Source organism: Telluria sp. LT1R51-2 (genome assembly GCF_059685775.1).
Map to the genome: position 1 here is coordinate 3,266,299 of NZ_JCASIM010000001.1, position 57,671 is coordinate 3,323,969.

At 62.5% G+C, this 57,671-nt stretch carries 49 protein-coding genes and 1 tRNA gene (2 of these 50 only partly in view); 28 read left to right on the forward strand and 22 right to left on the reverse strand.

Going from position 1 to position 57,671, the window contains the following annotated elements; translation table 11 throughout:
* The 3 genes in view from AC56LH_RS14460 to flhF are tightly spaced (at most 42 nt apart) and all read right to left on the reverse strand, a layout consistent with a single transcriptional unit that may run on beyond the window.
* A protein-coding gene (locus tag AC56LH_RS14460) for an RNA polymerase sigma factor FliA (protein ID WP_343027940.1) crosses the window boundary here: on the reverse strand, positions 1 to 179 show its beginning. It extends 550 nt beyond the left edge of the window; only the first 179 of its 729 coding nucleotides appear in the window; the start codon lies at positions 177 to 179; the stop codon falls past the left edge of the window.
* 42 nt (positions 180 to 221) lie between these two features.
* Complete coding sequence (locus AC56LH_RS14465; RefSeq protein ID WP_499647118.1) at positions 222 to 1,040, reverse strand: MinD/ParA family ATP-binding protein; 819 nt, start codon at positions 1,038 to 1,040, stop codon at positions 222 to 224.
* Positions 1,033 to 2,430 carry a flagellar biosynthesis GTPase FlhF gene (gene flhF / locus AC56LH_RS14470; protein WP_499647120.1) on the reverse strand — a complete coding sequence of 466 codons (1,398 nt, stop codon included), beginning with the start codon at positions 2,428 to 2,430 and terminating at the stop codon, positions 1,033 to 1,035. The genes AC56LH_RS14465 and flhF overlap by 8 nt, the downstream gene beginning before the upstream one ends.
* Before the next feature lie 301 nt (positions 2,431 to 2,731).
* Between flhF and AC56LH_RS14475 the strand changes: the two genes are divergently transcribed.
* Positions 2,732 to 3,055, forward strand: coding sequence for a hypothetical protein (locus AC56LH_RS14475; protein ID WP_499647122.1), 324 nt, complete (start codon positions 2,732 to 2,734; stop codon positions 3,053 to 3,055).
* Between the two features lie 77 nt (positions 3,056 to 3,132).
* Here AC56LH_RS14475 and flhA read toward each other — a convergent pair whose 3' ends face one another.
* The 6 genes from flhA to AC56LH_RS14505 form a co-directional block, all read right to left on the reverse strand.
* Positions 3,133 to 5,244, reverse strand: a complete 2,112-nt coding sequence (gene flhA / locus AC56LH_RS14480) for a flagellar biosynthesis protein FlhA (protein WP_499647124.1) — start codon at positions 5,242 to 5,244, stop codon at positions 3,133 to 3,135.
* Positions 5,241 to 6,416 (reverse strand): flagellar biosynthesis protein FlhB, encoded by a 1,176-nt coding sequence (gene flhB / locus AC56LH_RS14485; RefSeq protein ID WP_499647126.1) that lies wholly within the window; start codon positions 6,414 to 6,416, stop codon positions 5,241 to 5,243. Before flhB ends, flhA begins: the two co-directional genes overlap by 4 nt.
* A 172-nt stretch (positions 6,417 to 6,588) precedes the next feature.
* Complete coding sequence (locus AC56LH_RS14490; RefSeq protein WP_499647128.1) at positions 6,589 to 7,878, reverse strand: MraY family glycosyltransferase; 1,290 nt, start codon at positions 7,876 to 7,878, stop codon at positions 6,589 to 6,591.
* A 327-nt stretch (positions 7,879 to 8,205) separates the two neighbouring features.
* Positions 8,206 to 9,213, reverse strand: coding sequence for a fumarylacetoacetate hydrolase family protein (locus AC56LH_RS14495; protein WP_499647129.1), 1,008 nt, complete (start codon positions 9,211 to 9,213; stop codon positions 8,206 to 8,208).
* Positions 9,214 to 9,268: 55 nt separating this feature from the next.
* Entirely contained in the window at positions 9,269 to 10,363 is a 1,095-nt protein-coding gene (locus tag AC56LH_RS14500) for a phospholipase A (protein WP_499647131.1), read from the reverse strand.
* Between the two features lie 154 nt (positions 10,364 to 10,517).
* A complete protein-coding gene (locus AC56LH_RS14505) occupies positions 10,518 to 11,234 on the reverse strand; it encodes a pseudouridine synthase (protein WP_499647133.1) in 717 nt (238 codons plus the stop codon).
* 214 nt (positions 11,235 to 11,448) lie between these two features.
* On the opposite strand from AC56LH_RS14505, the gene AC56LH_RS14510 reads away from it, so the two are divergent.
* Positions 11,449 to 11,859 (forward strand): hypothetical protein, encoded by a 411-nt coding sequence (locus AC56LH_RS14510; RefSeq protein ID WP_499647135.1) that lies wholly within the window; start codon positions 11,449 to 11,451, stop codon positions 11,857 to 11,859.
* A gap of 420 nt (positions 11,860 to 12,279) precedes the next feature.
* On the opposite strand, the gene AC56LH_RS14515 is transcribed toward AC56LH_RS14510, so the two are convergent.
* The 3 genes from AC56LH_RS14515 to AC56LH_RS14525 form a co-directional block, all read right to left on the reverse strand.
* Complete coding sequence (locus AC56LH_RS14515; RefSeq protein ID WP_499580795.1) at positions 12,280 to 13,281, reverse strand: S49 family peptidase; 1,002 nt, start codon at positions 13,279 to 13,281, stop codon at positions 12,280 to 12,282.
* Between the two features lie 165 nt (positions 13,282 to 13,446).
* Positions 13,447 to 14,106 (reverse strand): HAD-IA family hydrolase, encoded by a 660-nt coding sequence (locus tag AC56LH_RS14520; RefSeq protein ID WP_499647137.1) that lies wholly within the window; start codon positions 14,104 to 14,106, stop codon positions 13,447 to 13,449.
* Positions 14,107 to 14,197: 91 nt separating this feature from the next.
* Positions 14,198 to 15,178 carry an RluA family pseudouridine synthase gene (locus AC56LH_RS14525; RefSeq protein WP_499647139.1) on the reverse strand — a complete coding sequence of 327 codons (981 nt, stop codon included), beginning with the start codon at positions 15,176 to 15,178 and terminating at the stop codon, positions 14,198 to 14,200.
* Positions 15,179 to 15,841: 663 nt separating this feature from the next.
* On the opposite strand from AC56LH_RS14525, the gene AC56LH_RS14530 reads away from it, so the two are divergent.
* From AC56LH_RS14530 to moeA, 3 genes are all read left to right on the forward strand, one after another.
* Positions 15,842 to 19,018, forward strand: coding sequence for an Rne/Rng family ribonuclease (locus tag AC56LH_RS14530; RefSeq protein WP_499647141.1), 3,177 nt, complete (start codon positions 15,842 to 15,844; stop codon positions 19,016 to 19,018).
* Between the two features lie 129 nt (positions 19,019 to 19,147).
* Positions 19,148 to 20,260, forward strand: coding sequence for a GTP 3',8-cyclase MoaA (gene moaA / locus AC56LH_RS14535; RefSeq protein WP_499647143.1), 1,113 nt, complete (start codon positions 19,148 to 19,150; stop codon positions 20,258 to 20,260).
* Between the two features lie 6 nt (positions 20,261 to 20,266).
* Positions 20,267 to 22,144 (forward strand): molybdopterin molybdotransferase MoeA, encoded by a 1,878-nt coding sequence (gene moeA / locus AC56LH_RS14540; protein WP_499647145.1) that lies wholly within the window; start codon positions 20,267 to 20,269, stop codon positions 22,142 to 22,144.
* Positions 22,145 to 22,481: 337 nt separating this feature from the next.
* Here the strand turns inward: moeA and AC56LH_RS14545 are convergent, their stop codons facing one another.
* From AC56LH_RS14545 to AC56LH_RS14560, 4 genes are read right to left on the reverse strand one after another with little or no spacing between them, the layout of a single operon-like run.
* Complete coding sequence (locus AC56LH_RS14545) at positions 22,482 to 23,807, reverse strand: DNA recombination protein RmuC (protein ID WP_499647147.1); 1,326 nt, start codon at positions 23,805 to 23,807, stop codon at positions 22,482 to 22,484.
* 4 nt (positions 23,808 to 23,811) lie between these two features.
* Positions 23,812 to 24,213, reverse strand: a complete 402-nt coding sequence (locus AC56LH_RS14550) for a group II truncated hemoglobin (RefSeq protein ID WP_499559678.1) — start codon at positions 24,211 to 24,213, stop codon at positions 23,812 to 23,814.
* Positions 24,214 to 24,224: 11 nt separating this feature from the next.
* On the reverse strand, positions 24,225 to 26,756 hold the full coding sequence (locus AC56LH_RS14555) for an ABC transporter permease (RefSeq protein WP_499647149.1): 2,532 nt from the start codon (positions 26,754 to 26,756) through the stop codon (positions 24,225 to 24,227).
* 21 nt (positions 26,757 to 26,777) lie between these two features.
* Positions 26,778 to 27,785, reverse strand: a complete 1,008-nt coding sequence (locus tag AC56LH_RS14560; protein WP_499647151.1) for an adenosine deaminase — start codon at positions 27,783 to 27,785, stop codon at positions 26,778 to 26,780.
* Positions 27,786 to 28,334: 549 nt separating this feature from the next.
* Between AC56LH_RS14560 and AC56LH_RS14565 the strand changes: the two genes are divergently transcribed.
* From AC56LH_RS14565 to AC56LH_RS14655, 19 genes are all read left to right on the forward strand, one after another.
* Positions 28,335 to 30,257 carry a PrkA family serine protein kinase gene (locus AC56LH_RS14565; RefSeq protein ID WP_499647153.1) on the forward strand — a complete coding sequence of 641 codons (1,923 nt, stop codon included), beginning with the start codon at positions 28,335 to 28,337 and terminating at the stop codon, positions 30,255 to 30,257.
* A 210-nt stretch (positions 30,258 to 30,467) separates the two neighbouring features.
* Complete coding sequence (locus tag AC56LH_RS14570; protein ID WP_499647155.1) at positions 30,468 to 31,739, forward strand: YeaH/YhbH family protein; 1,272 nt, start codon at positions 30,468 to 30,470, stop codon at positions 31,737 to 31,739.
* Between the two features lie 42 nt (positions 31,740 to 31,781).
* Positions 31,782 to 33,305 (forward strand): SpoVR family protein, encoded by a 1,524-nt coding sequence (locus AC56LH_RS14575; RefSeq protein ID WP_499647157.1) that lies wholly within the window; start codon positions 31,782 to 31,784, stop codon positions 33,303 to 33,305.
* A 905-nt stretch (positions 33,306 to 34,210) separates the two neighbouring features.
* Positions 34,211 to 34,876: an energy transducer TonB gene (locus AC56LH_RS14580; RefSeq protein ID WP_499647159.1), complete on the forward strand. Its 666-nt coding sequence runs from the start codon at positions 34,211 to 34,213 to the stop codon at positions 34,874 to 34,876.
* 84 nt (positions 34,877 to 34,960) lie between these two features.
* Complete coding sequence (locus AC56LH_RS14585) at positions 34,961 to 35,902, forward strand: MotA/TolQ/ExbB proton channel family protein (protein ID WP_499647161.1); 942 nt, start codon at positions 34,961 to 34,963, stop codon at positions 35,900 to 35,902.
* A gap of 3 nt (positions 35,903 to 35,905) precedes the next feature.
* Positions 35,906 to 36,325 carry an ExbD/TolR family protein gene (locus AC56LH_RS14590; RefSeq protein ID WP_482899869.1) on the forward strand — a complete coding sequence of 140 codons (420 nt, stop codon included), beginning with the start codon at positions 35,906 to 35,908 and terminating at the stop codon, positions 36,323 to 36,325.
* 74 nt (positions 36,326 to 36,399) lie between these two features.
* The gene (locus AC56LH_RS14595; RefSeq protein WP_258835395.1) at positions 36,400 to 36,834 is read left to right on the forward strand and encodes an ExbD/TolR family protein; all 435 of its coding nucleotides are present in this window, start codon (positions 36,400 to 36,402) and stop codon (positions 36,832 to 36,834) included.
* A gap of 71 nt (positions 36,835 to 36,905) precedes the next feature.
* Positions 36,906 to 38,135 (forward strand): tetratricopeptide repeat protein, encoded by a 1,230-nt coding sequence (locus AC56LH_RS14600; protein ID WP_499647163.1) that lies wholly within the window; start codon positions 36,906 to 36,908, stop codon positions 38,133 to 38,135.
* A gap of 223 nt (positions 38,136 to 38,358) precedes the next feature.
* Positions 38,359 to 39,330 (forward strand): bifunctional riboflavin kinase/FAD synthetase, encoded by a 972-nt coding sequence (locus tag AC56LH_RS14605; protein WP_499647165.1) that lies wholly within the window; start codon positions 38,359 to 38,361, stop codon positions 39,328 to 39,330.
* A 112-nt stretch (positions 39,331 to 39,442) separates the two neighbouring features.
* Positions 39,443 to 42,328 carry an isoleucine--tRNA ligase gene (ileS, locus tag AC56LH_RS14610; protein ID WP_499647167.1) on the forward strand — a complete coding sequence of 962 codons (2,886 nt, stop codon included), beginning with the start codon at positions 39,443 to 39,445 and terminating at the stop codon, positions 42,326 to 42,328.
* A gap of 18 nt (positions 42,329 to 42,346) precedes the next feature.
* Complete coding sequence (gene lspA, locus AC56LH_RS14615; RefSeq protein WP_499647169.1) at positions 42,347 to 42,889, forward strand: signal peptidase II; 543 nt, start codon at positions 42,347 to 42,349, stop codon at positions 42,887 to 42,889.
* A gap of 19 nt (positions 42,890 to 42,908) precedes the next feature.
* A complete protein-coding gene (gene coaBC / locus AC56LH_RS14620) occupies positions 42,909 to 44,129 on the forward strand; it encodes a bifunctional phosphopantothenoylcysteine decarboxylase/phosphopantothenate--cysteine ligase CoaBC (RefSeq protein WP_499647171.1) in 1,221 nt (406 codons plus the stop codon).
* Positions 44,130 to 44,167: 38 nt separating this feature from the next.
* On the forward strand, positions 44,168 to 44,617 hold the full coding sequence (gene dut, locus AC56LH_RS14625; protein WP_499647173.1) for a dUTP diphosphatase: 450 nt from the start codon (positions 44,168 to 44,170) through the stop codon (positions 44,615 to 44,617).
* A gap of 21 nt (positions 44,618 to 44,638) precedes the next feature.
* Positions 44,639 to 45,733 carry a M48 family metallopeptidase gene (locus tag AC56LH_RS14630; RefSeq protein WP_499647175.1) on the forward strand — a complete coding sequence of 365 codons (1,095 nt, stop codon included), beginning with the start codon at positions 44,639 to 44,641 and terminating at the stop codon, positions 45,731 to 45,733.
* 83 nt (positions 45,734 to 45,816) lie between these two features.
* Entirely contained in the window at positions 45,817 to 46,812 is a 996-nt protein-coding gene (locus AC56LH_RS14635; RefSeq protein WP_499647177.1) for an XdhC family protein, read from the forward strand.
* Positions 46,813 to 46,904: 92 nt separating this feature from the next.
* A complete protein-coding gene (locus AC56LH_RS14640; protein WP_499647180.1) occupies positions 46,905 to 47,822 on the forward strand; it encodes a DMT family transporter in 918 nt (305 codons plus the stop codon).
* The gene (locus AC56LH_RS14645) at positions 47,822 to 48,739 is read left to right on the forward strand and encodes a DNA-3-methyladenine glycosylase family protein (RefSeq protein ID WP_499647182.1); all 918 of its coding nucleotides are present in this window, start codon (positions 47,822 to 47,824) and stop codon (positions 48,737 to 48,739) included. The genes AC56LH_RS14640 and AC56LH_RS14645 overlap by 1 nt, the downstream gene beginning before the upstream one ends.
* Positions 48,740 to 49,031: 292 nt before the next feature.
* Positions 49,032 to 49,883, forward strand: coding sequence for a hypothetical protein (locus tag AC56LH_RS14650; protein ID WP_499647184.1), 852 nt, complete (start codon positions 49,032 to 49,034; stop codon positions 49,881 to 49,883).
* A 106-nt stretch (positions 49,884 to 49,989) separates the two neighbouring features.
* Positions 49,990 to 50,145: a hypothetical protein gene (locus tag AC56LH_RS14655; RefSeq protein ID WP_499647186.1), complete on the forward strand. Its 156-nt coding sequence runs from the start codon at positions 49,990 to 49,992 to the stop codon at positions 50,143 to 50,145.
* A gap of 98 nt (positions 50,146 to 50,243) precedes the next feature.
* On the opposite strand, the gene AC56LH_RS14660 is transcribed toward AC56LH_RS14655, so the two are convergent.
* Together AC56LH_RS14660 and AC56LH_RS14665 are read right to left on the reverse strand one after the other, a co-directional pair.
* A complete protein-coding gene (locus tag AC56LH_RS14660; RefSeq protein WP_499647188.1) occupies positions 50,244 to 50,657 on the reverse strand; it encodes a T6SS immunity protein Tdi1 domain-containing protein in 414 nt (137 codons plus the stop codon).
* A 184-nt stretch (positions 50,658 to 50,841) separates the two neighbouring features.
* Positions 50,842 to 50,918: transfer RNA gene (locus AC56LH_RS14665), tRNA-Met, on the reverse strand.
* A gap of 183 nt (positions 50,919 to 51,101) precedes the next feature.
* On the opposite strand from AC56LH_RS14665, the gene AC56LH_RS14670 reads away from it, so the two are divergent.
* The 4 genes from AC56LH_RS14670 (at position 51,102) to AC56LH_RS14685 (ending at position 54,365) form a co-directional block, all read left to right on the forward strand.
* The gene (locus AC56LH_RS14670; protein WP_499647190.1) at positions 51,102 to 51,683 is read left to right on the forward strand and encodes an NUDIX hydrolase; all 582 of its coding nucleotides are present in this window, start codon (positions 51,102 to 51,104) and stop codon (positions 51,681 to 51,683) included.
* A 1-nt stretch (position 51,684) separates the two neighbouring features.
* On the forward strand, positions 51,685 to 52,407 hold the full coding sequence (aat, locus tag AC56LH_RS14675) for a leucyl/phenylalanyl-tRNA--protein transferase (RefSeq protein ID WP_499647192.1): 723 nt from the start codon (positions 51,685 to 51,687) through the stop codon (positions 52,405 to 52,407).
* Between the two features lie 65 nt (positions 52,408 to 52,472).
* The gene (locus AC56LH_RS14680) at positions 52,473 to 53,201 is read left to right on the forward strand and encodes an arginyltransferase (protein WP_499647194.1); all 729 of its coding nucleotides are present in this window, start codon (positions 52,473 to 52,475) and stop codon (positions 53,199 to 53,201) included.
* A 114-nt stretch (positions 53,202 to 53,315) separates the two neighbouring features.
* A complete protein-coding gene (locus AC56LH_RS14685; RefSeq protein ID WP_499647196.1) occupies positions 53,316 to 54,365 on the forward strand; it encodes a quinone-dependent dihydroorotate dehydrogenase in 1,050 nt (349 codons plus the stop codon).
* Positions 54,366 to 54,413: 48 nt separating this feature from the next.
* Here AC56LH_RS14685 and AC56LH_RS14690 read toward each other — a convergent pair whose 3' ends face one another.
* The 4 genes in view from AC56LH_RS14690 to cysT are tightly spaced (at most 19 nt apart) and all read right to left on the reverse strand, a layout consistent with a single transcriptional unit that may run on beyond the window.
* Complete coding sequence (locus AC56LH_RS14690) at positions 54,414 to 55,343, reverse strand: CysB family HTH-type transcriptional regulator (RefSeq protein ID WP_499569894.1); 930 nt, start codon at positions 55,341 to 55,343, stop codon at positions 54,414 to 54,416.
* The gene (locus AC56LH_RS14695) at positions 55,340 to 56,413 is read right to left on the reverse strand and encodes a sulfate/molybdate ABC transporter ATP-binding protein (RefSeq protein WP_343027897.1); all 1,074 of its coding nucleotides are present in this window, start codon (positions 56,411 to 56,413) and stop codon (positions 55,340 to 55,342) included. The genes AC56LH_RS14690 and AC56LH_RS14695 overlap by 4 nt, the downstream gene beginning before the upstream one ends.
* Positions 56,414 to 56,432: 19 nt before the next feature.
* Complete coding sequence (gene cysW, locus AC56LH_RS14700) at positions 56,433 to 57,338, reverse strand: sulfate ABC transporter permease subunit CysW (protein WP_499647198.1); 906 nt, start codon at positions 57,336 to 57,338, stop codon at positions 56,433 to 56,435.
* On the reverse strand, positions 57,335 to 57,671 hold the end of the coding sequence (gene cysT / locus AC56LH_RS14705) for a sulfate ABC transporter permease subunit CysT (protein WP_499647200.1). It continues 536 nt past the right edge of the window; 337 of the gene's 873 nt are visible here — the last part of the coding sequence; the start codon falls outside the window, past its right edge — the gene reads right to left on this strand; it ends in the stop codon at positions 57,335 to 57,337. Before cysT ends, cysW begins: the two co-directional genes overlap by 4 nt.

Consider the following 57,671-nt stretch of genomic DNA (forward strand, 5'->3'; position numbering starts at 1 on the left):
TGGTCGTCTTCGTAGCGGTTGATCGCGTCGAGCAAACCGATCATGCCAGCCTGGATCAGGTCATCGACCTCCACCGAAGGCGGCAGCTTCGCCTTCATGTGGTGGGCAAGACGCTTTACCAACGGCATATGCTCCGTCAGCAAAGAATTCTTGTCCGCTTTCCCTTTGACCGTATACATGCTGGCGTATGTCTTTTTCTTTATATGTCGTTGGCGACGGTGTCAGGAACCGATGGATGCGCTGCCCTGGCGGCCGAACTGCGGCAGTGCCGGCAGTGCGAACTTGCCGGCCAGCTGGCGAAACGCGACCGATGCACCGGCCAGCGGGAAGGCATCGACCACAGCCCGGCCCAGGCGCGCGGCGCGGTGCAGGTATTCGTCGGCCGGCACGGCGCCCATGAAACTGAGCTTGACGGCCAGGTAACGTGTTGCTGCCAGTGACATATTATCGTATACCACCTTGGCCTCCCCCTCAGTCGCGCCGGTGACCAGGATGCCGAATGGCCGGCGGCCCAGTTCCTGCGTCAGGCGCTTGATGAGCGAGTAGGCATTCGTGATCGATGCCGCACTGGTCGACACCTGGATCACGATCTCGGAACTCGACATCAGGGGCACCGGGAATTCGCCGTCCGGACCAAGCTCACCATCGACGATCACGATGCCTGCCTGCGTGGCCAGCACGTCGAACGTCTTGCCCAGGCGCCGCACATCGTCGGTCGATTCGGGCGTGCCCATGGGCACCACCGAAAAGCCTTGCGGGGCCGAGTGGATCACCTGGTTCAGCGCGCTTTCCTGGCGCGCGACCTGCAGCAGCGAGGCGCCGCGGTTCAGGCCCAGGCGGCGGGCGACACCGTACTCGACGTTGCACGCGTCGACGATCAGCACTTCGTTGCCGGCCTGGGCCAGCGAGGCGCCCAGGTTCACCAGCATCGCGCCCTTGTCGTCTTCCGGCGTGGCCGACAAAAACGTGACCACGCGCGGACGCGGGCCTTGCAGCATGCGGCGCAGGCCTTCTGCCTGGTCGAAGTCAAAACTAGCCATGCGACACCTCGCGGCGGCTGGCCTGCGCGGTGGCTGCCATCAGCATCGGCAGGTCGGCGTCAGCCGGTGCCGTGCCGCGGTTGCGGAACGCGCGGTCGATCAGCATCGCGCTGTCGGCCACGTGCAGGTCTTCCGGCACGCGCTGGCCGTTCGAGACGTAATGCAGTTTGAGCTTCTGGCGGATCACGATGTCGAGCACGCCGCCGGTCGAGGCCGCTTCGTCCATCTTGGTCATGATCGCGCCGTGCAGGCCGCTGCCCTGGTAGGCACGCACGACTTCGTTGAGCGTCTCGTTGGTCGACGTCGAGTTCAGGCACAGCAGGCGCTTGACTTCGGCGCCCGAGCCCGACAGCATCGCGACCTGCTCGGCCACCATGTGGTCGCGCTGCGACATGCCGATGGTGTCGATCAGCACCGTGTGCTTGTTGCGCAGTTCTTTCAGGGCGATGCGCAGGTCGGCCTCGTCCTTCACCGAGTGCACCATGACGCCCAGGATCTTGCCGTAAATGCGCAGCTGCTCGTGACCGCCGATACGGTAGGCATCGGTGGTGATCAGGGCCAGCTTGTCCGGGCCATGGCGCATCACGCAGCGTGCTGCCAGCTTGGCCGTGGTGGTGGTCTTGCCCACGCCGGTCGGGCCGACCAGCGCGAACACACCGCCTTCGGACAGCATCGCGTCTTCGTTGCCGATGGTCGCGAGGTTACGGGCCAGCACGGTCTTCACCCAGCGCATGGCTTGCGCTGCGTCGTTCATGGCCGGCATTTTTTCAATGATGTAGCGTGCCAGCGTGGCCGAGAAACCGGCGGCCAGCATCTCGCGCAGGACGGTGGCCTTGTGCGGCTCGCGCTGGGCGGTCGAGCCCCACGACAGTTCGGCCAGCTGGGTTTCCATCAGGCCGCGCATGGCGCGGATTTCGCTCATCATGTTGCTGACTTCCGAGGTCGCCGATTCCTTGGCCTGGGTGATGGCGGCGCTCATCATGGCGGTCATGGCGGCCATGTCGATCGTTGGTTCAGGCGCGGGGGCGCGGCGTTCGGCGTAGGTCGAGACCGGCTCGGCCGGCGCCAGCGGTGCCACGGGCGCGACATAGGCCGGCGCGACCGGCGCGTTCTTGACCGGGCCGGCATCCTGGTAGCGGCGGGCCGGGGTAGCGCGCGGGGCAGCTGGCGCGAGTTCGTCGAAGTGCTGCAGCTGCGGCTTCGGCTGGGCCATCTCGGAATCCGCGACAGGGGCGGACAGCGAGGCGACGTCGTCGTTATCGAGCGCCAGGATTTCGACCGCGCCATCGACCGGACGGTTGGACAGGATGACGGCATCCGGGCCCAGGGCTTCGCGCACCTTGCGCAAAGCGTCCCGGGAAGTTGCCGCTGTAAATTTCTTCACTTTCATCGTGGTTCTCCGCACTTCAATCTATGTTCTGCATGACGGGCACATGCCCATCGATAGGAATCATTATTGTCGATGCCGTGCGGAAACGATCAGCCGAGAAGGATGGGGAAAAGGGCCTATTTCCCCACAATCAGAAAAAGTGATACCGGTTTCTTGAAACTTGACAGGATTGGGGCAGGCACCAACAGGGTTTGCGTTGGCGCAAAAAGGTGGCGTGCGGGTGCCGATCTTGTGGATACCGGCCGGGTCGAACCGGGACTGGCACGGCTGGCGTGCCCTACCCGCTCACCAGGAGACCCCCATGGCACGCTCGATCCGGCTGATCTATCGTAACGTACAAGGCCGCGTACGCCAGAATTTCAATTGGCCCGGCCTCACCGAGAGCTCGGCCGTGCTGATCACGGCAGCCGAATGGCGGCCGACGGCCGACCCGTTCGATTCACCGCCGGGCCGCCCCCTGCTGGGAGAAGCCAATGTGTATGTCACCAATATCGGGCCGCACGATCCCGAAGGTGGCCCCGGCGGTGTCGAGTTTCATCTGCATGTCGACTGGAACAGCCCCTTGCATATCATGGTGACGATTACCGACCTGGGGCCGATCGAACAGCAGATCGTGGTGGGTTGAAGGCGCGAATGACGCTGGCGGCGTTGTCGCCAGCGTCAGCGCGAACACAGCACGATCACTGCACGATCACAGCGCCATTACATCGGCACGCCGACCAGGCTTGTCACGCGAATCGTCTTGGTCTCTGGCACTTCAGCATGTGACAGCACCTTGAGTGCAGGCACGGCGCGGCGCAAAAAGCGCGACAGCAGCACGCGCAGCGGCGCCGGCACCAGGAGCACGGGCGACAAGCCCATCTGCTCTTGCTGGTTGGCAGCGTGCGCCGCCTGCTGAGCGATGGTGTCGGCCAGGCCCGGCTCGATGCCGGTACCGTCGCCACCGGCGCCCATCGCCTGCATCAACAGGCGCTCGAGGCGGTTGTCCAGCGTCATCACCGACAGCTCGTTCTCGCCCGGGAACAACTGCTGGACGATGGCGCGGCCCAGCGACACGCGCACCACGGCGGTCAGTTCGGCCGGATCCTGGGTCATGCCAGCGTGCTCCGACAATGCTTCGATGATCGAGCGCATGTCGCGGATGTGAACGCCTTCGACCAGCAGGTTCTGCAGCACTTTCTGCAGCGTCGACAGCGAGACGACTTTCGGCACCAGGTCTTCGACCAGCTTCGGGGTTTCCTTGCCCAGGTGGTCCAGCAGCGCCTGCACTTCCATGCGGCCCAGCAGTTCCGACGCGTGCAGCGTGATCAGGTGATTCAGGTGCGTGGCGACGACGGTGCCCGCATCGACCACCGTGTAGCCCATGCTTTGCGCTTCGTCGCGCAGGCTTGCTTCAATCCAGGTCGCCGGCAGGCCGAAGGCCGGGTCGGTGGTGACCACGCCTGGCAGCGTGCCGCTGGCCATGCCCGGGTTGATTGCCAAAAACTGGCCGTTGAGCGCTTCGCCACTGCCCACTTCGACGCCCTTGAGCGTGATGCGGTAAGCCGATGGCTTGAGTTCCAGGTTGTCGCGGATGTGCACTGGCGGCGCCAGAAAACCCACTTCTTGCGCGAACTTCTTGCGGATGCCCTTGATGCGCTTGAGCAGCTCGCCGCCCTGGTTCTTGTCGACCAGCGGAATCAGGCGGTAGCCCACTTCCAGGCCCAGCGTATCGACCGGCATCACGTCCTGCCAGGTCGCTTCTTCGCTCTCGGCGGGCGCCGTACGGGCAGCAGCGGCGGCGTCGGCCACGGCGGCGGCTTCTGCCGCGGCGGGCGCTTCTTTCTTGCGCTTCGAGATGAAGTAGCCACCGGCAGCGAGCGAGCCGGCCAGCAGCAGGAACACAAAGTTCGGCATGCCCGGGATCATGCCCAGACCACCGATGATGGCGGCGGTGATGTACAGCGATTCAGGGCGGGCGAACAGTTGCGTGGTCAGCTGTGAGCTGACGTCTTCATCGTTGGCCACGCGCGAGACCACCATACCGGCCGCGATCGAGATGATCAGCGAAGGAATCTGGGCGACGAGGCCGTCACCGATGGCCAGCAGCGTGTAGATCTTGGTCGCTTCGCCAATGGCCAGGTCGTGCATCACGACGCCGACAATCAGGCCGCCGATGATGTTGATGACGGTAATCATGATGCCGGCGACAGCGTCACCCTTCACGTACTTCGACGCACCGTCCATCGCGCCATAGAATTCAGCTTCTTGCGAGACTTCCTGACGGCGCTTGCGCGCTTCGTCTTCGCCGATGAGGCCGGCGTTCAGGTCAGCGTCGATCGCCATCTGCTTGCCCGGCATCGCGTCCAGCGCAAAGCGAGCGCCGACTTCGGCGATACGGCCCGCACCCTTGGTCACGACCGAGAAGTTGATGATGGTCAGAATGACGAAGACGACGATACCGACGGTGTAGTTACCGCCGATCAGGAAGTGGCCGAAGGCCTCGATGACCTTGCCGGCAGCGGCGCCGCCGGTGTGCCCTTCGGTCAGCACGATTCGGGTCGAGGCAACGTTCAGCGCCAGACGCAGCATCGTCGAGACCAGCAGGATGGCCGGGAAAGCCAGAAAGTCGAGCGGCTTGACCGTGTACAGCGCGGTCAGCAACACGATGATCGACAGCGCGATATTGAAACTGAAAAACACGTCCAGCACGAACGCCGGCAACGGCAAGATCATCATCGCCAACAGCATGATGATCAGGATCGGGGCCGCCGCCTTGCCGCCTTGTGCTCCAAGGCCGCTCATCCAGGCTGGCAGTTTCATGCTGTTGGTCATTCAGTTGCTCCATTATCGGGTGCCGGTCGCTGTTGCGAGGCCGGGTTCAGCGGGTCCATCTCGGCTGGTACTTTCAACCTGGTCGGGCGATCCGGGTAGTCGCCCTCGCCTTTCTTGTAAGCCCGCAGCTGGTACACGTAGGCCAGCACTTCCGCCACCGCCGAGTACAGCTTTTCCGGAATCTCTTCATCGATCTCGGTGTGCTTGAACAGGGCGCGGGCCAGGGCCGGGGCTTCGAGCATGGGCACCTTGTTCTCGGCGCCCATTTCGCGGATCTTGGCCGCGACGTCATCGACGCCTTTGGCCACCACCCGCGGTGCTCCCTTGCCATCCGCGTACTTCAGTGCGACTGCATAATGGGTCGGATTGGTAACGATCACATCAGCAGTAGGGACATTTTGCATCATCCGGCCCCGTGCCATTTCGCGCTGCATCTGCCGAATCTTCCCCTTAATCTGAGGATTGCCGTCCGATTCCTTCGATTCCTGGATCATTTCCTGGCGCGTCATTTTCAGTTTGTCTTTCCAATGCCACAACTGATAGGGGCCGTCGATGAGGGCAATCACCCCCAGCGCGCCGGTGATGAACAGGAACGAGCGGCCAATCATGTCGCCGACGTGGGCGCTGCTTTCATTGAGCGGCTCGACCGCCAGGCCCAGCATCGCCTCTTTCTGTCCGCTGACGACGATCCAGGCCACCACGCCAATGACGATCGTCTTGATGATGGCTTTGAGCAGCTCGACCAGCGCGTTCTTGGAGAACATATTGCCGATACCCTTGATCGGGTTGAGCTTGCCGAAGTTCGGCATGAATGCCTTGGACGAGAACAGCCAGCCGCCGATCAGCATCGGCGAGATCAGGGCGATGAGCATGACGGCGCCGGCGATCGGCAGACAGGCCAGCAGGACGCTGACGATGTCGTTGAGTATCCGTTCGAGCAGGATATTGGGATTGAAGATTTGCTCGCGGTCGAGCGTGAGACCGGACTTCAGCGATGTCGCCAGCCTGCCGACGAGCATGCCGCCAAATGCCCACAGGCAGGCGCCGGCCGTCATCAGGACGGTGAAGGTTGCCAGCTCGCGCGAGCGGGGAACGTCGCCTTCTTCGCGCGCTTTCTCGATCTTTCTGGGCGAGGCGTCTTCGGTTTTTTCTGCGTCGCTATCTTCCGACATGGGGCCCCCGCTCGATTGGCATGCAATATCTTATCTGCGCCTTTGTGCAGCGCAAGCGAGATTATCGCCGAAATTGCCGTGCGGATAGGTTGAGAACAGGCAGGGAAACCGGCCGCAGTTCAGTGGCGGCGGGGTGGAGACTGCGGATTGCGGACTGCGGATTGCGCGCAACCTACACGCGGCGGCGCGCGAGGACTGGCGCCGTTTGCTGGTGGCCGTGATCCGACAGACTGCCTGGCTGATTGACAGATGGATTGGCGATACGGGCAGCGACCAGCCCGCCAGTAGGGCCCTGGCCATGGCTGGTGGTAATGAGCGGCTTGGACGCGGCGGTGCCCGCCTTCGGCGCCAGCGGTGCGGCCACGACCGGCATGGCGATCGGTGCGTGGCGGCGACGGGCGCGCCAGGCCAAAACGACCAGCGCGTACACACCGATGTACAGCGCAAAACTGGCCAGCGCACCCTGCACCAGTACCTCTGGCTCGCCCGCATAGTTGACGGCCAGCACAGCCGGCACCAGCGCAATGCCCCATGAGACCGGCGAAACGAAGGCATTGCGCAGCGGCGGTGGCAGCATGCGCAGGTAGCGCGCGGTGATTGCCGTCTTGACCAGGCTGTGCAGGTGCCAGCTGTCCGGATGGCCGGGGTGGCGGCGGCACCACAGGCGACGCATGATCGTGAAGACGGTTTCGAATACCGGGTAGGCACAGGCCAGCAGCGGCGCCCAGGCAGACACCGACGGATTGCGGTACACCAGCATCACCGACAACCAGGCCAGCAGGAAGCCGAGCAGGTAGGCGCCGCCATCCCCAAGGAACAACTTACCCAACGGAAAATTGACGACGAAAAAGCCGGCGGTCACCGCGCAGATCACGAAGCACAACTGCGCCAGATGAATGTCGCCAGCACCGTTGGCAATCAGGCCCAGCGTGCCCAGGCCGATGACGACGGTGCCGCTCGCCAGACCGTTGAAACCATCGATGATGTTGACCGCATTGGCCACGCCACCCACTGCGAATGCGGTAAACAGTACGGAGAACGGCAACCAGGCAAGCATGCCATCAAGCAGTGGCAGGCCCGTATGCTGCAAGCTCACGCCCGTCAGGCACCAGCATACGACGCCACTACCGATGGTGGCCAGCAGGCGGGTGCGTACCGACACAGTGCGGGTCAGGTCTTCAGCCAGGCCAAAGACAAAGGCTGGCAATGAAGCGATAAGAACTGGCAGCAACAAATCGCGCTGCGCCGGTGGCAAGACACCCAGTGCCAGCCACAGGCCGGTCATGATGGCAGCGCCACCGATACGTGGGGTTGGGGTGATATGAAATTTCTGCACGCCACGCGTTGCATCAAGCGAGTAGCGGCCATGCCAGCGTGTGGTGAGCACGAGCAGGAGCGATACGATCAGCGATGTGGCAAAGCCGATTTCGAGGCCGGCTAATGGCAGGTTATAAATACTCATAGAACCACTTGGTTAACTCGTCAATTCTATCGCATTTCACGTCATTTCCTTCACAATCGCGCCAACACTCGCTTTTCCACGCAATCTTGTACGTTATTAGCAACGCGACGCAAGCCATTGATTGTGAAAGACTTATTAACTGATTTTAAGTACATTGCAGCGCAACAATCAATAGTCCAGATACTTCCCCTACCATTTCTCGACAAATTGTTACATTTTTGTCCTGTGATATTTAGATAGATTTATTTGCTTACAAAATCTGGATAGATATAGCGTGACAATATTTAAAAGTACGGGCGTTCGATTCAACCTGCTGTAACGCCTTTGTCAGGCCGCGGCAGCCTTCAGGGTTTGCTCGATGGCGCCAAACAGCGATTTGCCATGCCCGTCGAGCATGTCGATGTGCACCGTATCGCCAAAGCGCATGAATGGCGTCAGCGCTTCGCTGCCATTGGCCATCTCGAGCCAGCGTGCCTCGGCAATGCAGGCATAGCCCGGGGTGTGGCGGCGGGTTGCCCGGTTCGACACCACGCCCGCGCTGACGATCGTCCCGGCCGTCACCGGTCGCGTCATCGCCAGCGCCGACAGCAGCTGCGCAAAATTGAACGTCATGTCCTCACCCGCCTCGAGTGTGCCGACCGGATTGCCATTGACCCGTACCCGCAGCGGCAGCGCGGCTTTCGCGGCGGTCCAGGCGTCGCCCAGTTCGTCCGGCGTGACCGCCACCGGTGCGAATGCGGTGACCGGCTTTGCCTGCAGCAGGCCGAAGCCTGCCCCCAGCATATCCGGCACCAGGTTGCGCAGCGTGATGTCATTGGCCAGCAACAACAGCCGGATCTGGCCCAGCGCCGCGTCGGGCGTCGCGCCCTGGCGCAGGTCGCCACTGACGATGGCCAGCTCGGCGCCAAAGTCGATGCCCCATTCTTCGCGCGCCAGCAGCAGGTCTTGCGTGGGGCCAAGCAACCCATCGGCTGCGGCCTGGCGCAGCTGCGGCGCGTCGCGCCATGCGGCTGGCAAGCTGCTGCCAAGTGCGCGTTGTTCCAGGTCGTGATGGTGCAGATAGGTGGCACCGCACACGCGGGCGCTGGCGCGCGGCAATGGCGCCATACAACGGGTGGGGTCGAAGTCGAATGACCGGCGCGCTTTGGCGTCGCCCTTGCCGTCGTTCAGTTGACGGTAGAGTGCATCGAGTTGCGGGGCAATGAAGACCCAGTCATCGAGCGCGGCGCGCAGACTTGGCGCGATGCCGTCGGCAATGTGAGCAGTGGACAGGTCGCGCGACACCACGGCCAGTTGGCCGTCGCGGGTGCCGTCGTCCAGCGAGGCAAGTTTCATGGGCGGGCTCGTAAGAACAAGCCCGCCATTCTACGGTACGGCAGGTGTACAGCGATCAATACTTGACGATGACACCGACGCCCAGGCTGCGCTGGAAGTAGTTGTAGTCAATCATGCTCTGGCCATACCCGGCGAATGCATTAACGTAGCCCTTGATCGGGCCGACGAGCGGAAATGCCCAGCCGACCTGCACTGCACCCTTGTCGGTGCTGAAGTTACGGCGCACGAGGGCCGAGACTTCATGGCCGCTACCCATGCGGTAATTGCCGGCCAGTTCGAAGCGACCCATGTAATCGGTGATGTCCGGGTTGTTGTCGTCTTCCAGCGATTCATTGACACGCTTCCAGAGCTTGGCGGTCATGGTCAGCGGACCACGTTCCAGGCCAACCTGGGCGTAATAGCGGTTCCAGCTGCGCGACAGGCTTGACGACTGACCGTTCGACTGGTGCACGAAGCCCAGGTTCAGGAAGCGCACATTGATGCCGGCCAGGGCGAAGTCCAGTGGCATGACTGCCATGATCTCCGGCTGGTAGTTGGTTTCGCGGAACGGGCTCGATGCCTTGTGATTGGCCGCTTGCCAGAACGAATTCTGGGTGTAGCCGAACCAAACGTCGATCGGTTGCTCGAACAGGGTTTCGACCAGTTTCATCTTCACGCTGAGCTGGAATTCCAGTTCGGCCTTCGACAAACCTTCGGCATCCGGATCGGTCGCCAGGAAGTCCGCGTACGGCGCTTCGTTCGGGCGATGGGTGCGGGTGGCGATCAGATAGTTCGGGTGGTGCGGACGGAACTTGAACGCGCCACGCTTGTCGCGCGGATCGAGTTCCCAGTGGCTGCTGAGCGTGTATTCAGCAGCGGCCTGGACGGTTGGATCGACGGTGGCGGTGTGGTCAACGGCGCTGTTCAGCGGGGCGTCGAACGCGCTCTGAGCGGCCACGGCCGGTGCCACGACCGGGGTCGATGCGGCAGTCGTGCCAGCTGCGCCGCCGGTGCCGGCAACGCGGTCGAAGCAGGCGAGGCGCTGAGCGCTGTCGAGGATCGGGGTGCATTCGGCCAGGGTGGCTGGCTGGCTCTGTGCCATGACTGGCAGCGCCAGCAGCAACGGGATCAGGGCGAGGGAATGGGAAAGGCTCGGTCGGTATGCGTACATGGTTATTTTTCTGGAAAATTCATTCGTGCGACAACCGGTGCCCGGACGCCGTCGAAACGGAGTGTCGCGGAAATCGGCTGACAATGTCGCACGAATATTGTGGTTAAGCATGTTCCGTTGTGAAATTTCCACAACAACAAGCGGATGGGGTATGTCAGGCCGGTACGAGCAGGTCGAGCTGCGCCTGATCCAGGAAGCACCACTCGCCTTCGGCCAGTCCCAGCGCGGCCAGCGTCAAACCGCCGATCTGTGCCCGGTGCAGCGCGCTGCAGTGATTCTCGGCAGCAGCCAGCATGCGCTTGACCTGGTGGTATTTGCCCTGTTCCAGCACGATCTCGATGGCCCGCTCGTCCAGCTTGACGCAGGAAACCGCCTTCAATGGCGCCGGCTCGTCGTGCAATTGCACACCAGCGAGCAGTTTTTCGACCAGTTCATCCGTCACCGGTTCGGCCGTGGTGGCGTGATACACCTTCGGCACATGGCGCTTAGGCGACGATTGCGCGTGGATGAACGGACCGTCGTCCGACATCAGCAGCAGACCGGTCGTATCGTGATCGAGGCGGCCAACCGGTTGCACATCGCGCCAGGTAAATTGTTCTGGCAACAGGGTCAGCACGCCCGGATGGTGGCTGGGTTTGCGCGAGCACTCGAAGTTGGCCGGCTTGTACAGAGCAATATAGACACGCTCGCGGTACACCCATTCTTCGTCGAACACGGTCAGGACCAGGCCGTCGGTCTCGAACGTGGCCTTGAAGTTATCGGCCACCTCGCCGTTGACAGCAACATCGCCATCCTCGATCAGGGCGCGGCAGTATTTGCGGGTGCCGAATCCCTGCGATTGCAGGATGCGGTCTAGGGACAGTTTACTCATGGGGCGAGACTTTACCAGAACCGGTCCGCCCCGGACAGACTGACAATTAGACCAATGTTTTTTAGTCAACTTGCATGCCGCGATTCATTTGAGCAGCGTCAAGTCTGAAGAAATCCTTATTGATAGACTTCAACATGTTAGGAATCCGCCTAACGGCTTTGATAGTCCTTTGCCATACATCAAGGTGCAATTCCGCCAGAGAACAGGAACGAACGTGAACGATGATCTCGACATCTGCTACGACAAGCTCTCCCCGCATGAAGTGCACTGCACGCGCCAGCGGGTTGCGCGTGCACACGCGGCGCTGTTTCCCACGCTGATGGCGCTGGCACGCTGGAGCAGCGGCGCCCGCACCCTGCCGCAAGATGACCGGTTCCGGCTGCGCACGGCGTGGTTCGCGCGGGTCGGCAGCTTTCATCAGGACTGGCTCGAGCGCGGCGGCTTCGCCCAGCATGACGATTTGCCGCCACTGCGCCAACCAACCATGTGGCACCCGCCGCGCCTGGTACCGCCCCTGACGCCTCAGGTCAATGACGCCCTGACTGATCAATGCAACGACAGCAACCTGCACCACGCGTCACGCCACACCGGTCGCGATGACGATGCCGCCAGTGCGGCAGCATGACCTGATATCGGCAGCCTCCCTCACGGCATCGCCACAGACAACGCCCGTCAACGACGGCTGGCACGACAGAGGCTGAAAAGCCCGCGCCAGCCGCACTCCCCTGTTTCATCAAAGAGAAACAACGGTCGCCCAGTCGGCAGACGTAGCGTGGGCGGCTATGCCGCCCACGCGTTCAACGCATCACCGCTCGACCAAAAGAAAACGACGGCCTGGGCCGTCGTTTTCAATCCCGCCGCGCGCATGCGCCCGCCCGGGACAGTCCTACCGCGAGGAATGACAATTCTCTCGAAAACCGCACCGCGGTGCAGTCGCCAGCGTCCGCCGTCCGGAATCGATCGACAAGCATGTCAACCCATCCACTGCAGCATCGGCCACCGTTTTACTATAGCCGCACAGCGCGAGGTTTCAAGAACAAAATGCTCAGCGCAATTTGGGGACAGCGCTGTGGTATGCCGCCCTGACGGCGCTTTCGCCGACCGACGCGCCAAATTTCTTCAGTACCCGTTCCGGCAAGCCTTCGTGCGCCGTGTAGTCGACGATGTCTTCGGCCTTGACGATGTCGCGCGCCACGGTGTCGACGGTGCCGAAGGCATCGGCCAGGCCCATGTCGACAGCGCGCGCACCGGTCCAGTACAGGCCAGAGAACGTCTCGGGCGTTTCTTTCAGACGCTTGCCACGCCCCGCGCGCACCACCGAGATGAATTGCTGGTGGATTTCGTTGAGCATCGCCTGGGCGTGTTCGCGGTGCTTTTCCGATTGCGGGCTGAACGGATCGAGAAACCCCTTGTTTTCGCCAGCGGTCAGCAACCGGCGCTCGACACCCAGCTTTTCCATCGTGCCGGTAAAGCCGAAGCTGTCCATCAGCACGCCGACCGAGCCGACGATCGAGGCCTTGTTGACGTAGATGCGGTCGGCGGCCGAGGCAATATAGTAGCCGCCCGAGGCGCAGATCTCGTCAACCACGACATACAGCGGTTTGTCGGGATAGCCACGCTTGAGGCGCTGGATTTCATCGACGATGATGCCGGCCTGGACCGGGCTGCCGCCCGGACTGTCGATGCGCAGCACGACAGCGGCCGAGCCGGGATCGGAAAACGCCTTGTTCAGCGACGGGATCACGGTGTCGGCCGCGCCGCTGCCTTCGGATTCGATTTCACCGTTGATTTCGATCAGCGCCGTGTGGCGGCCGAGGTTTTCGGTGTCGCCGCTGGCGAAGTTGAAGTCGTAGTAGGCCCACAGGGCCAGCAATGCCACGATCAGGAAGCCGAGCTTGAAGAAGATGCTCCAGCGGCGCGCAGAGCGCCGTTCCTGGACGGTGGCAAATACCAGTTTCTCGAGCGTGTCGCGCTCCCAGTTGCTCATCGTCGGATTCGACGCGAGCCGGCTGTCGCCAGGTTGGTCAATGCTCGTATGGTCACTCATAAAGTCGGAAGGTGGACGACGAAACGCCGTCCCCGCGCGTCACGCGCGGGGCTGTTCGTGCGGCAATCAGTATATCGTGCCAGCGCCCTCGCGTACGGTCGGCAAGACCACCCGTACGTCGCGGGCGGGCAGCTGGCCCGCGCCTGGCTCCCGGCAAACCGGACTTCAGGCGTGCTCGAGCAGCCAGTCATGCAGCTCGGGGATGTTCTTGGCAGAGAACAATGGTTGGCACGCGTGGAGTTGGCTGACCGGATGGGCGCCGAACTCGACCGCGATACCGGCGGCGCCGGCATTGGTGGCCATCTGCAGGTCGTGCGTGGTGTCGCCGATCATTACCGTGCGGCGCAAATCCTGACCAAGTTCGCGCGTCAGTTCTTGCAGCATCGCCGGATGTGGCTTGGAGAATGTCTCATCGGCGCAACGGGTCGCGTCAAAAATCGACAGCAGCCCGGTCGCATTGAGCGCGCGGTTCAGACCGACGCGACTCTTGCCGGTGGCCACGGCCAAAAAGTAGCCCTCGTTCGACAACGCACTGAGCATCTCGGGCACGCCCTTGAACAGCACCAGCTGGTGGTCCTTGGTCAGAAAATGGTGCCGGTAACGCTCGACCATGCGTGGATACAGCGCCGGCTGGATATCGGGCAGCACTGCCTGCATCGCTTCGGCCAGGCCGAGGCCGATGACGTGCGCGGCCGACGAATCGGTGGGCACCGGCAAGCCCAGGTCGCGCGCCGCCGCCTGGATGCACTTGACGATGGCGGCAGTACTGTCCATCAAGGTGCCGTCCCAATCGAAGACGATCAGGTCGAATTGTTTTCTAGCCATAATTAGTGGCGGCCAGGCCGCCGGTCCCCTGTTGTTTTTTATTGGTGCGCTGTCGTACTTGCGCGATGTGGTTGCTGGGCGCCAGCCGGTGTTACACCGGGGCGCCCAGACTGGTCAGGAAGCGCTCGCACTCGGCCGGCATCGGCGCGCGCAAGGTCATGCGCTCGCCCGAGTCCGGATGCGTGAACGTGATCTGGTGCGCGTGCAAAAACATGCGCTTGAGCGCGCCACGGCTGTCGGTCGCCTTTTGCAATTGCTTGTTGAACGCAAAGTCACCGTATTTTTCGTCGCCCAGGATCGGGAAGCCCGACGAGGCCAGGTGAACCCGGATCTGGTGCGTGCGCCCTGTTTTGAGCTCGGCTTCGAGCAAGGCGAAATTGTGCCATTTTTTTAACAAACTGAAAATCGTGTGCGCTTCCTGACCACCGGCCTGGACCAGCACGCGCTTCTCGCCCTCTGCGCTCGTGTATTTATGCAGCGGCAAGCGGATGTGCTGGCGCTTGTTGACCCAGTCGCCTTTCACGGCTGCATAGTAACGCTTGTCGGTCGTGCCTTCGCGCATCTGGTCATGCAGGTGCGTCAGCGCGCTGCGTTTCTTGCCGATCAACAAGAGACCTGAAGTTTCGCGGTCGAGCCGGTGCACCAGCTCCAGAAACTTCGCTTGCGGGCGCGCGGCGCGCAATTGTTCGATCACGCCGTACGACACGCCCGAGCCGCCGTGCACTGCCACGCCGCACGGCTTGTCGATCACGAGCAGATGCGCGTCTTCATAGACCACGGCGAATTCAGCGCCGGGGGCTGCGTGTTCGGCCGACTTTTCGGCGATGCGGATGGGTGGAATGCGGACGGTGTCGCCGGCAACCAGGCGGTACAACTGGTCGATGCGGCCCTTATTGACACGGACTTCGCCGGAGCGAAGGATGCGGTAGATGTGGCTCTTTGGTACGCCTTTACAGACACGCAACAGGTAGTTGTCGATGCGCTGGCCAGCTTCTTCTTCGTCGATTGTCACGAACTGCGCTTGCAGTGCTGCGGGGGATGAAGGGGGGACACTATCGTTCTGCATTGCCATTCGGTCTGTCTTCCCAGAAATTCTCTCTAAGTCCTTCATTTTGAATATATAATCGACAGGCGGCGGTCAAACCTCTGCTGGTGTAAGAATTAAAATGAAATTTTACACTGGGGCACGCCCCATCGGCCCCGCCAAATGCAAATTCGATGGAAAGAACGTGTACGCACATCCTTGCGCCAATCAAGGTTGCAACCGATTTGTAATCGGATTGCGCGCAATGATGCCGGATTGGATTGTCAGGATTCTTAAGGATAAGTACCAGCAAGCATCCTTAACAAAGTGCTTGCCGGTTGATGGTGTCGATAACGCTTGTCGTTTTCGCCGACCCCGCTGCTGCTGCATCCACACCGCTTGAGCAAGGCTGTCTCTTCGCCTCCAGGCCGGTCGATGGTTGCTGCGCCCAGGTTCGGCTGGCTGTGGCACACCCTCCCTTGTTCGTTGCTGTGCCAACCCCAATGTGGTGGCAGGTGACGAACAAAAGTTGCGGCGTGTTTAGACAATGACGTTCGGCCCCACAGCGCCCCGTTGCGGCAGCGAAATTACTTTGCTGTACCGCACGCCCGGGCATACCCCCTCCTGTCACCCGTCCCCGCATACATCCCTGTAGCTGCGCCGCCTGCGAGGGCGGCCTTCACACGGCCCCCGGGTCACGGAGTACTAAAAATGAAACGCATGTTGTTTAACGCGACGCAGCAAGAAGAGCTGCGCGTCGCTATTGTCGATGGCCAGAAGCTGATCGACATCGATATCGAGACTGCCGGTCGCGAACAGCGCAAGTCGAATATCTACAAGGGTGTCATCACCCGCATCGAACCCTCCCTCGAAGCCTGCTTCGTCAGCTACGGCGAAGACCGCCACGGCTTCCTCCCCTTCAAAGAAGTCGCCCGCACGTATTTCCGTGAAGGTGTCGACGTGCGCAACTGCTCCATCAAGGAAGCGCTGCGCGAAGGCCAGGAAATCATGGTCCAGGTCGAAAAAGAAGAACGCGGCAACAAGGGCGCTGCCCTGACCTCGTTCATTTCGCTGGCCGGCCGCTACCTCGTCCTGATGCCGAACAACCCGCGCGGCGGCGGTGTATCGCGCCGTGTCGAAGGCGAAGAACGCCAGGAACTGCGCGAAACGATGGACAAACTCGACTTGCCACAAGGCATGTCGGTAATCGCCCGCACTGCGGGCATCGGCCGTAACGTCGAAGAACTGCAGTGGGATTTGAACTACCTGATGCAACTGTGGCGCGCGATCGAAGGCGCCGGCAAGTCGTCCAACGGCGCGTTCCTGATCTATCAGGAATCGTCGCTCGTCATCCGCGCGATCCGCGATTACTTCCAGCCGGACATCGGCGAAGTACTGATCGACACCGACGAAATCTATGAGCAGGCGCAGCAGTTCATGAGCCACGTGATGCCCGACATGGCGCACCGCGTGAAGCGTTACAGCGACGACGTGCCGCTGTTCTCGCGTTTCCAGATCGAACACCAGATCGAAACCGCCTACGCGCGCACCGTGCCGCTGCCATCGGGCGGCGCCATCGTGATCGACCACACTGAAGCACTGGTCTCGATCGACGTCAACTCGGCCCGCGCCACGCGCGGTTCGGACATCGAAACGACCGCCTTCAACACCAACTGCGAAGCAGCCGACGAAGTGGCGCGCCAGTTGCGCCTGCGCGATCTGGGCGGCCTGATCGTGATCGACTTCATCGACATGGAAGTGGCCAAGAACCAGCGCGAAGTCGAACAGCGCCTGAAGGACGCCCTGCACCATGACCGCGCCCGTGTTCAGATGGGCAAGATTTCGCGCTTCGGCCTGATGGAACTGTCGCGCCAGCGCCTGCGTCCGTCGCTGTCCGAAGGCTCCCACGTGACCTGCCCGCGCTGCTCGGGCACCGGCCACATCCGTGATACCGAATCGTCGGCCCTGCAAGTCCTGCGCATCATCCAGGAAGAGGCGATGAAGGAAAATTCGGCCGCCATCCACGTGCAGGTGCCCGTCGATGTCGCTGCTTTCCTACTGAACGAAAAGCGTGGCGAAGTGCTCAAGATCGAGAATCGCCACCGCATCACCGTGATCCTGATTCCGAACAAGCATCTGGACACGCCGCATTACAAGCTCGAGCGCATCAAGCACGACGATCCACGCCTTGAAGACGCCCACGCCAGCTACGCGATGGCCGAGTCGGCCGATACCGACATGGCCTACGCGAAACGCCAGAAAGAAGAAGCCAAGCCGCGCCAGGAAGCCGTCGTCAAGACGATCACCCCGGCCCAGCCTGCGCCGCTGGTCGACCGCAGCGAGGCGGCCAAGCCAGCCAAGCCTGCTGTCGCCCCTGCTGTGGCGGTGCCCGTGCCGGCGCCGGTGGAAGAAGAAGGTTTCTTCGCCAAACTGCGCAATTTCTTCTTCGGCAAGCCAGAACCGACAGGCGCCGCACCGGCCGTGCTGGTCGAAGTGCCGGTCGCCGCCCCTGCGCAGGCAGAGCGCGACCGCAACAACCGCAGCAAGAATGGCCGCACCGGTGGCCGTCCAGCTGGCAAGCCAGGCCGTGAGCGCGAAGAGCGCGAGTCGGTTGCCAAGACCGCCGCACCGGGCGAAGAGCTGGCCAAGGGCCCGGACGCCGAAGCGCGTCCACCACGCCCGCCGCGCCCGCCACGCCCACCGCGCGAAGGCCGCGAGCCACGTGAACCACGCGATCCGGCCGATGCCGCGCCACGTGCCGAAGGCGCCGAGCGTCCGGAACGTGCCGAGCGTCCTGAACGCGGCGAGCGTAAAGAGCGCCAGCCACGTCAGCCGCGCGAGCGCACCGAGCGTACGGAACGCACCACCCAGGTCATCGAAGCCAAACTCGATGAAATCAATGTCAGCCAGGTGGTGTCGAACACCACCGTTGCCGTGACCACCACCGGTCCGGAAGGCAGCCAGGAAGTCGTGCAGCAAGTCATCAAATCGGTGACCACGATCGGCCCGGATGGCGAAGAAGTCGAGATGGATGGCGACGAGCCACGCCGTCGTCGTCGTCGCGGTGGCCGTAACCGCAACCGTCGCGATCGTGACCAGATCGAAGGCGAAGGCGGCGAAGGCAACGAAGACGCACCAGCGTTCGCGCCGGTCGCGGACGAAGAAGTGGCCAAGGTCGCCGCAGCAGCGCGCGCCGCCAAAGCCAAGCCGGCCCAGGCGCCATGGCCGTTCCCGACCTCGGCATCGATCACTGCCAAGGACCATGCGGCGCAATCTGCAACTGCAGCACCAGCAGCGGCGCCGGTGGTTGAGCAAGCGGCGCCGGTCGAAGGCAATATGTTCCCGACGTCGGCGTCGATGGCGGCAACGACGGCCGAGGATGCGCCTGCCAATGTCGAGCCAGTCAACTTCCCGACGGCAGCATCGATGGGGACGCCGGCGGAAGTCTCGGCACCAGCATCGACCGAACCGGTCATGTTCCCGACGGCGGCATCGGTGGCGGCTGAACAGGTTGCTGCCGAGCCGGTCGTGGCAGAGGCTGCGCCTGCACTTGCACCTGCACCAGCGCCTGTCGAGGCGCCGGTGGTGGAAGTCGCTCCTGCGCCCGTTGTCGAGCCTGTTACCGCTGTGGCGGTCGAGCCAGCACCAGTGGCAGCCCCGGAAGTAACCACGGCGCCTGCGCCAGTGGCTGCTACCCCTGCGCCAAAGCTGGACGACATGCTGGCCGAAGCCGGTCTGCAACTGGCCGCGACCGATCCTGAAAAGCTGCGCGCCGCCCAGGCCGCAGCAGCGCAGGCGGCCACGCCAGTGCGCGTCGGCCGTGCCCGCAAGCCGGTCGTCGTGCCGGTCGACGAGCCGCTGGTGCAGGTCGATACCAGCCGTCAGTAAGCACCAAGTAGTACATCCGGCGTACGTTGCCCCTCGCTCAGGCGGGAACAACGTACGCCGGACCCCATCCCTTCTCTCCATGCAGCAGCGCGCCCGGCAGTATTCCCGGGCGCATGCTATCGTATTGGAATGGCTGAAAAAATCATCCTTATCAATGACCTGCGCTCATCGAAGCTGCGGGTCCCGGCCGTGCCGGAAGCACCTACGGGTCTGCTGAGCGACGCGCTTGGCCGGCCGCTGCACGACTTGCGCATTTCCGTCACCGACCGCTGCAATTTCCGCTGCGTGTATTGCATGCCGAAGGAAGTGTTCGACAAGGATTACCAATACCTGCCGCACGGCGACCTGCTGTCATTCGAAGAGATCACGCGCGTGGCGCGTCTGTTCGTTGCACACGGCGTCGAAAAGCTGCGCCTGACGGGCGGCGAGCCGCTGCTGCGCAAGAATCTTGAACGCCTGGTGGGCATGCTGCGTGCGATTCCTACACCCGGCGGCCGCCCGCTCGACCTCACCTTGACGACCAACGGCTCGATCCTGGCGCGCAAGGCGCAAGCCCTGAAAGACTCGGGCCTGGACCGGGTCACGGTCTCGCTCGACGCGCTCGACGACGGCGTGTTCCGCAGCATGAACGACGTCGACTTTTCGGTGGCCGATGTGCTGCACGGCATCGATACCGCGCATGCGGTGGGCCTGGGGCCGGTCAAGGTCAATATGGTGGTCAAGGGTGGCACCAACGTCGATCAGATCCTGCCGATGGCACGTCACTTCAAGGGCTCGCCGACGATCCTGCGCTTCATCGAATTCATGGATGTGGGCGCGTCGAACGGCTGGGACATGCGCGACGTCGTGCCGTCGGGCGACGTGGTACGCCGCATCTCGGCCGAGCTGCCACTGGCGCCCGTGGCCGCCAATTACAGTGGCGAGACTGCGTCGCGCTGGCGCTACCTCGATGGCGACGGTGAAATTGGCGTGATTTCCAGCGTCACGCAGGCGTTTTGCGGCGATTGCAGCCGCCTGCGCCTGTCGACCGAAGGCAAGCTGTATACCTGCCTGTTCGCCACGCGCGGCCACGATATGCGCGCGCTGCTGCGCGAAGGGCATGACGACCTGGCCCTGAGCGGCGCCATCGCGCAACTGTGGCGCGACCGGGCCGACCGCTATTCCGAAACCCGCTCGGCAGAGACCGGCATGGGCCAGCTGGACGGGCCACGCCGGGTTGAAATGTCCTATATCGGTGGCTAATTGACGATGCAAGCAGGCTTGATCAGCGGATTGGTTCTGGCGGGCGGGCGCGGCTCGCGTATGGGGAACGTGGACAAAGGCTTGCGGCCGTTCCGTTCCAGCACGATGGTAGAGCACGTGTTGGCGCGTTTGCGGGCGCAGGTGGGGCCACTGGCGATCAGCGCCAACCGTAATCTCGAGACCTACCGCGTGTTTGGTGCGCCCGTGCTGACCGACGAAATGGCGGATTTTCCGGGCCCGCTGGCTGGGCTCGAAACGGGCTTGCGCCACTGCGCCACGCCGTATCTGCTGGCCGTGCCGTGTGATTCGCCGTTCCTGCCGCTTGACCTGGCTGCACGCCTGTTCGCGGCGATGCAGGAGCAGGATGCCGACGCGGCCTACGCCGCAACGCATGACGCCGGCATGCCTGTGCAATTGCATCCGGTGTTCTGCCTGGTTCGCGCCGACCGGCTGGCTTCTTTGTCGGCCTATCTTGCGGCCGGCGGTCGCAGCGTCGAGGGCTGGTTGCGCGAGCTAAACGCGGTCGACGTCGTGTTCGACGACGCCGACGCCTTCCGCAACATCAACACCCTCGACGAGCTGCGCGGACTCGAACAACCCGCCTTCCCTGCCAGCCTGGCCCAGGTGGCCAGCTGCATCAACGGCTATGATCCGGAAGCACTGCCGGTGCGCGACGCCCAGCGCATCATCCGTGAATTCGTCCAGCCGGTGCGCGCCGTTGAAATGGTGGCGCTGCGCGCAAGCCTGGGCCGCGTGCTGGCGCGCGACCTGGTCTCGCCGATTAACGTGCCGGCGCACGACAACTCGGCAATGGATGGCTACGCACTACGTGGCGCCGACCTGCCGCAGGCTGACGTGGCAACGTTCAAGGTGGTCGATATCGTGTATGCGGGCAAGCCGTCCGCGGTCGTACCCGGTCCCGGTGAGTGCGTGCGCATCATGACGGGCGGCGTAATGCCGGCCGGCTGCGACAGCGTGCTGCCACAGGAATTTGCCGACAGCGGCGACGACGTCGGCATGACCGTGCGCGCCGGCGCCATCCGCGCTGGCGACAACCGCCGGCTGGCCGGCGAAGATTTGAAAGCCGGCAGCGCCGCCCTGAAGGCCGGCCGCATCATCCGGCCATCCGACCTGGGCCTGTGCGCGTCGCTGGGCTTTGCCGAAATCCCCGTGCAACGACGCCTGCGCGTGGCGTTCTTCTCCACCGGCGACGAGCTGCGCTCGATCGGCGAGCCGCTGGGCGAAGGCTGCGTGTATGACAGCAACCGCTACACGATCTACGGCATGCTCCAGCGCCTGGGCTGCGAGATCATCGACATGGGCGTCGTGCGCGACAGCCGAGAAGCGCTGGAAGACGCGCTGCGCACCGCCTGCGAAAACGCCGACGCGATCATCACGTCGGGCGGCGTTTCGGTCGGCGCGGCCGACTACACCAAACAGGTGATGGCGCAGCTGGGCGACGTGACGTTCTGGAAAGTGGGCATGCGCCCAGGTCGCCCATTGGCATTCGGGCGCGTGGCATCGAACGGCCGCAGCGCCTTCCTGTTCGGCCTGCCGGGTAATCCGGTCGCGGTGATGGTGTCGTTCTACTTCTTCGCACGCGACGCGCTGCTGCAGATGATGGGCGCCAACGCCCCACTCCCGCTGCTGCAGGCGCGCTCGCCCGAGGCGATCCGCAAGAAACCAGGCCGCACCGAATACCAGCGCGGCATCGTCGCGCGCGGACCCGACGGCGCCCCCGAAGTGCGCCTCACCGGCGCCCAAGGCTCAGGCATCCTGCGCTCAATGTCCGAAGCCAACTGCATGGTCGTACTGCACGACGAGCAAGGCAGCGTGGCTGCCGGCGAGATGGTCGACATCCTGCCCTTCGAAGGCCTGTTCTAAACCTCTAGACACAGCGCCTCACCTACCGCAACCATCAAATTCTTGCCCCCAGACCCTTACAAAACAATTAGGGTCAGAGTCGAATTGTTTGACAACTTTAGACAATTGCCCATTAATTCGACTCTGACCCTAATTAATTTTGAACAGTTTGGCAACAAAATCGCTTCATTCTGGAAATTGAATTCCGACCGGAATCGGATTTGGCGTTTGGCGGCTGAAAACCCTCTAAAACAATTAGGGTCAGAGTCGAATTGTTTGACAACATTGGGTAATTGCCCATTAATTCTACTCTGACCCTAATTGTTTTTGTGACCTCTGGGAAACTGTAGGGGTGCCTTCAGTCTTCGCGTTCCAGGCCGTCAGAGCCCAAGAGTAATTGGGCGGCTTCGGTTGGGAGGGCTTCGACGGATTTGAGCTTGCGGGCCATCTGGCGGCTGCGTACTTCGGCGTTTTCGATGTTTTTGGCGGCGCGCTCCAGCGTCGTTTTCGTTGCGGCCAGCACGTCGCCGAATTTGGTGAACTCGGTTTTGACGGCGCCCAGCACCTGCCACACTTCGGATGAGCGCTTTTCCAGCGCCAAGGTGCGGAAACCCATCTGCAGGCTGTTGAGCAAGGCGCTCAGTGTCGACGGGCCGGCGATCGTCACGCGCAGCGTGCGCTGCAGGTCGTCGGCCAGGCCTGGGCGACGCATCACTTCGGCGTACAGGCCTTCGGTCGGCAGGAACAGGATCGCGAAATCCGTCGTCTGTGGCGGCGAGACGTATTTGTCGCAGATGGTCTGGGCCTCGCGCCGCACCGCCCGCTCCAGTTCGGCGCCGGCGCGGATGACGCCTTCGGCGTCCGCAATGTCGGCCGCGGCCTGCAAGCGTTCGTACTGCTCTTTCGGAAACTTGGCGTCGATCGGCAACCACAGTGGCGCCCCGCCCTCGACGGTGCCTGGCAGCTTGATCGCAAACTCTACCCGCGCGTTCGACCCCGCCACCGTCTCGACGTTCTTCGCATACTGCTCGACCGTCAACACCTGCTCGAGCAGCATCTCCAGCTGCACCTCGCCCCACGTGCCGCGCGTCTTCACGTTCGTGAGCACGCGCTTGAGATCCCCCACGCCGATGGCAAGTTGCTGCATCTCGCCCAGACCCTGGTGGACTTTTTCCAGCCGCTCGGACACCTGGCGGAACGATTCGGTCAGTCGCGTTTCCAGCGTCGCGTGCAGCTTTTCGTCGACCGTCTGGCGCATCTCTTCCAGGCGCTTGCCGTTGTCCGCCTGCAGGTCGCGGATCTTCGACTCGAGCGTGTTGCGCACTTCGAGCATGCGCTGGGCGTTCGATTCGGTGAGATTGCCCAGCGTTTGCTGCAGCGTGTCGGCAAAGCGCTTGAGCGCGCGCGCCTGCTCTTCGCGCCCGCTGCTCGATTGCAGCTGCATCTGCTGACGCATGCTGTCAAATTGCTGGACCAAGGCGTTGTGATACTGGGCCAGGTGGCCGGCGGTCTCCTGGCGCGTCGATTGCGCACTGGCCTGCAGCTCCTGGCGCAGCTCGCGCTCGAGCCGTTCGATGTGCGCGCCGTTGCCATCCCCGCTGCCGCGCAGGCGCAGCAAGACCAGCACCAGCAACGCGATGATGAGCGCGAGGCCCACCAGGATCAGGATTTCTGCTGTCGTCATCGTGTCAATCGGCCTTGTTGCGCATCCAGTCGGCGGTCTCGAAGAACGACGTCAGCAGGCGCACCCGCAGCGCCTCGTCGTAGCCCAGGTCTTCCATCGCCCACGCCATCGCGCGCAGCCACGCGTCGCGCTCCTTGGTGCCGATTGCATACGGCAGGTGGCGCGCACGCAGGCGCGGATGGCCATAGCGTTCGATATACAGGTCCGGGCCGCCCATCCACCCGGACAAGAACATGAACAGCTTGTCGCGCGAGCTGTCGTTGGGCACCGGGTGCATCACGTGGATGTTGGCGAACTCCGGCTCGAGCTGCATCAGGTCATAGAAACGATCGACCAGCGCGCGCAGGCGCTCGGCGCCGCCCATGATCTCGTACAGCGTTGGCGTGTCGGCTTGCATATCTTGCATATCCTGCATGCTCACGCCTCCCGCAAGGTCTGCAGCGGCGGCTGACGCAGCACGCCGCGCAGGCCAAACCAGCCACCAACGATCGCGCACAGGATGCCCACCACCAGGCCCGCGAGCCACACGCCTGGCGCGAACGTCCACGGGAACTTGAATTGGTACGTCGCCAGCGCCCAGCCCAGCGCCGCAGCGCCCGTCGCGGCGAGAAGGCCCGACAGCCCACCCACCAGCACGAACTCGATCCGCTGCGCCCGCGCCAGTTGCTGGCGCGTTGCGCCCAGCGCCCGCAGCAGGCCCCCTTCACGCGTGCGCTCGGAGGTCGAACCCATCAACGCCGCATACAGCACCAGCACGCCCGAGGCCAGCGTGAACAGGAACAGGAACTCGACCGCGACCACCACCTGGTCCAGCACGTCCTGCAGCTGGCGGATGATGCCCGAGACGTCGACCACGGTCAGGTTCGGATAGGCGCGCGTAAGCGCATTGCCCAGGTTCGCGCCTTCGGCCGGCACGTGGAACGCCGTCATGTAGGTCGTGGGCGCATTGGCCATCGCGGCCGGATTGATGATGACGAAGAAGTTGGCGCGCATCGAGCCCCATTCGAGCTTGCGCACGCTGGTGATCTTCGCGTCCACCATCAGTCCTGCCATGTCGAAGCGCAGGCTGTCGCCCAGCTTCAGGCCAAGGCGGTCCATGATGCTTTTTTCGACCGACGCTTCGGCCAGGCTGGGGGCGTCCCTGAACCAGGCACCCTCGACCACCTCATTCCCCTCCGGCAGCGCGTTGGTCGTCGACAGGTTGAATTCGCGGTTGGCCAGGCGGCGCGCCTCGCCATCGGCGAAGGTGTCGCTCTTGATGGCGGCGCCGTTGATCGCCGTGAGGCGACCACGGATCATCGGGAACAGCACCGGCTCCTTCACGCCAGCCGCCTGCAGCTGGCCTTCGACGCCCTTCGTCTGCTCGGGCAGGATGTTGATCACGAAGCGGTTCGGCGCATCGGCCGGCGTGGCCGACTGCCAGGCCGCCATCAGGTCACCCCGCACGACGGTCAGGAGCAGCAGCGCCATCAGGCCCAGCGATAGCGAGACCACCTGCACGACCGTGGCGCCGGGCCGGCGCTGCAGCGACGTGACGGCAAAGCGCCAGGCCTGCTGCGGGAACAGGTTGCGCATGCGGCGCAGCAGTTTGAGGCCCAGCCAGGCCACGAGCGCGAATACGGCGAAGCCGCCGAGGAAGCCGCCGGCCGTGATCAGCGCCAGCGTCAGGTCGCGCGCCTGCCAGTAGAGCAGCAGGACAAACGCGCCCACGCCCAGGCCATAGGTCGCCAGCGCGGCCGGTTGCGGCGCGCCGGCTTCGCGCCGGATCACGCGGTTGTGCGGCACATTGCGCAATTGCAGAATCGGCGGCAGCGCAAAGCCCACCAGCAGCAGCATGCCCGTGGCCACACCCTGCAGCGCCGGCAGGATCGACACCGGCGGCAGCTCGGTGCGGATCAGCGATGCGATCAGTTCGAGCAGCACGAAGTGCGCCCCGAAGCCCACCAGCACGCCGAGCACGCTGCCCAGCAAGCCGACGAGGGCAAACTCGGTCACGTACATGACAGTGACCTGGTTCTGGGTCAGGCCCAGGCAGCGCAGCATCGCGCAGGCATCCAGGTGGCGGCTCATGAAGCGGCGCGCCGCCATCGCCACGGCCACCGCCGCCAGCATTGCCGACAGCAGGCCCACGAGCGACAGGAACAAGCCCGCGCGATCAAGCGTCGCGCGCATTTCCGGGCGCCCGTTTTCGAGCGTCTCGATACGCACGCCCTTCAGGTTGCCGTCGTTGATCTGCGCGCGCAGCCAGGTTTCATAGGCCTTGATGGCCGCCAGGTCGTTGCGGTTGGTCGAGGCAATCTGCAGCCGGAAGTCCACGCGCGCGAAATCGTCCACCAGGCCCGTGGCCTTCAGATCGGCCATTGACAGCATCACGCGCGGCGCGAAGTTCGCGAACGACGCGCCTTTATCGGGCTCGGTGGCGATCAGCTGGGTGATGCGCAACTGGCTGTTGCCCAGCGTGAGCATGCCGCCCACCTGCGTCGACAGCTGCGCGAGCAGGCCAGGGTCGACCCACACGGTACCGGGCGCCGGCACGGCGCGTGTCGGCTCGCCGCGCGCGCCGCTGGCCGCGACCGGATCGGTCGTGATCTTCATCTGGCCGCGCAGCGGATAGCTTGTTGACACGGCCTTGATCGACGAGAGCTGCGCCAGCGAATCGTCGCCCTCGCCTGCCTGCGCCATGCTCGGGAAAGTCACGGTGTCGGCCAGCAGCAGGCCGCGCCGCGCCGCTTCGTCGCGCCAGGCCTGGGGCACCGGGTCATCGGTCTTGACCAGCAGGTCGGCGCCCAGCAGCTGGTGCGCGTCGCGGTCCATGCCGGCGCGCATGCGGTCAGTGAAGAAGCCGACCGACGTGAGCGCCGCCACGGCGACGATCAGCGCCACCAGCAGGAAGCGCAGTTCACCGGCGCGCCAGTCGCGCGCCGTCATGCGAAGTGCCTGGACGAACATGGCGTCGCTCCGTGGTTAAGGTCAGGCGTTGGCGAAGAAGTCGTCGACTTCGGCCAGGAAGGCGCGCTTGCGCTCCGGGTCGATGAAGGCGGCCTGGAAGCTGTTGCGCGCCAGTTGCTGTGCGTGCGTCGCATCCAGCGGCAAGGCGTCAAAGGCAGCAAAGTAGTTCTCGTTGATGTAGCCGCCGAAATAGGCCGGATCGTCCGAGTTGACCGTGACGGCCAGCCCGGCGTCGAGCAAGGTGCGCAGATTGTGCGAACCCATCACGTCGAACACGCGCAGCTTGATGTTCGACAGCGGGCACACGGTCAGCGCCATCTGCTCGCGCACCAGGCGCTCGACCAGCGCCGGGCTTTCCAGACTGCGCACGCCATGGTCGATACGCTCGACCTTGAGCACGTCGAGCGCGCTTTCGATATAGGCCGGCGGGCCTTCTTCGCCGGCATGCGCGACCAGGCGCAGGCCCAGATTGCGGGCGCGCTCGAACACACGCGCGAACTTCTCGGGCGGATGGCCGACTTCGGACGAATCCAGGCCCACGCCGATGAACTTGTCGCGGTACGGCAGCGACTCGTCCAGCGTGGCGATCGCGTCGTCTTCCGACAGGTGGCGCAGGAAGCACATGATCAGTTCAGCGCTCAGCGGCGCATCCTGGCAGGCGCGCCAGATGCCGTTGATGACGGTCTCGAACGGCACGCCGCGCGCGGTGTGCGTTTGCGGATCGAAGAAGATTTCGGTGTGGCGGACATTGTCGGCATGGGCACGCGCCAGGTAGGCGGCGGTCATGTCATAAAAGTCCTGCTCGGTCAGCAGGACGCTGGCGCCTGCATAATAAATGTCGAGGAACGACTGCAGATCGCTGAAAGCGTAGGCATCGCGCAACGCTTCGACCGAGGCATAGGCCAGCTGGACGTTGTTTCTTTGTGCCAGAGCAAAAATCAGTTCTGGCTCGAGCGAGCCCTCGATATGGATGTGCAGTTCAGCCTTGGGCATGTTCTGCAGCTGGGTGCGCAAGCGGTCGTCTAGCATGGTGTTCTCCAACAGGTGTTCAGTGATTAAGGTCGCGTTGAGGCGACCGGCAAGTGTAACGCATGCGTGCAATCGGCTCATGCCATAGCGAAAAAGCGTGGGTTCATGATTGGGCAGTGCGCGATTGGGGCGCGTCACCTGTTGTACAGCCGGCGAAAACTCGATACGCTTTGCATGAACCTGCATGGGGTTGCGGCCGCGTTCCTGCATCATGCGCGCACGCCGGCGGCGCATGCCGAAAAGCGATTTTTTATCATTAAATCAAACACTTGTTGCTGCTTCATTATGTCGTGCAACAGGACTTTGACTTCGGAAACTATTAGGCACATAATAAATTTCAGTAACGCAAAAGGACGCTCTCCACACTGCAGTCAGTTCGATATGTTCGGATCGACAACAAGCAATCGCACGCGCACCTTCCATGACGCCGACCACACTGGCGCCGCACGTGACGAACGAACAAGGAGTACGCCGAAATAACCGGGGCCCCGGGCAGCGCCATGCGCTGTTGTGACAGTGATTCGTTGTTGGCACATTAAAGGAACTTCAATGAGCATCTTTGAAAACTACACGGCCCGCTATGAGCGTACTCGGGAAGAGGAATACTCGATGACCGAGTTCCTGCAGATGTGCAAGCGCGACCCGCTGACGTATGCCAGCGCGCCCGAGCGCATGCTCGCTGCCATTGGCGAACCCACATTGGTCGATACCCGCCTCGATTCGCGCCTGTCGCGCATTTTCGCCAACAAGGTCATCAAGATCTATCCGGCGTTTCGCGAGTTTTATGGCATGGAAGAAGTAATCGAGCAGGTCGTTTCGTATTTCCGCCACGCCGCGCAAGGCCTCGAAGAACGCAAGCAGATCCTGTATCTGTTGGGTCCGGTGGGCGGCGGCAAGTCGTCGATTGCCGAAAAGCTCAAGAGCCTGATGGAACTGGTGCCCTTTTATGCGATCAAGGGCTCGCCCGTCAACGAGTCGCCGCTGGGTTTGTTCAGCGAAGACGAGGACGGCCAGATCCTCGAAGAAGATTACGGTATCCCGCGCCGCTATCTGCGCGCGGTACCGAGTCCCTGGGCCGTCAAGCGCCTGCATGAATTCGGCGGCGACATCAACAGGTTCCGCGTCGTGCGGCGCTACCCGTCGATCCTCAAGCAAGTCGCCATTTCCAAGACCGAGCCGGGCGACGAAAACAACCAGGATATTTCGTCCCTCGTCGGCAAGGTCGATATCCGCAAGCTCGAGGATTTCTCGCAGGACGATCCGGACGCCTACAGCTATTCGGGTGGCCTGTGCCTGGCCAATCAGGGCCTGATGGAATTCGTCGAGATGTTCAAGGCGCCGATCAAGGTGCTGCACCCGCTGCTCACGGCCACGCAGGAAGGCAATTACAAGGGCACCGAAGGCTTTGGCGCGATCCCGTTCGACGGCATCGTGCTGGCGCACTCGAACGAGTCCGAATGGAAGACCTTCCGCAACAACCGCAATAACGAGGCGTTCCTCGACCGCATCTATATCGTCAAGGTGCCGTATTGCCTGCGGGTGTCGGACGAAGTCAAAATCTACGACAAGCTGCTGCGCAATTCGTCGCTCGACAAGGCGCCCTGCGCCCCCGGCACGCTGCGCATGATGTCGCAATTTGCCGTGCTGTCGCGCCTGAAGGACCCGGACAATTCCAGTATCTATTCCAAGATGCTGGTGTACGACGGCGACAACCTGAAAGACACCGATCCCAAAGCCAAGTCACTGCACGAATATGCCGATTACGCCGGCGTGGACGAAGGCATGAACGGCTTGTCGACCCGCTTTGCTTTCAAGATTCTGTCGAAGGTGTTCAATTTCGACAATACCGAAGTGGCGGCCAATCCGGTGCACCTGCTGTACGTGCTCGAGCAGCAGATCGAACGCGAGCAATTCCCGCCCGAGACCGAGCAGCGCTACTTGTCGTATATCAAGGAGCACCTGGCGCAGCGCTACGTCGACTTCATCGGCAAAGAAATCCAGACGGCCTACCTGGAAAGCTATTCCGAATATGGCCAGAACATCTTCGACCGCTATGTCACGTTCGCCGACTTCTGGATCCAGGACCAGGAATTTCGCGATCCCGATACGGGCGAGAGTTTCGATCGCGAGTCGCTCAACGCCGAACTGGAAAAGATCGAAAAGCCGGCCGGCATTTCGAATCCGAAGGATTTCCGTAACGAGATCGTCAACTTCAGCCTGCGTGCGCGCGCCACCAATGCCGGCAAGAATCCGGCCTGGACCAGTTATGAAAAGTTCCGCAGCGTGATCGAGAAAAAAATGTTCTCAAATACCGAGGAACTCCTGCCGGTGATTTCGTTCAATGCGAAGGCGAATACCGAGGATGCGAACAAGCATGCCGATTTCGTGGCGCGCATGGTCGAGAAAGGCTACACGCCGAAGCAGGTGCGGCTGCTGTGCGAGTGGTATCTGCGGGTGCGCAAATCGTCGTAAGCAACAGTGGATGAGCAACAGCGCATGGGTGACAGCGTTGTCGGCTGGCCGCAGGCCCCTAGCTGGCAACGTCCCGCGCTGTGCGTGCGTCGCACGTTCGGTCACGTAGCGTATTAAGATAAGGGCGCTGCTGTTTAGAAGGCAGCGCCACAGCGCCAACGGCGTGTCCAACACGCCAGATCCGCGCTTACATTGAGCAGGAGGCCTGTTTTGACTTACCTCATCGACCGCCGATTGCAGGGCAAAAACAAGTCTGCGGTCAACCGCGAACGCTTCCTGCGCCGCTACAAGGCGCAGATCAAGGATGCCGTCGGCCGCGCCATCAAGGGCCGCTCGATCACCGACATCGAAAATGGCGAAAAGGTCACCATTCCCGTCAAGGACGTGAACGAGCCGCATTTTGGCCACGCCCATGGCGGCGTCTGGGAAACCGTCAACCCCGGCAACACCGAATACCAAAAGGGCGACCAGTTCAGCCGCCCGCGCGGCGGTGGCGCCGGCGCCGGCCGCGGCCGCGCCGGCAACAGCGACCAGACCGTCGAAGACGATTTCATCTTCGAACTGTCGCGCGAAGAATTCATGAATTATTTCTTCGAAGACCTCGAGCTGCCAAATATGGTCAAGACGCAGCTGACCCAGACCATCGAATACAAGAACCAGCGCGCTGGCTACAATGTCTCGGGCACGCCGTCGAACATCCACGTGCTGCGCTCGCTGCGCGGCGCACTGGGCCGGCGCATCGCCGTGGGTGGCCCGGCGCGGCGCCAGTTGGCGCAAGCCCAGGAACAATTGCAGGCGCTGTTCGACGAAGGCGCACCGGGCGACGACCAGGGCGTCATCGAACTGAAGGATCACATTCATCACCTGCGCATCCGGCTCAATGCGATTCCGTTCATCGACCCGTTTGACCTGCGCTATGCCAACCGGATCAAGGTGCCCAAGCCCAGCACGCAGGCGGTGATGTTCTGCATCATGGACGTGTCGGGCTCAATGGACGAAACGCGCAAGGACACGGCCAAGCGTTTTTTCATCCTGCTGTATCTGTTCCTGAAACGCGTGTACGAGAAGATCGATGTGGTCTTCATCCGCCACCACACCGCAGCGGCCGAGGTCGACGAGAATGAATTCTTCCATTCGCGCGAATCGGGCGGCACCGTCGTCTCGTCGGCCCTGCACCTGCTGCAAAAAGTCCTCAGCGAACGCTACGGCAGTGCCGACTGGAATGCCTACGTGGCGCAAGCCTCCGACGGCGACAACTGGGACAACGATTCGGTGCTGTGCAAGCAGATCCTGTCCAATGCGATCATGCCGCGCGTCCAGTACTACACGTATGTCGAAATCACGGATGGCCCGCCACAGAACCTGTGGGAACAATACTGCGACGTCGCCAGCCAGCACCGCAATTTCGCGATGCAAAAGATCGTGACCCCGGCCGATATCTATCCAGTGTTCCGGGAACTATTCAAGAAGCAGGCCAAGTAGCCGCGCCAACAGCCGAACCAGCCAACCGCAGCGAGGTGCACCATGCCAAGAGATCCGGACAACCCGCGCGCCCTGCCCGAGCAGTCGGAATGGACCTTCGACCTGATCGAGCAAGCGCACGAAGAAATCAGGCGCGTGGCCCAACGCTACGGCCTCGACACCTATCCGAACCAGCTCGAGATCATCACCGCCGAGCAAATGATGGATGCGTATACGTCGGTCGGCATGCCGGTGTCGTACAACCACTGGTCCTTCGGCAAGCATTTCCTGAGCACCGAGAAAAGCTACCGCCGCGGGCAAATGGGCCTGGCGTATGAAATCGTCATCAATTCCAATCCCTGCATCGCCTACCTGATGGAAGAAAACAGCCTGACGATGCAGGCGCTGGTGATCGCCCACGCGGCCTATGGCCACAACTCCTTTTTCAAGGGCAATTACCTGTTCCGAAGCTGGACCGATGCCGATGCCATCGTTGACTATATGGTGTTCGCCAAGAACTACATCGCCGAATGTGAGCAGCGGCATGGCATCGATGCGGTGGAAGATGTGCTCGACTCCTGCCACGCGCTGCAGAACCATGGCGTGGACCGCTACAAGCGCCCGGCCAAGCTGTCGGTGGCGCAAGAAGCAGCGCGCACCAGAGAGCGCGAAGACTATGCGCAGTCGCAAGTCAATGCCATCTGGCGCACATTGCCGCTGCGCGAAGAGCAGATACACAGCGCGGCGCCCGTGCGCTTTCCGCCCGAGCCCGAAGAAAACCTGCTGTACTTCATCGAAAAGTATGCCCCGCTACTCGAGCCATGGCAGCGCGAACTGGTGCGGATCACACGCAAGATCTCGCAATACTTTTATCCGCAGCGCCAGACCCAGGTGATGAACGAAGGCTGGGCCACGTTCTGGCACTACACGATTTTGCAGGACCTGTATCAGGAAGGCATCGTCGGTGATGGCTTCATGCTCGAATTCCTGCAAAGCCACACCAACGTCGTCTACCAGCCACCGGCCAACAGTCCGTATTACAGCGGGATCAACCCGTATGCGCTCGGCTTTGCGATGATGAGCGACATCCGCCGCATCTGCGAACACCCGACCGATGAAGACCGCACCTGGTTTCCCGATATCGCCGGCAGCGACTGGCGCAAGACGCTGGACTTTGCGATGCGCAATTTCAAGGACGAGAGTTTCATTGCCCAGTACCTGTCGCCAAAGCTGATCCGCGAATTTCACTTCTTTGCCGTGCTCGACGACGATCGCAGCGACAAGTTGTCGATCTCGGCCATTCATGACGAAGCGGGATACCGTTACGTGCGGCACAAGCTGGCCGAACAATACAACCTGGGTAGCCGCGAGCCCAATATCCAGGTGTGGCAGGTCAATACACGCGACGACCGCGCGCTGACGCTGCGTCATACGCAGTTCAACCGCCGCCCGCTGAACCAGCAGGCACAAGAGGTCCTGAAGCACGTCGCCCGCCTGTGGGGCTTTGACGTGCGCCTTGAGACGGCCGATCCCAGCGGCCATGTTGTCAGCTTTATCGAGTGCCGACGCGAAAAGCGCACGCGCTGACGGTAAGGTGGGCAGCCACGCCGTCCAAATGCCCGCGCGCTGAACGTGACGTGGACGGCTACGCCGATTAAACGCCCGCGCGTCGACCGTAGGGTGGACGGCTGCGCCGTCCACCGTACTGCTCGTGTTCACTACGCCCATACGAACGTGTTGATTGTCGAACTTCGCTTAGTTCCACCCGCCCCATTTTCAACCCCCTTTCCCTGCAAATTCCACGCGTGCGTACGATTACGTACGTGGTCGCGTTCTCTTGGTATCGCCAATAAACCGATTTCATGGTATGTTGCCGTCATCACATGTTGGCGCTGTCACATCCACGTCATGGCAATATGGTGGTGAAGTACCTAGCAAAACTAAGTAATATAGTTTGGCGAAGCAGGTGTGGGGCCTCGCAGCTTTCATTCCTGTCAAGTTGACGTGATTGTTGGGCGCACGGTTGAGTTATCTCAATGGTGACAAGTCGTATAACTTCTATCTATAGCTTGTCATGGCAGGCGCCTGTTCCAGGCGCGCTGCTTGCCGATGCCAGATAGGGGAATGGCGATAGTTCGACGAAAAGCCCATGCCTAGTCATAGGAAATTTGCCATACAACGTAATAAACGACAATAATTTGGCAAAAGCAGCCTGAGCATTGATCTTCCACGTGACGAGGAGAATCCATTAACAGATTAGACAATTTTCGGACTGCCAAACCTCGACGTGCAGCCCATCCGTTCTTGTATAGATGAGCTGCTTTGCCTGCTTTTACAAGCAGTTAGCGGTCCTTTCGCTGCTGTAAAAATGTATGTGCAAAAAAGAATTCGTAGGTATAATTCCTCGAATGTCCCGGATGCGGCTCTAGGTTTCCGTCGTATTTAGTGGGTTTGGTAGCAACAAAAAAGAGTTGGCATTGGAGAAATATGGCATGAATTTTTCGAACGAAAAGCAACCCGGGAAAAATTTCACAGGATTGATCGTCGTGATCATCTTCCACATCCTTGTGGGTTGGGCACTCGTGGCCGGCCTGGGTACCCGGATCGTCAGCACGGTGACCGAAGCTGTGGAAACCAAGCTGATTGAAGAAGTGGCGCCACCGCCACCACCGGAAACCCCGCCACCGCCGCCACCGCCGGAAATGAAGGCTCCACCGCCTCCATTCATCCCGCCGGTCGAAGTGCAGGTGCAGCAGCCGCCACCGCCGCAGAACGTGATCGCCGCAGCGACGCAGACGCCACCACCGACCACGTCGCTGGCACCGCCTGCACCACCGGCACAACCTGCACCGGCAGCACCACCGGCACCGCGTGGCGTCAGCCGCAGCGAGGCAGTAGCAGACTTTAATACTTGCGCACGTCCGGAATATCCGCGTTCGTCGCAACGCAATGAAGAAACGGGTACCACGACCCTGCAGTTCCTGATTGGTGTCGATGGTCGCGTGTTGGAAGCCAAGCTGGCGAAGTCAAGTGGCTTCCGAGACTTGGACCGGGCCGCGCAATCGGCTCTGAGCAAATGCCGATTCAAGCCAGCCATGATCGATGGCAAGCCGGAACAGGCGTGGACAGCGGTGCAGTACGTCTGGACGCTGGAATAAAACCGGGACAAAACACCGTCTCAAACTTTGATTGTCGTTGTCGTAAGTTCAGCGAACTGTCTATTTAAATATTTTGGAGGAAGCATGTTTAAGAATACCCGTTTGTCCGCTTTCCTGGCGGCTGTCCTGTTGTCGGTAACCGCAGCATCGGCGTTGGTGTCGGCACCAGCCTTCGCTCAAGCAACCCCGGCAACTGACGCAGCTGCGCCAGCAACGACCGACGCAGCTGCACCAGCTGCTGATCCGGCTGCTGCTCCTGCTGCTGACGCTGCTGCACCGGCCGCCGCCGGCGCGCCAGCTGCTGCGCCAGGCACCGAGAAAAGCGAAGAAGTCTACAACCCGTACGGCCTGCAAGCCATGTGGGAACACGGCGACTTCGTCAACAAGGGCACCCTGATCATTCTGTCGCTGATGTCGATGGGTTCGTGGTACATCATCATCACCAAGCTGATCGATCAGCAAAAAGTGATGAACCAGGCTAAAGACATGAAAGCCAAGTTCTGGAAAGCACCGTCGATCGTCGCTGGTTCGGCTACGCTGAAAGAAGGTTCGCCATTCCGCTTCATCGCTGAAACCGGTACCAAGGCTACCCAGCACCACGACGGCGCCCTGCTCGAGCAGATCGACCTGTCGACCTGGGTTACCATGCAGATCCAGCGCGCTGTTGACCGTGTTCAGTCGCGTCTGCAAGATGGCCTGTCGTTCCTGGCAACCGTTGGTTCGACCTCGCCGTTCATCGGTCTGTTCGGTACCGTCTGGGGTATTTACAACGCACTGACCGCCATCGGCATGTCAGGTAACGCATCGATCGACAAGGTTGCAGGTCCAGTTGGTGAAGCACTGATCATGACCGCCTTCGGTCTGTTCGTTGCAGTTCCTGCCGTGCTGGGTTACAACTGGCTGGTTCGTCGTAACAAGACCGCGCTGGAAGACATCCGCTCGTTCTCGGCTGACGTGCACTCGGTACTGATCTCGGGCGCAATGTCGACCTCGAACGCAGCAATCAGCGCCAAGAAGATTGGATAAATTATGTCGATGAGTGTCGGATCCGATAACGGAGAAGATGAGCTGAATTCAGAGATCAACACGACGCCACTCGTTGACATCATGTTGGTTCTTCTGATCATCTTCCTGATCACGAGTCCGGTGGTTCTGAAGCTGCAGAAAGTTGCACTGCCTGCAGAAGAGAACCAGGTCACCCTGACCAAGCCGGAAGACATTAATATCACCGTCAATAAAGACGGCGAAATGTACTATAACCAGCTGCACCTCGCGAACACGGACGAACTGTTCAAGTTTCTCGCGGAGCAGTCGGTGAAGGTGCCGCAACCGGCGGTAAAAGTTCGTGGCGACCAGGAAGCACGCTACGAAGCAATCGGTCGGGTCATCTACACGGCACAACGTGCCGGGGTGCAGAAGGTTGGCTTCGTCATCGAGCCACCGGGCTGATAGCCCTGCACGCGGCGTCAGGCTCATTGAGCCGGGCGCCGCGCCCTTCTCCCGACATTTGAAAAGGAAACACCATGAGTATGAGCGTAGGTTCGAGCTCCGCTAAGGATGCTGATCCGGAACCGATGATGGAAATGAACATGACGCCGTTGATCGACGTCCTGCTCGTTCTGATCATTATGCTGATCATCACGATTCCGAAGCAGAACCACTCGGTCAATCTGAACATGCCGACGGGTACCCCGCCACCGCTGACGGATGTCAAGCCGGTCGTGGTCACCATCGACGTGGACTTTGACGGCACCATCCTCTGGGATGGCGAAGTGATTCCGGATCGTGCAGCCCTCGAAGCCAAAATGAATGCAGTCGCAGCGATGGCTGACCAGCCTGAAGTGCACCTGCGTCCGAATAAGCTGGTAGAGTATAAAGTTGTAGCCGGCGTGATGGCATCTGCCCAGCGCATCGGCGTCACCAAAATCGGCATGGTCGGTAACGAGCAATTCCAGTAATCGTTCCATGTTTTGACCAACACGGCAGGGCTACCCCCTGCCGTGTCCATTTTGAAATAAGGATTTTTCAGATGATCAAGTTCCGTCTCGCTCACCTCAGTATCGCGATGGCCGCACTCGGCTTCGTTGCCGCCACTCCGGTGATCGGCCTGTCCTCCGCTGTCGCTGCAGAAGCACTGCGTGCGGAGATCGGCAAACCACTGCAGCAAGCCCAGGCACAAATGAAACAGGGCAAGCACAAGGATGCACTGGCGACCCTGCGTGGACTGGACAAAGTAGGTAACAAGACCGCCAACGAGACTTACACGATCGAGCGCGTTCGCGCTGCGGCAGCCTCGTCGGCCGGTGACTTTGACACCGCCGCCAAATCGTTCGAAGCATTACTTGATTCGGGCAAGCTGAGCGCCTCCGAGCGTTCGCAGTTCTCGGAAGGCCTGGTCGGCATCTATATGCGCGCCGGCGATCTGAACAAAGCCAACAGCACGATCCAGTCCCTGCTCAAGCAGAAAGACGATCCGAAGCTGCGCGCCTACCTGCTGCAGAACTACTACAAGCAAGGCAACACCGCCGCGCTCGAGCAAGAACTGCGCACCATCGAAAAAAGTGGCCGCCTGAGCGAAGATCAGCTCGGCATGCTGGCCAATATCCAGCTCAAGAAAAACGATACGACCGGCTATGTCCGCACCATCGAGAAGCTGGCAGCAAGCTATCCAAAAGCCCAGTACTGGACCGACCTGCTGAACCGTGTACAGCGTCAGCCAGGCTATTCGCAGCGTCTGAACATCGACGTCTACCGCCTGAAACTGGCCAATAACCTGCTCAAGAAGCCGAGCGAGTTCATGGAAATGGCCCAGCTGGTCCTGCAGGCGAAAGCCCCTGCTGAAGCGCTCAAGATCATCGACCGCGGCTACAAGGCTGGCGCACTGGGTACGGGCACCGATGCCGCGCGCCACCAGCGCCTGAAAGAACTGGCCGAGAAAAACCTGGCCGAGCAAAACAAGAACTTTGCTGCGCTCGAAGCCGAGTACACCGCCGCCAAAGACGGCGACCAGATGGTTGGTCTCGGTTACGCGATGGTGCAGGCTGGCCAGGCCGACAAGGGCCTGAAAATGATGGAAGCGGCGATCAAGGCCGGCGGCCTGCGCAATGCAGAAGAAGCCAAGCTGCGCCTGGGCGAAGCCTACGCTGTGGCCGGCAAGAAGTCGCAAGCTCTTGCTGCATTCAAGGAAGTTGGCGGCAAGGACGGCACGGCCGAACTGGCACGCTACTGGATCCTGGCAGTCAACCACCCGCTGTCGTAAGTTGAACGCGTGGACGGCATAGCCGTCCACCCTGCGTTGCGATCGGCCAGAACGCCGCCCTTGGGGCGGCGTTTTTATTTGGTCAGCGTCCGCAGACCGTGGCATGCACCTTCAGCGGGGAACCATTCCTCTTATGCAACGTCGGTTTGCCGCGCAGTTCCCGTATAATCAGGCTTTTGGCGCCGCATACCGACAGCATGGCGCGCAACCGGAACCAGACTTGATGAAGGTATTTCGCGGACTTCCCAACGACGCGGCGCGCGCACCATGCGCGCTCACGATCGGCAATTTCGACGGCGTCCATCGGGGCCACCAGGCCCTGCTGGCGCACGTGCGCGGCGCCGCCGACCGGCTCGGGCTGGACGCGGCCGTGATGACGTTCGAGCCGCATCCCCGCGAATACTTTGCCCACAAACTGGGCGACCCGTCCAAGGCACCGGCGCGCGTGGCCAATCTGCGCGACAAGCTCGAAGACCTGGACCAGGCCGGCATCGACCGCGTCATCGTCGAACATTTCAACGAACAGTTTGCCGCCATGTCGCCGCAGGATTTCGTCCAGCGCGTGCTGGTCGACGGCCTGCACGTCAAGTGGCTGATGGTGGGCGACGACTTCTGCTTCGGCGCGCGCCGCGCCGGCAACATTGCGATGCTGACTGAAGCCGGCCGCGAACACGGTTTCGAAGTCCATACGCTGGGCACCGTGATGCATGGCGCCGTACGCATTTCGTCGTCGGCCGTGCGCGCGGCGTTGGCCGATGGCGACTTTTGCGCCACCAGCCGGCTGCTCGGCCATCCCTACGCGATGTCGGGCCATGTGATTCATGGCGCCAAGCTTGGCCGCACGCTGGGCTTTCCCACACTGAATCTGCGCGTCACGCACCGCCCTGCCCTGTCCGGCATCTTTGTCGTGCAGGTGCATGGCCTGGCCGAGCATCCGCTGCCGGCCGTGGCCAGCCTGGGCGTGCGCCCTACCGTCGAAGACGCCGGCCGCACCTTGCTTGAAGTCCATGTGTTCGACTATGCCGGCCAGTGTTACGGCAAGCTCGTGCGCGTGGAGTTTCTGGCCAAGTTGCGCGACGAAGAAAAATACGCCGACCTGGCCCTGCTCACCGCCGCGATCGACAACGACGCGCTGCAGGCGCGCGCGTTCTTCGACCGGCGTAATGGCGCGCTGAACGCGACCGACCGAATTTGAGTGCGCTTCCCGGCCAGTCGACGATTGGCAGGAAGCGCCTCCCCCTGTTTGCCCGACCTCATTCGACGCGGCGCACGGCGCCGTGTACACGAACACCCAACAAAAGAACCTTATGTCCGATACCAAACAGCACAACCCTGCCAAGGGCGGCAAAAAGCCCGAGAGCAAATACCCGGTCAATATGACCGACACCCCGTTCCCGATGCGCGGCGACCTCGCCAAGCGCGAACCGGGCTGGGTCAAGCAATGGCAGGACAAGAAAATCTACGAGCGCGTGCGCAAGGCAGCCAAGGGCCGTCCAACCTTTATCCTGCATGATGGCCCGCCGTACGCGAATGGCGACATCCACCTGGGCCACGCCGTCAACAAGATCCTGAAAGACATGGTGCTGAAGTCGCGCACGATCGCCGGCTTCGATGCGCCGTACGTGCCGGGCTGGGATTGCCACGGCATGCCGATCGAGATCCAGATCGAAAAACTGTACGGCAAGAACCTGCCGACGGCCGAGGTGCTGCAAAAGGCCCGCGCCTACGCGCTCGAACAGATCGACCGCCAGCGCGCCGGCTTCATCCGCCTTGGCGTGCTCGGCGAATGGGACAACCCGTACATGACCATGGCCTACAGCAATGAGGCCGACGAGCTGCGCGCGCTTGGCACGCTGCTCGAAAAAGGCTATGTCTACCGGGGCCTGAAGCCCGTGAACTGGTGCTTCGATTGCGGTTCGGCCCTGGCCGAAGCCGAAGTCGAATACCAGGACAAGCGCGACCCGGCGATCGACGTCGGCTTCCCGTTTGCCGAGCCGGAAAAAATCGCCGCCGCCTTCGGCCTGGACAAACTCCCGGCTGGCGATGGTTTCATCGTCATCTGGACCACGACCCCTTGGACCATCCCGTCGAACCAGGCGCTCAACGCCGGTCCGGAAGTCCAGTATTCGCTGGTGCAGGCCGAGCGTGATGGCAAGCCGCTCCTGCTGATCCTGGGTTCCGAGCTGGTCGAATCGTGCCTGACGCGCTACAAGCTCGAAGGCACGGTTGTCGCCACCACCGTCGGCGAGAAGCTGGCCGGCATCAACTTCAAGCACCCGCTGCATGCGCAGGACGCGTTCTACGACCGCTTGTCGCCCTTGTACCTGGCCGACTACGTCACGGTCGACAGCGGTACCGGCGTCGTGCACTCGGCGCCGGCCTACGGCCTGGAAGACTTCGTGTCGTGCAAGGCGCACGGCATGCAGGACGACGACATCCTCAAGCCGGTCATGGGCGATGGCCGTTACGTTCCGACGCTGCCGCTGTTCGGCGGCCTGACGATCTGGGAAGCGAGTAAACCAATCTGCGCCGCGCTGACCGAAGCGGGCGCGCTGTTCGAACTCAAGATGTTCGATCACAGCTACATGCACTGCTGGCGCCACAAGACGCCGATCATCTACCGCGCCACCAGCCAGTGGTTCGCCGGCATGGACCTCACGCCAAAGGATGGCGGCCCGACCCTGCGCCAGACCGCGCTGGCCGGCATCGCCAGGACCCAGTTCTTCCCGGACTGGGGCCAGGCGCGCCTGCACGGCATGATCGAGAACCGCCCGGACTGGACCCTGTCGCGTCAGCGCCAGTGGGGCGTGCCGATGGCGTTCTTCATCCACAAAGAGACCGGCACGCTGCACCCGCGCACGCCGGAACTGCTGGAGCAAGTGGCCAAGCTGTTCGAAACGGGCGGCATCGACGCCTGGCACACGCTCGACCCGGTCACGCTGCTGGGCGACGACGCCACGATCTATGAAAAGAACCGGGACACGCTGGACGTCTGGTTCGATTCGGGCGCGACCCACCAGACCGTGCTGCGCGGCTCGCACAAGGAGCAGCTGGGCTTCCCGGCCGACCTGTACCTGGAAGGCTCGGACCAGCACCGCGGCTGGTTCCACTCGTCGCTGCTGACGTCCTCGATGCTCAATGGCGAGCCGCCGTACAAGGCGCTGCTCACGCACGGCTTCACGGTCGACGAGCATGGCAAGAAGATGTCCAAGTCGCTCGGTAACACGATGGCGCCGCAGAAAATCTCCGACACGCTCGGCGCCGACATCCTGCGCCTGTGGGTGGCCTCGACCGATTACACGGGCGAGCTGTCGATCGGCGAAGAGATCCTCAAGCGCGTGACCGAATCGTACCGCCGCATCCGCAACACCCTGCGCTTCCTGCTGGCCAACACGTCGGACTTCAATCCGGCGCAGCACGCGGTGCCGATGGGCGAGCTGCTCGAGATCGACCGCTACGCGATCGCCTCGATGGCCCAGTTGCAGAAGGACGTGGCGGCGCACTTCGAGCGCTACGAATTCCACCCGGTCGTCTCGCGCCTGCAGAACTACTGCTCGGAAGACCTGGGCGGCTTCTACCTGGATATCCTGAAGGACCGCCTGTACACGACCGGCATCGATTCGCCAGCACGGCGCTCGGCGCAGACCGCGCTGTGGCATATCGCGCATGCGCTGCTGCGCGTGATGTCGCCGGTGCTGTCGTTCACGGCCGAAGAAGCGTGGGCCGTGTTTGCGGACCAGGAGACGTTCAACGCCAGCGATGAAACCATCTTCACGCAGACGCTGTGGACCTTCCCCGAGCTGCCAGACGGCGACGCGCTCCTGGCCAAGTACGCCTTGCTGCGCCAGGTGCGCCTGGACGTGACGAAGCAACTGGAAGAAGTGCGCACCTCGGGCGCGATCGGTTCGTCGCTGCAGGCCGAACTGGCGATCAAGGCCTCGGGCGAGAAGTACCGCGCGCTGGCCAGCCTGGACGACGACCTGAAGTTCGTCTTCATCACGTCGCAGGCAAGCGTCACGGAAGTGGCAAGCGACGCTGACGAAAGCGTGGCCGTGGTTCCGTCGGACGCCGAGAAGTGCGAGCGCTGCTGGCACTATCGCCGCGACGTCGGCCACGATTCAGCACATCCAACGCTGTGCGGCCGCTGCACGAGCAATCTGTTCGGCGCCGGCGAAGCGCGCCGCTTCGCATAAGTTCCGGGACCAGACACCATGGCAACCAAAAAGAAACCAGCGCCGTCGGGCGCCACCTTAGTCAAGCGCAGCACCAACAAGAGCGTCGGCGCCAGCATGTTCCCCTGGATCGGGCTGTCCCTGATCATCGTTTTGCTCGACCAGGTGACCAAGCTCACCGTCGAACGCACCTTTGCGTACGCCGAGACGGTGCCGATCACGGGCTTCTTCAACCTGATCAAGGTGTACAACCCGGGTGCGGCGTTCAGCTTCCTGGGCGACGCGAGCGGCTGGCAGCGCTGGCTGTTCCTGGGTATCGCCATTGGCGCCGTGGTGTTCTGCCTGTACATGATGAGCAAGAACGCGACGCAGCGCCTGTTCTGCTTCGCGCTCGCGCTGATCATGGCCGGCGCAGTCGGTAACGGCATCGACCGCGTCGTGCACGGTCACGTGATCGACTTCCTCGATTTCTACTGGACCGGCATCGGCCACTTCCCGGCCTTCAATATCGCCGACATCGGCATCTCGGTCGGCGCCGTGCTGTTCGTGCTGGATGAATTCCGGCGCGTCAGCAAGTCGTGACGGGCCAGGGGAAATGAGCATGGAGCTGAAAGGCAAGCGCATCGTCCTGGGCCTGACTGGTGGTGTCGCCTGCTACAAGGCGGCCGAGCTGTGTCGCGCCCTGGTCAAGCACGGCGCCAGCGTGCAGGTCGTGATGACCGAGGCGGCAACGCATTTCATCGGCGCGGTCACCATGCAGGCCGTGTCGGGCAACCCGGTCTACCTGGACCAGTGGGATGCGCGCATGGCCAACAACATGGCCCACATCGACCTGACCCGGGGTGCCGATGCGATCCTGATCGCGCCCTGCTCCGCCGATTTCATCCGCAAACTGGTGCACGGCGCGGCCGACGACCTGCTCTCGCTGCTGTGCGTCGCGCGCCCGCGTCACGTGCCGCTGCACGTGGCGCCGGCGATGAACGTCGAGATGTGGGACAACCCGGCCACGCAGCGCAATGTGACGCAGCTGCGCGCTGACGGCATCTGCCTGTTCGGCCCTGGCCGTGGCGCGCAAGCCTGTGGCGAAACGGGCATGGGACGCATGCTCGAAGCAGACGAACTGGTCGACGAGCTGATCGCCTCGTTCCAGCAGAAGGTGCTGGCGGGCCGGCGCGTGATGATCACGGCCGGGCCGACGTTCGAACCGATCGATCCGGTGCGCGGCATCACCAATCTGTCGTCCGGCAAGATGGGTTACGCCATCGCGCGCGCCGCGCGGGAAGCCGGCGCCGACGTCACGCTGGTCTCGGGCCCGGTGTCGCTGCCCACGCCGCATGGCGTGCGCCGCATCGACGTGCTCACCGCGCAGCAGATGCACGACGCCGTGATGGCCGGCGTCACGGGCCAGCACGTGTTCATCGGCGTGGCTGCGGTGGCCGACTGGCGCGTGATGAATGCCAGCGACCAGAAACTCAAGAAGACGCCTGATGGCGCCCCGCCGGCGCTGGAGTTCGCGCAGAACGCGGACATCCTGGCGTCGGTCGCGGCAACCGTGTCGCTCTCGGGCTGGCCGTATTGCGTGGGCTTTGCCGCCGAATCCGAGCAGCTCGAAGCCTACGGCGCAGCCAAGCGCGAAAAGAAGGGCATCCCCCTCCTGGTCGGCAATATCGGGCCGCAGACGTTCGGGCAGGACGACAATACGATCATCCTGTTCGATGAACACGGCCACGTGCTGCTCGAGCGCGCCGACAAGCTCACGCTGGCGCGCCAGCTGGTGTCCGAGATCGGCAAACGCCTCGAACAACGCTCCCTGCTCACCTGATCTGCTCATTTGATTACCTGATTACCCAAGAATTTGTCATGAAACATATCGACCTCAAAATCCTCGACCCGCGCCTGCAGGACCTGCTGCCGGCCTACGCCACGCCGGGCAGCGCGGGCCTGGACCTGCGCGCCTGCCTCGATGCGCCATTGACCATCGCGCCGGGTGAAACCGTGCTGGTGCCCACCGGTCTCGCGATCCATATCGGCGATCCGGGCTACGCCGCGATGATCCTGCCGCGCAGTGGCCTTGGCCACAAGAGCGGCATCGTGCTGGGCAATCTGGTAGGCTTGATCGACTCGGATTACCAGGGCCAGCTGATGGTCTCGACCTGGAATCGGAGCAGCACTGCCTTCGTGCTGCAGCCAATGGAACGGCTCGCGCAGCTGATCATCGTGCCGGTACTGCAAGTGGCTTTCAACGTGGTGACGGACTTCGCGTCGAGCGACCGTGGCGTCGGTGGCTTCGGCAGCACCGGCAAACAATAACAAACCATGAGGAGCACCCCGATGCGCATCCAGCGCCTGCACCGATTCACTTCCCCGGCGTTGATCGTCGCCACGGCAGCGCTGCTCGCTGCCTGCAGCACGCCGGGACCAATGCAATCGTCGACCGAACCGGGCGCCGTGCCGGTCGAACAGGCGCCGGGCAAGCCCGAGGTCACGCCGCAGATGGCCGCCGCCGCTGAGGTGCTCCAGCGCATGGCCACGCAGCACGACCGCCTGTACCGCGTCGCCGCGCCCCTCCTGATCGACAACGCGGCGCTGTGCACCAAGCACGCGCGCAACCTGCTGGGCTTCACGGCGAAAAACCGTTACACCTATCCGGGCCAGTACAACGAGGCGGCGTGGGTGGTGCTGGGCATGGACGAACACCTGCAGGTCACGAATGTGCTCAATGGCAGCGGCGCAGCCAAGGCCGGTTTGCGCCAGGGTGACCGCCTGCTGGCCGCCGCCGGCACGCCGCTCCCGGTGGGCCCGAATGCACTGAGCAAGGCCGGCGCCGTGTTCGGCCCGATCATGGCCAAGCAGGCCAGCCTGCCGCTGTCGATCGAGCGTGGAGGCAAGCCGCGCGACCTGACCATTCCCGTCACGCGCGCCTGCGCCTTCGCCATCGAACTGGGCAACGCCGACAACATCAACGCGTATGCCGACGGCAGCCGCGTGATGGTCACGCGTGGCATGCTGGGCTTCGCGCAGAACGATGACGAACTGGCGTACGTGGTGGCGCGCACGATGGCGCACAATATGCTGGGCCACGCGGCCACGCAGCGCAACGCGGCCACCATCGGCAGCATCATCGACAACCTCACCGCGATCATGCCCGACACCTCGATGCTGATCGGCAGCGGCGGCATCAAGGCGATGCCGGCGGCCGATGACGTTGCCGCCGACCGTCTGGCGGTCTACCTGCTGGCGCGCGCCGGCTACCGCTACGAAGGTGCGTCCGCATTCTGGAAGCGCCTGGCGGCGACCTACCCCGCCAAGCTCCTCAACGGCTACACGGCGAATCATCCGGCCACGCCGATGCGCATAGCGGCAATCGACAAGACTGTGGTGGAAGTCAAGGCCAAGCAAAGCGGGAAGAAACCGCTGATGCCTTGAGCGCTGGCCTGCGCGCCGACACGTGCGGCGCTTTTTTTGTATGATTGTCCATCTTATTCACCCGCCCCGGCGACACGAACACCATGGACAGCATCGACCTCGACGTACTGAAAACCTGCGCCGCCTGGCTTGACGGCGGCCAGCGCTGCCAGCTGGTCACGGTCATCAAGACCTGGGGTTCCAGCCCACGCCCGGTGGGCGCCACGCTGGCCATCTGCGAAGACGGCCAGGTGGTCGGCTCGGTCTCGGGCGGCTGCATCGAGGATGACCTGATCGCCCGCGTGCGCGACAACGGCATCGAAATCACCCTCCCCGAAATCATCAGCTACGGCATCAGCGCCGACGAAGCGCACCGCTTCGGCCTGCCCTGCGGCGGCACCATCGAGCTGGCCATCGAGCCGCTGTCGGTCGACAGCGGCATCAAGGAGCTGCTCGCGCGTCTTGGCGAGGGTGAACTGGTCGAGCGCAGCGTGGAACTGGATACCGGCGCCGTCACGCTGTCCACGGCGCAGGCCACCGCCATCCAGCGTGTCGAGGATGGCGTGCTGCACACACTGCACGGCCCGCGCTGGCGCCTGTACATCATCGGCGCCGGCCCGCTGTCGCGCTTCCTGGCGCAGATCGCTGCCGGCATGGACTACCGCGTCACCGTGTGCGACCCGCGCGAGGAATACCGCAGCGGTTTTCACATTCCCGGCGTGACGCTGGTGCATGCGATGCCCGACGATCTGGTGATCGACGCCAGGCTCGATGCGCGCAGCGCCGTCGTGGCGCTCACGCACGACCCCAAGCTGGACGACCTGGCGCTGATGGAAGCGCTCAAGTCCGAGGCCTTCTACGTCGGCGCGATCGGCTCGCGCGCCAACAACGCCAAGCGGCGCGAGCGCCTCAAGCTGTTCGATCTGACGGACGTCGAACTGGCGCGCCTGCACGGGCCGATCGGGCTGTACATCGGCAGCAAGACGCCCGCTGAAATCGCGGTGTCGATCATGGCCGAAATGACGGCCGTGAAGAACGCGGTGCCGCAAACGCTACTCATGCCGCATGCGGCCGCACTGACGCTCGCCAGCGCCGCCTGACGAACGGGTATCGATCGCAAGAAGCGGCTGGTACATTGCTGCCAGCCCTGCCACAATGGTCAGCCTGACAACTGGCCATTTTTTTCGACCTCATGAATACCGCGAACATGCTGCGCCTCGTTGCGCTGGCCGCCATCTGGGGCGGCTCCTTCCTTTTCATGCGCATCGCCGCGCCGGTGCTGGGTCCGGCCGTGCTGATCGAATACCGGCTCGCGCTGGCGGCCGTGTTTCTTGCGCTGGTGAGCTGGGTGCTGCATCTGCGCGGGCGTGGCGCGCCGCTGAACGTGCGCCGCCACTGGCAGCATTACCTGATCCTGGGCCTGTTCAACTCTGCCCTGCCTTTTTTGCTGTTCGCGTTTGCCGCGCGCACGCTGTCGGCGTCGGTGCTGGCGGTGCTCAACGCCACCGCGCCGATGTGGGGCGCGCTGGTCGGCGCCGTGTGGGCGCGCCAGCAGGTCACGCGGCGCAGTGCCCTCGGCCTGCTGCTTGGCACCGCCGGCGTTGCGCTGCTGGTCGGCTTCGATCATGTGGCAGAACGGCCCGGCGCAGGCCTGGCCGTGGCCGCGGCGCTGATCGCCGCCTTCAGCTACAGCGTCGCCAGCCAGTACACCAAGTCGGCCGCTGCCAGCAAAGGTGGCGTGGCGCCGTTCGCCAATGCGCACGGCTCGATGTGGGCCTCGGCGCTGCTGGTGCTGCCGCTCGTTGCGTTCTTCCCGGCGCCGGGCGAGCCGACCGCTGGCATCATGGCGGCCGTGGTGACGCTGGGCGTGGTCTGCAGCGGCATCGCCTACATCGTCTATTTCAAGCTGATCGAGGATGTGGGCGCCACGTCGGCGCTGACAGTCACCTTCCTCAGCCCCGTGTTCGGTATCCTGTGGGGCGCGCTGTTCCTGCATGAGGTGATCGGCTGGCACACGATCGCCGGTTCGGCGATCGTCCTGCTCGGCACGGCGCTGGTCACCGGATTCAAGCCGGCCTGGCGGCGCGTGCCGGCGCCAACGGGAATTTGATGACTGCATCCCATGCGATTGCTCTGCCGCCCGGCTACCGCGTTGCCGACGTGCTGGCGTTCCACGGCCGCGATCCCGAACGCGTGGCCGAGCAGGTCGATGCCGATGGCCTGCGCAAGGGCGTGCTGCTCGGTGGCGTGCCGACGCTGCTGGACATCCGGTTCGAGGACGGCGCCGCGCACTGCCGCGTGACCTTCGACGGGCCGGTCACGCCGGCCCTGGCGGCGCAGGCGCACGAGGCGCTGCTGAACGTGCTGGGCCTGCGGATCGACCCAAGCGCATTTGCCGCGACAGTCCAGAACGATCCGTGGCTGGGGCCCGTGGTGGCGCGCCAGCCGGGCCTGCGCATCGTGCAGTCGGCCACGATCTTCGAGGCGCTGACCTGGGCCATCATCGGCCAGCAGATCAACCTGACGTTTGCCATCGCGCTGCGCCGCACGCTGATTCAACTGGCGGGCCCCGCGCATTCGTCTGGTGTGTGGTGCTATCCGGAGGCGCTAGATGTGGCACGGCTCGACATCAGCGAACTCACGGGGCGCAAATTCTCGAACGCCAAGGCCGAGACGATCCTGCGTGTGGCGCGGATGGTGGTCGATGGCAGCCTGGTGCTCGAGCGGCACGCTGGCGTGGAGGATATTTCTGGCTCGGCAAGCGCCGAGGTCAGCGAAAAACTGCTGGCCATCAAGGGCATCGGCCCCTGGACCGTCAATTACGTGCTGCTGCGCGGCTATGGCTATCCCGATTGCTCGCTGCAAGGCGACGTCGCCGTGCGCGCCGCGCTGCACAAGCTCTCCGGCAGCGCAGCCCGGCCAACCGTAGCGGAAGCCGAGCGCATGCTGGCACGCTACGCGCCGCACCGGACGATGGCGGCAGCCTACCTGTGGGCGAGCCTGGCCGATACGCCGGCGGCGGACTGAACTGCTTCAAACCCCTGACAACATCGTCAGCAGGTCTTGAGAATAAAAATCCTATGACTTGACCAGGGCTATGCGGCCTCACGAACTCGTCGCGCGCACGTTTATCAGTCTCCACCAGGCAGTCCACCAGATGCTACCAATCAGCGCATGCCACGCTTCCAATGCAACATAAGTTTCCCTATTGAATTTAATCGACATAATGTGTCCCACGTGCTGGCGCAATTCAACCAGCCAAGCTGACGGGGTACATATTCCCGTCATTCTTTAATTCGATGGGGTAACGGGTATTAATATGGCGAAGTTCGTTTTGAAAAAAGGCACTCTGATCAAGCATGGTACTTCGCTCGCGCGAATCCGGAACATTCTTGAAACCGGGTTAATCCCGAATGCGCAGCGCAATGATGACCGGTCAATGATCGAACTTGCACCGGAGACTCAAGGTGTCTATGTGGGAGAATTAACCGCCTATTTTGGCGCGTATGCGAACTTCGCGGCCGAAATCGCTGGTTATATGCATGACCCCGAAATGATCAAGGCGGCAATCTGTTCTGTGGTCGCTCCGGCAGACATCCGCAAGCTGGTGCTGCCTGCTGCACCAATGGCATTTCCGCTGGTAATCACAATCGAACTTCAGGAAGACTGCGAACTGCTGGCCGATGAGGATTACGTGTTTGACGGCAGCTATCCCGTCGAACAACGTGTTCCCTTGGCACTTCTCGAAAATCAGGCTGAGCTGGTGTGGAACCGTTGGCGCTCTGGCGTCATCACGCGCTCGATTCCGGCAAGCTGGTTCGTCCATATTGAGCATCCGCGCCTGACTCACTTGGACGGAAGTTTTGAAGTGCACCGTCAAAGCTGGTCCGATTGCGAGCTGTTTGCTGCCGGACTGATGCAGTCGTCGAACAAGGAGTTGCCAGAAAAGCTCATTCCACCGTATGTGCAGCGATATGGTTCACTTTCGCTGTCTCAACGGATTTCACCAACGCCGGCGGCGCTTGACAAGCTTATTGCGCACAAGAGTCTGGTTATCAATCACAACCGCATATTTAACCATTTTCGAATTTTCTACATAATGGAAGAAATGGCACGCAATTACGGTATCAGATTGGTGCGTTCGATGGGCAATGAACTTTTTCTTCAGTGAATCACGCAGCGTAGATTGAGACCGGTGTTGACAGGTGCGACATGCAAAACCGCTGTCGCGCAAAATGAAGCATGCCGGTATTTTCTGGCGAATTCAGGAGAAGATCATGGGACGAACACCAAACGACGACCGCAGTGATAATCTGAACCCAAACAATGATGCCTACGACGCAAGCCAGGACAATCGCTCGGAGCAACTCAATCCGAACAATGAACGCTATCAGGGCGATCAGGATACCGATTCAGACGTAAACGACGATTAACCCAGGTTCGGGCGGCCGCTTCTGCACTGCGGCCGTTTTTTCAGTTGTTTGCGCACTTGCCTGGCCGAAGGCAGGTTTAAAGATATGGTTTGGCAGAGCTAGTTCCAGCGCGGCAAACCATCAAACTGCTGCGCGCCCTCTCCCGAAAACCGGATCAGCGCCGCCAGCGGCGCGATCGCCAGGTTATCGCACCCATATTTTCCGCCGAGTGCGCTGGGAATCTTCAGGCAGTAAGTGCGCCCGTCGGTGAGCGGCCCTAGCGCGGCTTCAGCCAGGCACACGGCCTCGGGCATGTACCAGTCGTTGAGGAAATCCTGGTTGTACGACAGCGCATCGAGCGCAGCGCGGTTGCTGGCCAGCGGCTCGCAGCACAGTTCGTGCGGGCGCAGACACCAGAACTGGTCGTCTTCGTCGCGGATGATGAGATTGCCGAAGGCATTGGCGCCGAGCACTTCCACTGCGCTCATGCCGACCCAGCCCCAGGATTGGTTGATGTCGTCTACATCGATCATGGCTTTACTCCCCCGACTTGTCGTCCGTTACGAATTGGACCGGGCAAGCAGTCGTGCATTGCGACGGCGGCGCGTGACGTTGACCTGCATCGAGGCCGTTACATCAAAGCAAGAAAGCAGCGCAAGAAACAGAGCAAGAAAAACGAAAAGCCGCTGATTCTTTCGAATCAACGGCCTCTAATCTTGGTTGCGGGGACAGGATTTGAACCTGTGACCTTCGGGTTATGAGCCCGACGAGCTGCCAGACTGCTCCACCCCGCGTCTGTGAAATGAATTATACGCGTTGGCTGGTCATTAAGCAAACCTAATCCTTAATGCATGGTCGATTGGAGAAACTTATACCTCGGCCGGGGACGCCAGCGCCAGCCGCAAACATGCCCCCTCGCCCCTGCCGACGCCGCATTCGGTGTACAGTATTGCCACGACCAACCTGCCCTATCCACCATGAAATTCTGCTCCGAGTGCGCCCACACTGTCGTGCTGGCCATTCCCGAAGGCGACAACCGGCCGCGCTACGTGTGCACGCACTGCGCCACGATCCATTACCAGAACCCGAAGCTGGTCGTCGGTTCGATTCCCATGTGGGAACACGACGGCGAACTTCAGATCCTGCTGTGCAAGCGCGCGATCGAGCCGCGCTACGGCTACTGGACGCTGCCGGCCGGGTTCATGGAAAACGAAGAAACCACCGAACAGGCGGCGCAGCGTGAAACCGAAGAAGAAGCCGGCGCCAACATCGAGCTTGGCCCGTTGTTTTCGCTGCTCAACGTCGCGCACGTGCACCAGGTCCACCTGTTCTACCTGGCACGCCTGCGCGACCTCGACTATGCGGCAGGCATCGAAAGCCTCGACGTGCAATTGTTCACCGAAGCGACCATCCCCTGGGACGACCTGGCATTCCCCACGATCCGCACGACGCTGGAACTGTTCTTTGCCGACCGGATCAAAGTGCGCGAGGGTGGCGACTTCGGCTTTCACAGCGTGGCCGTCAACCGCCCCATGATGGCCCCACGCGGACCGGACTGACATGATTCCCTGGCTCGAAACCGACACGCCGTTCCCTGACGTGTCGAAGGCATTGACGGTTGAAGCGCCGGGCCTGCTGGCGGCCGGCGCCGACCTGTCGCCGGCGCGCCTGCTGCAGGCCTACCGCAACGGCATCTTCCCGTGGTTTTCCGAAGGCCAGCCAATCCTGTGGTGGAGTACCGACCCGCGCATGGTGCTGTACACCGGGCAGTTCAAGGTCAGTAACAGCCTGGCGAAAACGCTGCGCAAGATCGAGCGCAGCCGCCTCGACGGCGGGCGCTGGGACGTACGCTTCGACAGCGCGTTCGACGACGTGATGCACGCCTGCGCGGCGCCGCGCCGCGACGGACCCGGCACCTGGATTTCGGACGACATCATCGCCGGCTACACGGGCCTGCACGCGCTGGGTTATGCGCACTCGGCCGAAGTCTGGCTCGATGGCGAACTGGTGGGCGGCGCGTATGGCGTCTGCATCGGCCGCATGTTCTATGGCGAGTCGATGTTCGCGCGCGTGTCCGATGCGTCCAAGGTCGCGCTCGCCTACTTGGTGGCGTTCCTGCGCCATCACGGCGTCGAGATGGTCGATTGCCAGCAGGAGACCGGCCACCTGGCGTCGCTCGGTGCAATGCCGATCCCGCGCAGCCGCTTTCTTGAACACGTTCACCGCGCGACCGCCAGGCCGGGCATTGCGTCATGGACGGTGGCGTCACCGTTGCCTGACTAACGGAATCGCGGCGCGGTTTTCGCTAGAATAGGCAGCAACCCCACGTCGTTCCGAGAGCTCCTTGCATGACGCACCTACACGACCTGCCCTTCGCCACGCTGCAGTTCTACACCACGGCGCCCTACCCCTGCAGCTATCTCGACGCACGCCAGGCGCGCTCGCAGGTCGCCACCCCCTCGCACCTGATCAATGCCGATGTGTATTCCGAGCTGGTCAAGAATGGCTTCCGGCGCAGCGGCATCTTCACCTATCGCCCGTATTGCGATGGCTGCCAGGCCTGCATCCCGGTGCGCGTCAGGTGCGCCGACTTCACGCCCAACCGCACCCAGCGCCGCGTGTGGAAGCGTCATGGCAACCTGGTCGCGATGGTGGCCAACCTGGCCTTCTCGGACGAGCATTACGCGCTGTATCTGCGCTACCAGACCACGCGCCATGTCGGCGGCGGCATGGACCAGGACAGCCGCGACCAGTACGCACAGTTCCTGCTGCAAAGCCGCGTCAACACGCGCCTGGTGGAGTTCCGCGAGCCCGATGGCACCTTGCGCATGGTGTCGATCATCGATGTGCTGTCCGATGGCCTGTCGTCGGTCTACACCTTCTTTGACCCGGATGTCGAGAATGCGTCGTATGGCACCTACAACATCCTGTGGCAGGTGAATCAGGCGCACGAGCTCGGCCTGTCGCACGTGTACCTGGGTTACTGGATCGCGCAAAGCCCCAAGATGGCCTACAAGATCAACTTCAGGCCACTTGAAGCGCGTATCGACGGGCAGTGGGGCATTCTGGACGCCTGAACCTGTTGCGTGCCGGGTCAACGGACACAACCGCTAACAATTGCATTAGCACTTCGTTACGTACTGGCGCCCGCCGCACGTTAGAATGACGGGGATACGTCAACCGAGTACCCCATGCCAGATAAAATCCTGTATACCCTCGTTCGACCCGCACTGTTCTCGCTCGATCCCGAAGCGGCGCACAACCTGACCCTGCCCATGCTGCGTCGCGCAGCGTCGCTCGGCCTGACGGGCGCCATCCGGAAACCACGGCCCGATCCGCGCACCGTCATGGGTATCACGTTTCCCAATCCCGTCGGCCTGGCCGCCGGGCTGGACAAGGATGGCGCGTATATCGACGGCCTGGCTGCACTGGGCTTCGGTTCCATTGAAATCGGCACCGTCACGCCGCGTGGCCAGGCCGGCAACCCGAAACCGCGCATGTTCCGCCTGCCGCGTGCACGCGGCATCATCAATCGCATGGGCTTTAACAATGGCGGTGTCGACGCGTTCGTGGCCAATGTGCAGGCCTCGCGCTTCTTCCAGGAAAAGCAGGGTGTGCTGGGCCTGAACATCGGCAAGAACGCCGACACGCCGATCGAACGTGCCGCTGACGACTACCTCGAATGCCTGCGCAAGGTGTATCCGTACGCCAGCTACGTGACGGTCAATATTTCGTCGCCGAACACGCAGAACCTGCGCCAGTTGCAGGGCGCGTCCGAACTCGACGCCCTGCTGTCGCAGCTCAAGCACGAGCAGATGCGCCTGGCCGACCAGCATGGCCACTACGTGCCGCTGACGCTCAAGATCGCGCCGGATGTCGACGGCGACCAGATCCGCGATATCGCCAGTGCCCTGCTGCGCCACAAGATCGACGGCGTGATCGCCACCAACACCACGCTGAACCGGCGCGATGTCGAGGGCATGAAGCATGCGCAGCAAGCGGGCGGCCTGTCGGGCGCGCCCGTGTTCGAGCAATCGAACATCGTGATCCGCGCGCTCAAAACCGAGCTGCGCGACGACATCCCGATCATTGGCGTGGGTGGCATCATGCGCGGCGCCGATGCGCGCGCGAAGATCGCGGCCGGCGCCAAGCTGGTGCAGTTGTACAGTGGTTTGATCTACGCCGGGCCAGGCCTGGTGCGCGATTGCGCCGACGTGCTGCGCGAGAAAAAGAAGAAGTAACTGGCAAACGCTGCCGGCGCGCCAGTGTGGCGTGCCGGCAGCACCATCCTATTCCGCGGTCGCAATCGCCTTTTCGATATCGGCCCGCGTATAGCCTTGTGCGAAGCGCTCGATGAAGTGAAACGCGTACGAGCGCAGGTACGACCCGCGCCGCACCGCCAGGCGCGTCACGTTCTGCGCGAACAGGTGTGACGCCTCGATCGCGCGCAGGCCCTTGTCGCGGCCATGATCAAACGCCATCGACGCCACGATTCCCACACCCATCCCCAGCGACACGTACTGCTTGATCACGTCCGAATCCATCGCCGTGAGCACGATATCCGGCGCCAGCCCGGCTTCGAGGAACGCCGCATCGATGTGGCTGCGGCCCGTAAAGCCCTGGTCATACGTGATGAGCGGATGCTCGGCCAGATCCTCCAGGCGCAGCGGCGAGCCGCTGGCAAAGATCGGATGGCCTTCCGGCGCCACGATCAGATGGCTCCAGCGATAGCACGGGAACGACACCAGATCGGGAAACGCCGACAGGCCTTCGGTCGCGATGCCGATATCCGCCTTGCCCGAAGCGACCCACGCCGCGATGTGTTCCGGCGCGCTTTGCTGCAAGGCGATGCGCACATTGGGGAACGCGGCGCGAAACGATTGCACCACCTGCGGCAGCGCGTAACGGGCCTGCGTGTGGGTCACGGCAACCGTTAAAGTGCCGCTGTCCTGACCGGCGAATTCGCGGCTGGCCTGCTGCAGGTTTTCGGCTTCGACCAGCAGCTTTTCGACGATGCGCAGAATGCCCTTGCCGGGTGGCGTGAGGCCCGTCAGGCGCTTGCCGTTGCGCTCGAAAATCACGACGCCCAGTTCATCTTCGAGTTCGCGGATCTGGCGCGACACGCCCGGCTGCGACGTGAACAGCGCGTTGGCAACGTCGGTCAGGTTGAAATCACGGCGGGCCGCTTCGCGCACCGAGCGTAGCTGCTGGAAGTTCATGCGGCGCTTCCGTGGTCGACAAAGACTTCGATGCGGCGCGGGCGCACCACCAGCGTGTCGCCTTCTTTCAGGCCCAGGCTGGCAAAGCGTTCGTTCGGCAGCACCGCCTCGATCATCTGGCCATTGTCGGCGCGCTCCAGATCCAGCTGCGCCAGTGGCCCGATCGCATGCGCGCGGCGCAGCTTGGCCACAACGCCCTCGGCGCCCGGGGTGTAGCGCTCGACATCGAGATCGTGCGGGCGCACATAGCCGATGCCGGCGCCATCGCGCACGTCGATGTGCTGCGGGGCCTGGAAGTTGACGTCGCCGCTGGCCAGCACACCTTCGTGGATGCGGCCGTGGAACAGGTTGACGTTGCCCAAAAAGCCGTACACGAACGGTGACGCCGGATGGTTGTAGACCTGGTCGGGACTGCCCAGTTGCTCGACGCGGCCCTTGTTCATCAGTACCACCTGGTCGGCCACTTCGAGCGCTTCTTCCTGGTCGTGCGTGACGAAGATCGACGTCACGTGCAGGTCGTCGTGCAGACGGCGCAGCCAGCGGCGCAGTTCCTTGCGCACCTTGGCGTCGAGCGCGCCGAACGGCTCGTCGAGCAGCAGCACGCGCGGCTCGACGGCCAGCGCGCGCGCCAGCGCAATGCGCTGACGCTGGCCGCCGGACAGCTGCGGCGGATAGCGGTCGGCGATCCAGTCGAGCTGCACCAGTTCGAGCAGTTTTTTGACCTTGTCGCGGATCTGGTCTTCGCTCGGGCGCTCGCTGCGCGGTTTCACGCGCAGGCCGAACGCGACGTTCTCGAACACGGTCATGTGCTTGAACAGCGCGTAGTGCTGGAACACGAAGCCGACCTGGCGCTCGCGCACATGGCGGTGCGACGAATCCTGGCCGTCGAGCAGCACGGTGCCCGAGTCCGGGTATTCCAGGCCCGCGATGATGCGCAGCAGCGTGGTCTTGCCGCAGCCCGACGGGCCGAGCAAGGCGGTCAGTTCGCCGTCCGGGAACTGCAGCGAGACGTCGTCGAGCGCCTTGAACTGGCCGAAATTTTTACGGATATGTTGGACTTCAATCGTCATGCGTGGCTCCGGCGGGTATTCAGTGAGGGGCGTCCAGCGAGGCCGACTTGGCCTGGTGCAGACGCCATTCGATAAAGGACTTGATGGCCAGCGTCACCAGCGCGAGCAGCGCCAGCAGCGACGCCACAGCAAAAGCGGCCGTGAAGTTGTATTCGTTGTAGAGGATCTCGACGTGCAGCGGCATCGTGTTGGTCTCGCCGCGGATGTGGCCCGAGACCACCGAAACGGCGCCGAACTCGCCCATCGCACGGGCGTTACACAGGATCACGCCATACAGCAGGCCCCATTTGATGTTCGGCATCGTCACGCGCCAGAACGTCGACCAGCCCGATGCGCCCAGCACCAGCGCCGCTTCTTCTTCTTCAGTGCCCTGCTGCTGCATCAGCGGAATCAGCTCTCGCGCCACGAACGGGAACGTGATGAACACGGTGGCCAGCACGATGCCCGGCACCGCGAACAGGATCTTGATGTCGTGCTCGGCCAGCCACGGGCCGAACCAGCCCGACGCGCCAAACAGCAGCACGTACATCAGGCCAGCAATCACGGGCGAAATCGAGAACGGCAGGTCGATCAGCGTGAGCAGGATGCTCTTGCCACGAAATTCGAATTTGGTAATTGCCCAGGCGGCCGCCACGCCGAACACGAGGTTCAGCGGCACCGAGATCACGGCGGCAATCAGCGTGAGCTTGATGGCTGATACCGCATCCGGATCGATGACCGATTCGACATACACTTCCCAGCCCTTCTTGAGCGCTTCGGTAAACACCGCGGCGAGCGGAATGAACAGGAACAGCGTGAGAAACACCAGTGCAATGGCGATCAGCAGAACGCTGACCCAACGCGGCTCGAGCACGCTGGTGTCGAGGCGCTTGCCGCGGGCTGCCAGTGGACGTGGCGGCGTGACTTTGTCGAGGACGGCGCTCATGATTTGCCCGCCCGCTTGCGTGTCCAGGCCTGCAGCAGATTGATCGTCAGCAGCAGGATGAACGAGAACACCAGCATCACGACGGCAATCGCGGTGGCGCCGGCGTAATCGTATTGTTCGAGTTTGGAGATGATGAGCAGCGGCGTGATCTCGGACACCATCGGCAGGTTGCCGGCGATGAAGATGACCGAGCCGTATTCGCCGGTAGCGCGCGCGAAGGCCAGCGCAAAGCCGGTCAGCAGCGCCGGCGTGATCGTCGGCAGCACCACGCGGGTGAACGTCTGCAGCGGCGGCGCGCCCAGGCTGGCGGCGGCTTCTTCGAGTTCGCGTTCG

Bases quoted from the DNA above. Each gene is read 5' to 3' on its own strand.
- AC56LH_RS14465 (WP_499647118.1), bottom strand. From the start codon at position 1,040: ATGGCTAGTTTTGACTTCGACCAGGCAGAAGGCCTGCGCCGCATGCTG.
- flhF (WP_499647120.1), bottom strand. From the start codon at position 2,430: ATGAAAGTGAAGAAATTTACAGCGGCAACTTCCCGGGACGCTTTGCGC.
- AC56LH_RS14475 (WP_499647122.1), top strand. From the start codon at position 2,732: ATGGCACGCTCGATCCGGCTGATCTATCGTAACGTACAAGGCCGCGTA.
- flhA (WP_499647124.1), bottom strand. From the start codon at position 5,244: ATGACCAACAGCATGAAACTGCCAGCCTGGATGAGCGGCCTTGGAGCA.
- flhB (WP_499647126.1), bottom strand. From the start codon at position 6,416: ATGTCGGAAGATAGCGACGCAGAAAAAACCGAAGACGCCTCGCCCAGA.
- AC56LH_RS14490 (WP_499647128.1), bottom strand. From the start codon at position 7,878: ATGAGTATTTATAACCTGCCATTAGCCGGCCTCGAAATCGGCTTTGCC.
- AC56LH_RS14495 (WP_499647129.1), bottom strand. From the start codon at position 9,213: ATGAAACTTGCCTCGCTGGACGACGGCACCCGCGACGGCCAACTGGCC.
- AC56LH_RS14500 (WP_499647131.1), bottom strand. From the start codon at position 10,363: ATGTACGCATACCGACCGAGCCTTTCCCATTCCCTCGCCCTGATCCCG.
- AC56LH_RS14505 (WP_499647133.1), bottom strand. From the start codon at position 11,234: ATGAGTAAACTGTCCCTAGACCGCATCCTGCAATCGCAGGGATTCGGC.
- AC56LH_RS14515 (WP_499580795.1), bottom strand. From the start codon at position 13,281: ATGAGTGACCATACGAGCATTGACCAACCTGGCGACAGCCGGCTCGCG.
- AC56LH_RS14520 (WP_499647137.1), bottom strand. From the start codon at position 14,106: ATGGCTAGAAAACAATTCGACCTGATCGTCTTCGATTGGGACGGCACC.
- AC56LH_RS14525 (WP_499647139.1), bottom strand. From the start codon at position 15,178: ATGGCAATGCAGAACGATAGTGTCCCCCCTTCATCCCCCGCAGCACTG.
- AC56LH_RS14530 (WP_499647141.1), top strand. From the start codon at position 15,842: ATGAAACGCATGTTGTTTAACGCGACGCAGCAAGAAGAGCTGCGCGTC.
- moaA (WP_499647143.1), top strand. From the start codon at position 19,148: ATGGCTGAAAAAATCATCCTTATCAATGACCTGCGCTCATCGAAGCTG.
- moeA (WP_499647145.1), top strand. From the start codon at position 20,267: ATGCAAGCAGGCTTGATCAGCGGATTGGTTCTGGCGGGCGGGCGCGGC.
- AC56LH_RS14545 (WP_499647147.1), bottom strand. From the start codon at position 23,807: ATGACGACAGCAGAAATCCTGATCCTGGTGGGCCTCGCGCTCATCATC.
- AC56LH_RS14550 (WP_499559678.1), bottom strand. From the start codon at position 24,213: ATGCAAGATATGCAAGCCGACACGCCAACGCTGTACGAGATCATGGGC.
- AC56LH_RS14555 (WP_499647149.1), bottom strand. From the start codon at position 26,756: ATGTTCGTCCAGGCACTTCGCATGACGGCGCGCGACTGGCGCGCCGGT.
- AC56LH_RS14560 (WP_499647151.1), bottom strand. From the start codon at position 27,785: ATGCTAGACGACCGCTTGCGCACCCAGCTGCAGAACATGCCCAAGGCT.
- AC56LH_RS14565 (WP_499647153.1), top strand. From the start codon at position 28,335: ATGAGCATCTTTGAAAACTACACGGCCCGCTATGAGCGTACTCGGGAA.
- AC56LH_RS14575 (WP_499647157.1), top strand. From the start codon at position 31,782: ATGCCAAGAGATCCGGACAACCCGCGCGCCCTGCCCGAGCAGTCGGAA.
- AC56LH_RS14580 (WP_499647159.1), top strand. From the start codon at position 34,211: ATGAATTTTTCGAACGAAAAGCAACCCGGGAAAAATTTCACAGGATTG.
- AC56LH_RS14585 (WP_499647161.1), top strand. From the start codon at position 34,961: ATGTTTAAGAATACCCGTTTGTCCGCTTTCCTGGCGGCTGTCCTGTTG.
- AC56LH_RS14590 (WP_482899869.1), top strand. From the start codon at position 35,906: ATGTCGATGAGTGTCGGATCCGATAACGGAGAAGATGAGCTGAATTCA.
- AC56LH_RS14595 (WP_258835395.1), top strand. From the start codon at position 36,400: ATGAGTATGAGCGTAGGTTCGAGCTCCGCTAAGGATGCTGATCCGGAA.
- AC56LH_RS14600 (WP_499647163.1), top strand. From the start codon at position 36,906: ATGATCAAGTTCCGTCTCGCTCACCTCAGTATCGCGATGGCCGCACTC.
- AC56LH_RS14605 (WP_499647165.1), top strand. From the start codon at position 38,359: ATGAAGGTATTTCGCGGACTTCCCAACGACGCGGCGCGCGCACCATGC.
- ileS (WP_499647167.1), top strand. From the start codon at position 39,443: ATGTCCGATACCAAACAGCACAACCCTGCCAAGGGCGGCAAAAAGCCC.
- lspA (WP_499647169.1), top strand. From the start codon at position 42,347: ATGGCAACCAAAAAGAAACCAGCGCCGTCGGGCGCCACCTTAGTCAAG.
- coaBC (WP_499647171.1), top strand. From the start codon at position 42,909: ATGGAGCTGAAAGGCAAGCGCATCGTCCTGGGCCTGACTGGTGGTGTC.
- dut (WP_499647173.1), top strand. From the start codon at position 44,168: ATGAAACATATCGACCTCAAAATCCTCGACCCGCGCCTGCAGGACCTG.
- AC56LH_RS14630 (WP_499647175.1), top strand. From the start codon at position 44,639: ATGCGCATCCAGCGCCTGCACCGATTCACTTCCCCGGCGTTGATCGTC.
- AC56LH_RS14635 (WP_499647177.1), top strand. From the start codon at position 45,817: ATGGACAGCATCGACCTCGACGTACTGAAAACCTGCGCCGCCTGGCTT.
- AC56LH_RS14640 (WP_499647180.1), top strand. From the start codon at position 46,905: ATGAATACCGCGAACATGCTGCGCCTCGTTGCGCTGGCCGCCATCTGG.
- AC56LH_RS14645 (WP_499647182.1), top strand. From the start codon at position 47,822: ATGACTGCATCCCATGCGATTGCTCTGCCGCCCGGCTACCGCGTTGCC.
- AC56LH_RS14650 (WP_499647184.1), top strand. From the start codon at position 49,032: ATGGCGAAGTTCGTTTTGAAAAAAGGCACTCTGATCAAGCATGGTACT.
- AC56LH_RS14655 (WP_499647186.1), top strand. From the start codon at position 49,990: ATGGGACGAACACCAAACGACGACCGCAGTGATAATCTGAACCCAAAC.
- AC56LH_RS14660 (WP_499647188.1), bottom strand. From the start codon at position 50,657: ATGATCGATGTAGACGACATCAACCAATCCTGGGGCTGGGTCGGCATG.
- AC56LH_RS14670 (WP_499647190.1), top strand. From the start codon at position 51,102: ATGAAATTCTGCTCCGAGTGCGCCCACACTGTCGTGCTGGCCATTCCC.
- aat (WP_499647192.1), top strand. From the start codon at position 51,685: ATGATTCCCTGGCTCGAAACCGACACGCCGTTCCCTGACGTGTCGAAG.
- AC56LH_RS14680 (WP_499647194.1), top strand. From the start codon at position 52,473: ATGACGCACCTACACGACCTGCCCTTCGCCACGCTGCAGTTCTACACC.
- AC56LH_RS14685 (WP_499647196.1), top strand. From the start codon at position 53,316: ATGCCAGATAAAATCCTGTATACCCTCGTTCGACCCGCACTGTTCTCG.
- AC56LH_RS14690 (WP_499569894.1), bottom strand. From the start codon at position 55,343: ATGAACTTCCAGCAGCTACGCTCGGTGCGCGAAGCGGCCCGCCGTGAT.
- AC56LH_RS14695 (WP_343027897.1), bottom strand. From the start codon at position 56,413: ATGACGATTGAAGTCCAACATATCCGTAAAAATTTCGGCCAGTTCAAG.
- cysW (WP_499647198.1), bottom strand. From the start codon at position 57,338: ATGAGCGCCGTCCTCGACAAAGTCACGCCGCCACGTCCACTGGCAGCC.